Source organism: Hungatella sp. SL.1.14 (assembly GCF_024460495.1).
GTDB lineage: Bacteria > Bacillota > Clostridia > Lachnospirales > Lachnospiraceae > Hungatella > Hungatella hathewayi.
In genome coordinates, this window is sequence record NZ_JANFYJ010000033.1 from 1 (window position 1) to 57205 (window position 57205).

General features: G+C 50.3%; 56 protein-coding genes. 12 read left to right on the forward strand and 44 right to left on the reverse strand.

Annotated elements, in window-relative coordinates; genetic code table 11:
* Positions 1-175 precede the first annotated feature (175 nt).
* From NE473_RS26155 to NE473_RS26175, 5 genes are all read right to left on the reverse strand, one after another.
* Entirely contained in the window at positions 176-1552 is a 1377-nt protein-coding gene (locus tag NE473_RS26155; RefSeq protein ID WP_022031154.1) for a serine hydrolase, read from the reverse strand.
* A gap of 163 nt (positions 1553-1715) precedes the next feature.
* The gene (locus NE473_RS26160; RefSeq protein WP_022031153.1) at positions 1716-3899 is read right to left on the reverse strand and encodes a protein translocase subunit SecDF; all 2184 of its coding nucleotides are present in this window, start codon (positions 3897-3899) and stop codon (positions 1716-1718) included.
* An 84-nt stretch (positions 3900-3983) separates the two neighbouring features.
* On the reverse strand, positions 3984-4109 hold the full coding sequence (locus tag NE473_RS26165; protein WP_256154526.1) for a hypothetical protein: 126 nt from the start codon (positions 4107-4109) through the stop codon (positions 3984-3986).
* Position 4110: 1 nt separating this feature from the next.
* On the reverse strand, positions 4111-6093 hold the full coding sequence (locus NE473_RS26170) for an FtsX-like permease family protein (protein ID WP_256265434.1): 1983 nt from the start codon (positions 6091-6093) through the stop codon (positions 4111-4113).
* Complete coding sequence (locus tag NE473_RS26175; RefSeq protein ID WP_055651001.1) at positions 6086-6853, reverse strand: ABC transporter ATP-binding protein; 768 nt, start codon at positions 6851-6853, stop codon at positions 6086-6088. The genes NE473_RS26170 and NE473_RS26175 overlap by 8 nt, the downstream gene beginning before the upstream one ends.
* A 188-nt stretch (positions 6854-7041) precedes the next feature.
* Here NE473_RS26175 and NE473_RS26180 point away from each other — a divergent pair, with 188 nt between their 5' ends.
* Entirely contained in the window at positions 7042-7257 is a 216-nt protein-coding gene (locus NE473_RS26180; RefSeq protein WP_022031150.1) for a hypothetical protein, read from the forward strand.
* A 135-nt stretch (positions 7258-7392) separates the two neighbouring features.
* Here NE473_RS26180 and NE473_RS26185 read toward each other — a convergent pair whose 3' ends face one another.
* On the reverse strand, positions 7393-8427 hold the full coding sequence (locus NE473_RS26185; RefSeq protein ID WP_055651002.1) for a sensor histidine kinase: 1035 nt from the start codon (positions 8425-8427) through the stop codon (positions 7393-7395).
* Positions 8424-9095: a response regulator transcription factor gene (locus tag NE473_RS26190; protein ID WP_055651003.1), complete on the reverse strand. Its 672-nt coding sequence runs from the start codon at positions 9093-9095 to the stop codon at positions 8424-8426. Before NE473_RS26190 ends, NE473_RS26185 begins: the two co-directional genes overlap by 4 nt.
* 185 nt (positions 9096-9280) lie before the next feature.
* Here NE473_RS26190 and NE473_RS26195 point away from each other — a divergent pair, with 185 nt between their 5' ends.
* Positions 9281-9541 (forward strand): putative signal transducing protein, encoded by a 261-nt coding sequence (locus NE473_RS26195; RefSeq protein ID WP_055651004.1) that lies wholly within the window; start codon positions 9281-9283, stop codon positions 9539-9541.
* A gap of 66 nt (positions 9542-9607) precedes the next feature.
* Here NE473_RS26195 and NE473_RS26200 read toward each other — a convergent pair whose 3' ends face one another.
* The 4 genes from NE473_RS26200 to NE473_RS26215 all read right to left on the reverse strand — a co-directional run bounded on the left by NE473_RS26200 (position 9608) and on the right by NE473_RS26215 (position 12118).
* The gene (locus tag NE473_RS26200; protein ID WP_022031145.1) at positions 9608-10300 is read right to left on the reverse strand and encodes an NUDIX domain-containing protein; all 693 of its coding nucleotides are present in this window, start codon (positions 10298-10300) and stop codon (positions 9608-9610) included.
* Between the two features lie 35 nt (positions 10301-10335).
* A complete protein-coding gene (locus NE473_RS26205; RefSeq protein ID WP_022031144.1) occupies positions 10336-10815 on the reverse strand; it encodes a COG2426 family protein in 480 nt (159 codons plus the stop codon).
* 143 nt (positions 10816-10958) lie between these two features.
* Positions 10959-11690, reverse strand: coding sequence for an SIR2 family NAD-dependent protein deacylase (locus tag NE473_RS26210; protein WP_006776667.1), 732 nt, complete (start codon positions 11688-11690; stop codon positions 10959-10961).
* Between the two features lie 275 nt (positions 11691-11965).
* Positions 11966-12118: a hypothetical protein gene (locus tag NE473_RS26215; protein WP_172682278.1), complete on the reverse strand. Its 153-nt coding sequence runs from the start codon at positions 12116-12118 to the stop codon at positions 11966-11968.
* Between the two features lie 216 nt (positions 12119-12334).
* Between NE473_RS26215 and NE473_RS26220 the strand changes: the two genes are divergently transcribed.
* Positions 12335-12991: a phosphatase PAP2 family protein gene (locus tag NE473_RS26220; protein ID WP_006776670.1), complete on the forward strand. Its 657-nt coding sequence runs from the start codon at positions 12335-12337 to the stop codon at positions 12989-12991.
* Between the two features lie 141 nt (positions 12992-13132).
* Here the strand turns inward: NE473_RS26220 and NE473_RS26225 are convergent, their stop codons facing one another.
* Positions 13133-14152, reverse strand: a complete 1020-nt coding sequence (locus tag NE473_RS26225; RefSeq protein WP_055651005.1) for a glycosyltransferase family 2 protein — start codon at positions 14150-14152, stop codon at positions 13133-13135.
* Positions 14149-14895 (reverse strand): CPBP family intramembrane glutamic endopeptidase, encoded by a 747-nt coding sequence (locus tag NE473_RS26230; protein WP_055651006.1) that lies wholly within the window; start codon positions 14893-14895, stop codon positions 14149-14151. Before NE473_RS26230 ends, NE473_RS26225 begins: the two co-directional genes overlap by 4 nt.
* 655 nt (positions 14896-15550) lie before the next feature.
* Here NE473_RS26230 and arcC point away from each other — a divergent pair.
* On the forward strand, positions 15551-16483 hold the full coding sequence (gene arcC, locus NE473_RS26235) for a carbamate kinase (protein ID WP_006776674.1): 933 nt from the start codon (positions 15551-15553) through the stop codon (positions 16481-16483).
* A 129-nt stretch (positions 16484-16612) separates the two neighbouring features.
* The gene (locus NE473_RS26240) at positions 16613-17443 is read left to right on the forward strand and encodes a PHP domain-containing protein (RefSeq protein ID WP_006776676.1); all 831 of its coding nucleotides are present in this window, start codon (positions 16613-16615) and stop codon (positions 17441-17443) included.
* On the opposite strand, the gene NE473_RS26245 is transcribed toward NE473_RS26240, so the two are convergent.
* Genes NE473_RS26245 through NE473_RS26255 form a run of 3 tightly spaced genes read right to left on the reverse strand, consistent with a single transcriptional unit; the run spans position 17422 to position 19308 of the window.
* Positions 17422-18066 carry an ABC-2 transporter permease gene (locus tag NE473_RS26245; protein WP_006776677.1) on the reverse strand — a complete coding sequence of 215 codons (645 nt, stop codon included), beginning with the start codon at positions 18064-18066 and terminating at the stop codon, positions 17422-17424. The two genes, NE473_RS26240 and NE473_RS26245, sit on opposite strands and share 22 nt — an antisense overlap.
* The gene (locus NE473_RS26250) at positions 18063-18947 is read right to left on the reverse strand and encodes an ABC transporter ATP-binding protein (RefSeq protein ID WP_432762481.1); all 885 of its coding nucleotides are present in this window, start codon (positions 18945-18947) and stop codon (positions 18063-18065) included. The genes NE473_RS26245 and NE473_RS26250 overlap by 4 nt, the downstream gene beginning before the upstream one ends.
* Complete coding sequence (locus NE473_RS26255; RefSeq protein WP_022031325.1) at positions 18934-19308, reverse strand: GntR family transcriptional regulator; 375 nt, start codon at positions 19306-19308, stop codon at positions 18934-18936. The genes NE473_RS26250 and NE473_RS26255 overlap by 14 nt, the downstream gene beginning before the upstream one ends.
* A 214-nt stretch (positions 19309-19522) precedes the next feature.
* On the opposite strand from NE473_RS26255, the gene pdaA reads away from it, so the two are divergent.
* Positions 19523-20332: a delta-lactam-biosynthetic de-N-acetylase gene (gene pdaA, locus NE473_RS26260; RefSeq protein ID WP_055651034.1), complete on the forward strand. Its 810-nt coding sequence runs from the start codon at positions 19523-19525 to the stop codon at positions 20330-20332.
* Between the two features lie 743 nt (positions 20333-21075).
* Here the strand turns inward: pdaA and NE473_RS26265 are convergent.
* Both NE473_RS26265 and NE473_RS26270 read right to left on the reverse strand, forming a co-directional pair.
* Positions 21076-22413: a GH1 family beta-glucosidase gene (locus NE473_RS26265; RefSeq protein ID WP_055651035.1), complete on the reverse strand. Its 1338-nt coding sequence runs from the start codon at positions 22411-22413 to the stop codon at positions 21076-21078.
* A 16-nt stretch (positions 22414-22429) separates the two neighbouring features.
* On the reverse strand, positions 22430-24520 hold the full coding sequence (locus tag NE473_RS26270; RefSeq protein WP_055651007.1) for a glycoside hydrolase family 3 C-terminal domain-containing protein: 2091 nt from the start codon (positions 24518-24520) through the stop codon (positions 22430-22432).
* A gap of 133 nt (positions 24521-24653) precedes the next feature.
* Between NE473_RS26270 and NE473_RS26275 the strand changes: the two genes are divergently transcribed.
* Complete coding sequence (locus NE473_RS26275) at positions 24654-25577, forward strand: AraC family transcriptional regulator (RefSeq protein WP_055651008.1); 924 nt, start codon at positions 24654-24656, stop codon at positions 25575-25577.
* A gap of 8 nt (positions 25578-25585) precedes the next feature.
* On the opposite strand, the gene NE473_RS26280 is transcribed toward NE473_RS26275, so the two are convergent.
* The 10 genes from NE473_RS26280 to NE473_RS26325 all read right to left on the reverse strand — a co-directional run bounded on the left by NE473_RS26280 (position 25586) and on the right by NE473_RS26325 (position 34888).
* The gene (locus NE473_RS26280) at positions 25586-26431 is read right to left on the reverse strand and encodes a carbohydrate ABC transporter permease (protein ID WP_006774793.1); all 846 of its coding nucleotides are present in this window, start codon (positions 26429-26431) and stop codon (positions 25586-25588) included.
* The gene (locus NE473_RS26285; protein WP_006774794.1) at positions 26431-27405 is read right to left on the reverse strand and encodes a carbohydrate ABC transporter permease; all 975 of its coding nucleotides are present in this window, start codon (positions 27403-27405) and stop codon (positions 26431-26433) included. Before NE473_RS26285 ends, NE473_RS26280 begins: the two co-directional genes overlap by 1 nt.
* A gap of 102 nt (positions 27406-27507) precedes the next feature.
* Complete coding sequence (locus tag NE473_RS26290; protein WP_055651009.1) at positions 27508-28920, reverse strand: ABC transporter substrate-binding protein; 1413 nt, start codon at positions 28918-28920, stop codon at positions 27508-27510.
* 411 nt (positions 28921-29331) lie between these two features.
* Positions 29332-29688, reverse strand: coding sequence for an MGMT family protein (locus NE473_RS26295; protein ID WP_055651010.1), 357 nt, complete (start codon positions 29686-29688; stop codon positions 29332-29334).
* A gap of 24 nt (positions 29689-29712) precedes the next feature.
* Positions 29713-30024, reverse strand: a complete 312-nt coding sequence (trxA, locus tag NE473_RS26300) for a thioredoxin (protein WP_006774809.1) — start codon at positions 30022-30024, stop codon at positions 29713-29715.
* 128 nt (positions 30025-30152) lie between these two features.
* Positions 30153-30821, reverse strand: coding sequence for a Crp/Fnr family transcriptional regulator (locus NE473_RS26305; RefSeq protein ID WP_039892080.1), 669 nt, complete (start codon positions 30819-30821; stop codon positions 30153-30155).
* A gap of 31 nt (positions 30822-30852) precedes the next feature.
* Positions 30853-32589: a restriction endonuclease FokI C-terminal domain-containing protein gene (locus tag NE473_RS32905; protein ID WP_055651036.1), complete on the reverse strand. Its 1737-nt coding sequence runs from the start codon at positions 32587-32589 to the stop codon at positions 30853-30855.
* A gap of 30 nt (positions 32590-32619) precedes the next feature.
* Complete coding sequence (locus NE473_RS26315) at positions 32620-33327, reverse strand: aspartate/glutamate racemase family protein (protein ID WP_006774812.1); 708 nt, start codon at positions 33325-33327, stop codon at positions 32620-32622.
* On the reverse strand, positions 33324-34163 hold the full coding sequence (locus tag NE473_RS26320; RefSeq protein ID WP_055651011.1) for a formamidopyrimidine-DNA glycosylase: 840 nt from the start codon (positions 34161-34163) through the stop codon (positions 33324-33326). The genes NE473_RS26315 and NE473_RS26320 overlap by 4 nt, the downstream gene beginning before the upstream one ends.
* Positions 34160-34888 (reverse strand): hypothetical protein, encoded by a 729-nt coding sequence (locus NE473_RS26325; RefSeq protein WP_055651012.1) that lies wholly within the window; start codon positions 34886-34888, stop codon positions 34160-34162. Before NE473_RS26325 ends, NE473_RS26320 begins: the two co-directional genes overlap by 4 nt.
* 292 nt (positions 34889-35180) lie before the next feature.
* On the opposite strand from NE473_RS26325, the gene NE473_RS26330 reads away from it, so the two are divergent.
* Positions 35181-35369 (forward strand): hypothetical protein, encoded by a 189-nt coding sequence (locus NE473_RS26330; protein ID WP_055651037.1) that lies wholly within the window; start codon positions 35181-35183, stop codon positions 35367-35369.
* A gap of 341 nt (positions 35370-35710) precedes the next feature.
* On the opposite strand, the gene NE473_RS26340 is transcribed toward NE473_RS26330, so the two are convergent.
* The 11 genes from NE473_RS26340 to NE473_RS26390 form a co-directional block, all read right to left on the reverse strand.
* On the reverse strand, positions 35711-36583 hold the full coding sequence (locus NE473_RS26340) for an SPL family radical SAM protein (RefSeq protein WP_055651014.1): 873 nt from the start codon (positions 36581-36583) through the stop codon (positions 35711-35713).
* Positions 36584-36947: 364 nt separating this feature from the next.
* On the reverse strand, positions 36948-38942 hold the full coding sequence (locus NE473_RS26345; protein ID WP_055651015.1) for an oxidoreductase: 1995 nt from the start codon (positions 38940-38942) through the stop codon (positions 36948-36950).
* 168 nt (positions 38943-39110) lie between these two features.
* Positions 39111-39980, reverse strand: a complete 870-nt coding sequence (locus tag NE473_RS26350) for a LysR family transcriptional regulator (protein WP_055651016.1) — start codon at positions 39978-39980, stop codon at positions 39111-39113.
* 25 nt (positions 39981-40005) lie between these two features.
* Positions 40006-40641, reverse strand: coding sequence for an endonuclease III domain-containing protein (locus NE473_RS26355; protein WP_022030306.1), 636 nt, complete (start codon positions 40639-40641; stop codon positions 40006-40008).
* Between the two features lie 69 nt (positions 40642-40710).
* Entirely contained in the window at positions 40711-41100 is a 390-nt protein-coding gene (locus NE473_RS26360) for a VOC family protein (protein ID WP_055651018.1), read from the reverse strand.
* A 53-nt stretch (positions 41101-41153) separates the two neighbouring features.
* Positions 41154-42182: a zinc-dependent alcohol dehydrogenase gene (locus NE473_RS26365; protein WP_055651038.1), complete on the reverse strand. Its 1029-nt coding sequence runs from the start codon at positions 42180-42182 to the stop codon at positions 41154-41156.
* 464 nt (positions 42183-42646) lie between these two features.
* Positions 42647-43306: a YczE/YyaS/YitT family protein gene (locus NE473_RS26370; RefSeq protein ID WP_055651019.1), complete on the reverse strand. Its 660-nt coding sequence runs from the start codon at positions 43304-43306 to the stop codon at positions 42647-42649.
* A gap of 175 nt (positions 43307-43481) precedes the next feature.
* Positions 43482-43772, reverse strand: coding sequence for a DUF2325 domain-containing protein (locus NE473_RS26375; RefSeq protein ID WP_006775334.1), 291 nt, complete (start codon positions 43770-43772; stop codon positions 43482-43484).
* Between the two features lie 235 nt (positions 43773-44007).
* A complete protein-coding gene (locus NE473_RS26380) occupies positions 44008-46095 on the reverse strand; it encodes a heavy metal translocating P-type ATPase (protein WP_055651020.1) in 2088 nt (695 codons plus the stop codon).
* 110 nt (positions 46096-46205) lie between these two features.
* On the reverse strand, positions 46206-46496 hold the full coding sequence (locus NE473_RS26385) for a DUF6110 family protein (RefSeq protein WP_055651021.1): 291 nt from the start codon (positions 46494-46496) through the stop codon (positions 46206-46208).
* Between the two features lie 167 nt (positions 46497-46663).
* Entirely contained in the window at positions 46664-47050 is a 387-nt protein-coding gene (locus tag NE473_RS26390) for a heavy-metal-associated domain-containing protein (RefSeq protein WP_055651022.1), read from the reverse strand.
* A 180-nt stretch (positions 47051-47230) separates the two neighbouring features.
* Here NE473_RS26390 and NE473_RS26395 point away from each other — a divergent pair, with 180 nt between their 5' ends.
* Positions 47231-47614, forward strand: coding sequence for a metal-dependent transcriptional regulator (locus NE473_RS26395; protein WP_025529833.1), 384 nt, complete (start codon positions 47231-47233; stop codon positions 47612-47614).
* 117 nt (positions 47615-47731) lie between these two features.
* On the opposite strand, the gene NE473_RS26400 is transcribed toward NE473_RS26395, so the two are convergent.
* The 5 genes from NE473_RS26400 to NE473_RS26420 form a co-directional block, all read right to left on the reverse strand.
* Entirely contained in the window at positions 47732-47944 is a 213-nt protein-coding gene (locus NE473_RS26400) for a FeoA family protein (RefSeq protein ID WP_055651023.1), read from the reverse strand.
* A gap of 132 nt (positions 47945-48076) precedes the next feature.
* Complete coding sequence (locus NE473_RS26405) at positions 48077-49846, reverse strand: ABC transporter ATP-binding protein (protein ID WP_055651024.1); 1770 nt, start codon at positions 49844-49846, stop codon at positions 48077-48079.
* Positions 49846-51591, reverse strand: coding sequence for an ABC transporter ATP-binding protein (locus NE473_RS26410; RefSeq protein WP_055651025.1), 1746 nt, complete (start codon positions 51589-51591; stop codon positions 49846-49848). Before NE473_RS26410 ends, NE473_RS26405 begins: the two co-directional genes overlap by 1 nt.
* A 156-nt stretch (positions 51592-51747) precedes the next feature.
* Entirely contained in the window at positions 51748-52707 is a 960-nt protein-coding gene (locus NE473_RS26415; protein WP_006775342.1) for a helix-turn-helix transcriptional regulator, read from the reverse strand.
* 50 nt (positions 52708-52757) lie between these two features.
* The gene (locus NE473_RS26420; protein ID WP_006775343.1) at positions 52758-53180 is read right to left on the reverse strand and encodes a flavodoxin; all 423 of its coding nucleotides are present in this window, start codon (positions 53178-53180) and stop codon (positions 52758-52760) included.
* A 394-nt stretch (positions 53181-53574) separates the two neighbouring features.
* Between NE473_RS26420 and NE473_RS26425 the strand changes: the two genes are divergently transcribed.
* The 3 genes from NE473_RS26425 (at position 53575) to NE473_RS26435 (ending at position 56967) form a co-directional block, all read left to right on the forward strand.
* Entirely contained in the window at positions 53575-54969 is a 1395-nt protein-coding gene (locus tag NE473_RS26425; protein WP_055651026.1) for an alanine/glycine:cation symporter family protein, read from the forward strand.
* A 155-nt stretch (positions 54970-55124) separates the two neighbouring features.
* Positions 55125-55457: a PadR family transcriptional regulator gene (locus NE473_RS26430; protein ID WP_006776772.1), complete on the forward strand. Its 333-nt coding sequence runs from the start codon at positions 55125-55127 to the stop codon at positions 55455-55457.
* A complete protein-coding gene (locus tag NE473_RS26435) occupies positions 55441-56967 on the forward strand; it encodes a permease prefix domain 1-containing protein (RefSeq protein WP_242866188.1) in 1527 nt (508 codons plus the stop codon). Before NE473_RS26430 ends, NE473_RS26435 begins: the two co-directional genes overlap by 17 nt.
* Positions 56968-57205 lie beyond the last annotated feature (238 nt).

The following is a 57205-nucleotide window of genomic DNA, read 5'->3' on the forward strand; positions in this document are numbered from 1 at the left end:
GCGTCAAGGTAAAGCATGCGTAAGCTTACACGTTTTATGAGATGGGAATTTCCGTGAAACGAAAGGTCCTTTTCTCATGTCATGCGCTTCCTCATCAATATTCATAAAGAAGGCATGCCGTGAACTCACCACGCATGCCTTCTTCTCTATTCCCGCATATCTCACCCTGCAACTCCTACTGCACCCATACGCCGGACGCATCCAGCGTGTATCCATCCGGAGTCACCGTATTCTTCATCATCACACCATCGGCCCCTAAGTAAAACCACTGGCCGTCGGTTTCCACCCAGCAGCTGGAAGCCATCGCCCCGCTGGACTTGAAATAATACCATGCATCGTTGGAGTAATGGCGCCAGCCTGTAGCCATGACACCGTCGGAGTCGAACCAGTAATCCGCGCCGTCTATGGTCATCCATTCGTTGGCGGCCCGGTTTCCATCACTCTTTACAAAGTACCACTTTTCTCCCTCCTGCTGCCATTTTGCAGTCTGTGATCCCCCGCTTTTCAGCGCAAACCCGTAGTCCAGCAGAGCCGACGTATCTGTATACTGTGTTGACTTGCTCTTCATAATCACAGCGATCAGCCTTACGCCATCCCGTTCTGCACATGTCACTAGGGTATTCCCAGCCAGGGAGGTATATCCGGTCTTTCCGCCGATGACGCCCTGATAGTACCTGGAATCATTGGGATAAAGCATCTTGTGCCCCAGGGATATCGTGCGGGCCGCCGCCTTCTGTGTCGCCGGAATCTGGTAGCTTAAGGTCGAAGCGACCTTGCATACCGTGGCATTCTGAAATGCCGCCCGCGCGATCAGTGCCATATCATGAGGCGTCGTATAGTGGTTGGAATCATTAAGCCCGTTTGGATTAACGAAATTTGTGTTCGTACAGCCCAGTTCTTTTGCTCTGGCATTCATCATATCTGCAAACGCGCTGATACTGCCCGCCGTATGTTCCGCCAGACCATTGGCCACCTCGTTTGCAGACTTTAGCAGGAGACCGTAAAGGCACTGGCGTACCGTCAGCTTGTCCCCTTCCACCAGTCCCAGTGTCACAGCACCGGATTCCAGGTTCGTGACCGCCGTTTTGGAAAATGTGACCGTGTCGTCAAGGCTGCACTTCTCTGCTACCAGAAGAGCCGTCATCAGCTTTGTGATGCTGGCCGGATAATACTTCGTCTCCGCATTCTTTGAGTAGAGCAGATTCCCCGTGGCTGCATCCATGAGCACTGCTCCCTGAGCCTGTATCTCTGGCTGCTTTACCGTATTCACCACACTGCCGCCGGTTCCGCTTCCCTGGGAAGCCCCTGGCCCAGCGGAAGTTCCAGGCCCTGCCGAAGTTCCCGAACCTGCCGCAGCTCCCGGTCCCGCAGAGGTTCCCTGACTGTTCTGGCTGTTACCGCCGCCCGGCCCTGCTGTCTCCGGTCCCGAAGTCTGAGTATTCGCTCCCTCTCCTATAGGCGGAACGATGGGTATATCTCCAAAAGCCGGAACTGAAGCCAGAAGGCTTAAGCTGATTGCAATGCTCCATATTCTGTTAAAGCGTTTTATCATGTCTGTTTCTCCCCGTGTCATCCTGTAATCTGTCGTATTTCCATAAACAGTATAGCACAGAATTGCCTGGACACGGCTTAAAATTTTCTTACAATGAGAGCGTAAGAGGTTCTTTCTCGGCCCCGCTCCCAAAGCCGAGAAAGAACCTCTTATGCCCGGCCTGTCATTTTTTGCTTTCCGCCCTGCGGGAATTTTTCCACATGGCCCACAGAACGCTTGCCACACAAATAGAGGAGAAACAGCCGCTTACAAGCCCAAACAGCAGCGGCAGGGAGAATTCAAAAATGGACTGAATTCCGAAATGCCACGATGCAATCACCAGAATCAGCACGCTGATACACGTCGTAAGCGATGTGTGCAGCGACCGTCCAAGGCTCTGGGATACGCTGGTATCCACCAGTTCATCGATACTGCTGCACTTGTGAAGATTCATATTCTCTCTGATGCGGTCATAGATTACGATCGTATCGTTGATGGAATAGCCGATGATGGTCAGCACCACGGCCACAAATGCATCGTTCAGCGGAATTGCGAAGACTAAAAACGCGCACAGCACGATCAGCACATCGTGAATTAGCGCAATTACCGCAGATACTCCCGCAGAAAGGCCCGAAAGGATGGAAAACCGGATCCAGACATACACCGTTATCAGCACTGCGGCCAGAACCATGGCAATCACAGCGTTATGGAGTGTTTTCTGTCCCATATACGGCTGAACCGCATACGTCTCCGACAGGGCAGCCGTAAAGCCATCCTGATAGCTGTTTAAGATCTGTGTCACATATTCCTGGCTCTCCGGGCTGATTCCCTCCTGCCCTGCAAAAGTCAGGACCATAAACTGCTTTCCAAGGCCGTCCTCTTTTGTCAGACGGACATTTACATTTCTTCCGGTCTCACCGGATATCTTAGCTGCAACGGCGTCAGAATTTACGTCAGCCGCTCCCTCGATTTCGTATTTTAAGGTCGTTCCGCCTGTAAACTGGGTATCCAGGCTCACGCCGTTCTTCACAAATCCCACTGCACCTGCCAGGAGCATGCAGATGGAGATGGCGAACCATATGTATTTCCGTTTCATAATCGGATAAATCTTCTGATTCTTCTTCACCTTATACCACTTTAAATCGCGGAACTTTCCTTCCCGGATTATGGAAAGAAGCACCGTTCTGGAGAACCAGACGCCTACAACCAGATTGATGATCAGCCCCACCAGAAGCGTGTATCCGAAGCTCAGCATCGTGCCGGAACCGAAGAACATCAGAATCACCGCTACAATGGCACTCGTTAAGTTTCCATCCAGTACGGAGGAAAATGCCCTCTTGTATCCCCGTTTGACCGCTTCGGTCAGTGAAGCACCGCTGCCCAGTTCCTCGCCAATCCGTTCGCTGATGATAATGTTGGCATCCACCGCCATTCCTATGGTCAGTATGATGCCGGCAATACCGGGCAGCGTCAGCGTATACTGCGGAATCGAGATCGCCAGCAGCTGTATGGAGGTTTGAAGAACCAGACCGAAGCAGGCCACCAGTCCAGGCAGACGATACATGGCAATCATGAAAATGCAGATGCAAATGAACGCCAGCACACCGGAAAATATCATAATGTTCAACGCATTGGAGCCCAGACTGGGGCTGATGGTGCTGAAGTTTTTCGTCTCCATGGCATACGGCAGGGCTCCCGCGTTGATCTTGTCCGATAAATTCTTTGCGGCTGCATACGTCTCCATGCCGTTAATCACGGCATTTCCTCCCGTAATCTTATCCTGTACCACCGGATTGGAGATCAGCTCCTCATCCATGTAGATTCCCATACGGCGGCCCACCAGTTTACCGGTGGCGTCAGCGAATTTATCCGCGCCTTCTTTCGTAAACTGCAGTTCCACCTCGTATTTTTTCATTCCTGTCTGGTCCGAATACTCGACAGGCCGGCTTGTGGAAACGTCTCTTCCCTCCAGCATGACAGTGCCGTTCTCATCCCGGAAGGTTAAATTGGCCATGTCTCCCAGCTCTGCGATGGCAGCCTCAGGTTTAAAATCCTTTTCATCAGATTTCCACGGAAAACGGACGATCACATACCCCTTTTCATTATCCGTTGTGACCTCGCGGTCCGTGATATTCTTATCATCCAGTCTCGTCTCGATGATGTTCCTGGCCGCTTCAATCTCATTGGGCGCAGGGTTCCGGTCTAAGCCTACAGGCTCAAATACGGCCTCGACTCCGCCCCGGATATCGATACCAAATCTCATGTCCCCCGCGCCCTTAATGTCTTTTCCAAGGCCGAAGCATGCGGTATAAACCGCAAGGATGACGATTACCGTCAGGATTCCAAGTGTTTTCTTTCCCGGTTTCATAGTGCTCTCCTTTTCGTCTCATCGTAGTCTTCTTATCGTCATTCATTATAGACTGTTATGAGAGAAAATGGTGCTAAGAAACCATTAAGATTTTCCCCGGTTCCTCCACCACCGCTCTTCCTCCAGTTCATTCCGGATCTCCTGGATAAACAGAATCAGAATAATAACGGATATGGAACCCATAATTCCCATCAGAATTTTCACTGACACATCACCTCTTTACAATTTCATAATATTTTTTAGAAGTAACCCCGTAGATCACCCCGTAAAAGACAGCAAACACCAGTACCGCAGCAGCCGTAGATGCGGCAAACAGGCCGACATTGCGAAGATTCAGCAGGGCCAGAAGCCTTGCAATCATCGGAAATGCGAAGCAGATATGGACGGCGGCCGTAACCAGCGGCAGAAAGAACATGGTGAGCACCTGGGAACGGACAGCCGCCTTGATCTCACGGGCAGAAAGGCCCACATTCTGCATGATTTCATACCGTTTCCTGTCCTCGTATCCCTCAGAAATCTGTTTGTAATAGATGATAAGAACGGTCGCCATGATAAACAGCGTCCCCAGAAACAGTCCGACGAAAAACAGTCCCCCGTACAATGAGAAAAAGGAGCCCCGTTCCATCGCCGCAGATTCCAGGCGGTATGCCGCACCCAGCCCGCTTAACTGCTCCTCCAGAATCTGGTACAGCCGTTCGGACCCTTCCCTGCCATCCCCGGCGTCAAAAGCCACATAGTAAATTGGGCTGGATTTCGCATCGCCGTACGCCTCGGCCTGCTGTTTCTCGATCGCCTTCAGCTGGGAAAAATCAGGAAGGACAATATGAAGACTTCCAACAGAACCCATGGCATCCATTCCGTCCTCCACCGCCTGCCCTTTCTTTCCAACGACTTCATACTGTTTCCCAAAAATGGAAAATGTCTCCCGATCATAGCGCATTCCATCCGAAAGCACCATCACCTGATTCTCATCCAGCCCCACATTCTGTCCTGTGATCCGGTTATAGTCATCCAGAGTCATAAAAAAGAGGTAGTCCAGACTGCTGTAGTCCGCCAGGTTTTCCTCTCTCACCTCATAGCCGTCCCCCGTCTCCACTGCAGCAAAGCTGACGTATCGGTAGCTGATCAGCTCTTTTGCGGTCTCTCCTGCCTCCTTTAAGGCGTTCTCCACAATCCGGTCGGTCTTCGCAGCCGTTTCATCCGAATAATCGCGTACCGTCACCACAAAATCCCGTTTAAACCGGTTCCTCATCACGTCATCCAGGCCTGCATAAAGGGAAATTGTGGACGAGATCATGACTAAAACCGCGGTGGACAGAAGGCAGATTACTGACAGGCCTGCCGCATTCTGCTTCATCCGGTATATCATTCCTGAAACAGAAATAAAATGGCGAGTCTGATAATAGTATCCCTTATTCTTTTTCAGCAGTTTTAAAAGTGTAATGCTGCCTGCCATAAATAAGAGGCAGGTACCGGCAATGACGAACATCACTGCGATGAAAAAAGCGATAATCAGCATTGCTGACCGTTCCGTCGAAATGGCGATCCAGTAGCCCGCCGCCAGTGAAACCATGCCGCAAACCGCAAACAGCCACGGCGCCTTCGGTTCCCTCTCTCCGGTCTGCTTTCCTGCAAGCATCTCCACCGGCCTCGCCTTTGCAACCTGCCATATATTATAGAAGAGAATGAACAGAAATATGACGCCAAAGAGCTTTGCGCACGAGAACGCCGCGCCTGGTACAAAGCTGAAGTCCCAGCTGATATCCAGCTTCATCAGACGGTACAACAGCAGCGCAAAGACCCGGTACAGCAAAAAGCCGAGTGCAACACCGGCAACCAGGCTGACGGCCGCTGTAATCAGCGTCTCAAGAGCCATAATCCGCGCCAGATGTTTCTTTCCCATCCCCAGAACCTGAAACAGCCCGAATTCCTGCTTTCTCCGTTTCACCAGAAAGCTGTTGGTATAGATCAGAAACAGGAATGAAAACACAGCCATGACCACGCAGCCCAGCAGCAGAATAAAGACCATGGATCCGCCGCCCTGCATATGGGCAAAGCCGGGATTCACCGTCAGGGATGAGATGATATAGTACATCATCACGGAGCCGATGCAGGTCAGGAGCCAAGGAATCGTGACAGCCGAATTCTTCTTTAAATTCTGAACGGCCAGCCTCGTATAAAACAGCTTACTCATCACGGCCACCTCCCGCCTCTAATACGGCAAGAGTATCTGATATGCGCTGGTACATCTTCTCTTCTGTCATTTCCCCGCGGTAAAGCTGATGGAACACCTCTCCATCCTTAATGAACAGCACCCGTTTTGCATGGCTGGCCGCCTTGACACTGTGGGTTACCATGAGGATAGTCTGTCCCTCCCGGTTGATCCCCTCGAACAGATCCAGAAGCTGGTCGGATGACCGTGAATCCAGCGCGCCGGTAGGCTCATCCGCCAGAATGATTGCCGGGTCCATCACCAGAGCCCTGGCCACCGCCGCTCTCTGCTTCTGGCCTCCCGAGACCTCGTACGGATACTTCTTCATGAGTTCCCGAATTCCCAGCTTACCCACGACAGCATCCGCTTTCTTTTTCATTTCCCCGTAGCTCTTCTTTGCCAGAACCATGGGCAGATAGATGTTATCTTCCAGGGAAAATGTATCCAGCAGATTAAAATCCTGAAATACGAACCCCAGATGATCCCGGCGAAACGCAGCCAGTTCTCCTTCCGGAATCGTTTTCATATCCCTTCCGTTTAAAAGGACAGTGCCTCCGGAGGGCCTGTCGAGAGCGGCTAAAATATTTAAGAGGGTGGTTTTTCCCGATCCTGACTCTCCCATGATCGCAACGTATTCCTCCGGTTCCACCGTAAAGCTGACCCCATTTAATGCGTTTATCTGATTTCCTCCGAACCGGGTGGTATAAACCTTTTTTAATTGATTTACTTCAAGCAATGGCATAATGCTGCCTCCTTTCCTTCTGTATGTTTCAGTATAACAGACGGGAAAGACCGGCTGCCATCGAAGAGCCTTACATTTTTTCACAGTATCCTTACAAAAATGTAAGGGAAGCTTAAAGACTCCGGCCACATTCCGGTGGTATACTGAAATCAGATACAGATGGTTCTCTACTGAAAGGAGGTCTTGCCATGTACAGCAGTTTTGAACAGCGCGCACGCCAGCGGGGCATCGATACCATTCACGAATTTGAAACCACGCATGGGCGCCCCGGCAAGTCCCGCACGCCCATCTCCGGATATAACCCGAAAAAAGCTATGAAACAGGCGGAAAAAGCGTATTTAGAATCCATGGGAATTCCTAAAAAATCCCTGTTTCAGCGGCTGAAAGAGTATTTTCACGCGTAGGCTTTACCACGTTATACAGGATCCGTTCTTTCACATGCCAGTTTCCCGCGGTCCGGCCACACCAGATGCATTCCTCCATGCCGGACCGCATCTCTTATTTTCCTGACTCATTTCTGAGACATGCTTCATCGTTCTTTATTCCGGCGTAAATTTCGTCATATCCAGCCGCAGCTTCACCTTCGTTCCCACTCCGGGCTGCGATTCGATCACCATCTCATGGGCCAGACGCGTCATTACCTTTTTACACAGATAGAGCCCGATTCCCGATGATCCCTGATTCACGCGGCCATTACAGCCCGTATAGCCTTTCTCAAACACCCTTGGGATATCCTCGGGCGCAATTCCCCTGCCTGTATCTTCCACGATCAGCGTCCGCAGCTCTCCTCCATTCTCAGTCTCACGTTCCTCTTCCAGACGGATGGTGATTCTGCCGCGCTCCGTATACTTTAACGCATTGGAGAGAAGCTGTTCTATGACAAATAACAGCCATTTTTCGTCGGTTCGCACCAAGCAGACAGCGGGTCTGTAATCTAGCGCGGTCTTTTTCCTGATAAACACAGGGGCGTACTTATGAATCGCCTTTTTTACAATGGAGTCCAGCTGATATTCCCGGATAACCAGATCGGCGGAAGGGCTGTCCGCCCGCAAATACTGGAGAACCATTTCGACATACTGTTCAATCTTAAAAAGTTCTGTGGAAAGCCGGCCATGATCCGGCCCCTCCCCGGTCTGAAGGATGAGATTCATGGCCGCAATCGGTGTCTTGACCTGATGGACCCACATGGTGTAATAGTCCTTCATCTCCGTCCGTTTCTCCTCTTCCTCCTGAAGCAGCCGTTCTCTCTCCTCATAAGAGGAGACGAGAAGCTTCCGGTACAGAAGCTCCGCCTGGTCCGAGGCGGGTGCAGCAAACTCCGAGGATCCCGTCTTCCAGGCCAGCATCCGCTCTAAGTCCCGGCATTTCCTGCAGTAACTGTAAAAACTCCGGACAGCCAGCCCCAGCCCCGGCACGGCACTCAATATGCAGGCGTAAAGCACCGCCTCCACAGGAAGACGATACAGCCAGAATACTGACGCGCACAGAATTCCGCCGCAGACGCATGCTGCGATTACCACCCTGCATCGTTTTAAATAGGTGCGTACCAGAGGCAGTTTTTCTCTTCCGTTCATTTGACCATATACCCTGTGCCTTTCTTCGTGACGATGAAATCCGTAAGGCCCGCTCCATCCAGCTTTCTCCGAAGCCGGTTCACATTGACGGTCAGCGTATTGTCATCCACATAGCTGTCCGTCTCCCACAGCCGCGTCATCACCTCTTCCCTGGTGACGGTCCGCCCGGCCTGCTCCATGAGGAGTTTAAGAATCCTGAATTCGTTCCTGGTCAGTTCCACCTTCTCCTCCTGATAGGTCAGAGTGGCGTCGTTAACGTTTAAGACCGCTCCTCCGTGACTGATTAAATGGTGATTCCCCGCAAAATCATACGTTCGCCGGAGCATGGCCTGGACCTTGGCCGTCATCACATTCAAATCAAACGGCTTCGCAATAAAATCATCGCCGCCCATGGAAACCGCCATAATGATATTCATGTTGTCGGACGCCGAGGACAGGAATATTACCGGCACATTGGAAAGCTTCCGGATCTCCCCGCACCAGTAACAGCCGTTATAGTAAGGCAGCAGGATATCCATCAGAACCAGGTGCGGCTCAAAGGCTGCAAATTCTTCCAGCACATGTTTCAAATCGTTTACACAGACCGCCTCATATCCCCATTCCTGCAGATGCCTCTGTACGGTTCTGCCAATCACCTCATCATCCTCTACAATCAGTATCTTATACATTGGCTTCCCCCTTTTCTCTTTCGCCACCTATTCTACCAGTCATTTCTTAATTTTTTCTTTAAATATTTCAAAAGCTTTGCTAAGGAACTCCTCTGTCTGAAAGCGTATGGATTTTTAATGGAAATGTAAAGAAGTCTGAATCCGGAGGTGATATACTGAATATAAGAAGAAAGGGGGATTTAACCATGATTACCATATTTAACCGCAAAGAACTGTACTCCGGTTTTTCCATGGTGGAATGTTCCCGCATTGGACGGATTCTGAAATCGAACAACATCCCTTATACCATAAAGGATTGCGATTTGAATCCGATCAGGCCGGGGTTCTGCCGTCTGACCGCCCCTATGCTGCAGACGAAGCCCATAATAGAATATTCATTATATGTGAATAAACAGGATTATGAAGAAGCCCAGTTTCTGCTTATGTGTGAAGAAAGCAGCGTCTGACACTTTACATATAAAAGCCGGGAAACCAAAGTATGATCCTTTGATTTCCCGGCTTTCTCTGCATCCTTATTCCAGCTGCTCGCGGTACTCCTTCTGCATCTCTTCCAGCCGGTCCAGCGCCGCGTTTAAAATATAGGCGTGGTCAAAAGCCAGCGCCTCCGTATCGGTTACATCGATTGCAGGCAGCAGTTCTGCATGGGTATCCTTCTTCCACATAAGTCCCATGTGGGTATAACCTTCCGTAATCCGGTATCCGATGAAAATATGGCGTTCTTCATTCTCCACAGTCAGGGCGTATGTCGCGCCGTCTGCCAGATCGGACAGTTTCTTTTTCTTTACCTGAAACCATACGGCTTCCTTTGCATCGTCTCCTGCGACCGGATTCAATTCGTCCTTCGGCACCACCGCCATATAGGATACGGAAATAATCCGTGTCCGGGGATCACGTTTTACATTCCCCCACGTATAGAGCTGTTCCAGGCAGATCCCGGTGATCCCGGTCTCTTCCTCCAGTTCCCTGGCCGCAGCTTCCTCCAGCGATTCATCCATATTCACGAATCCGCCGGGAATGGCCCACTGGCCGATGCATGGATGGTTCCGCCTGCGGATCAGCAGAAGTTCCGGCTCCTCTTCCTCCGCCTCCGGATCGACTGCAAAAATCAGCATATCCACAGTCACCGATGGACGCTCATAATTTCCGGGCCTGTACTGTGCTAAAAACTCTTTCTCGGTCAGCCCATCTTCATTCTTCAGTTCCATAGGAATTCCTCCTCCCCGGTCCCTGCGGCCCGGCTTTAAAAAATAACAGAATTAAGCGCTCCCAAAACGCCCACACTGGCCAGTCCCATAATGACTCCGGCAAGCAGTACACCTCCCATTACCGCGAGGATACTGGATTTGAAGTCGATATCGAGAAGACTTGCCGCCAGCGTACCGGTCCATGCGCCTGTACCCGGAAGCGGGATTCCCACGAACAGTAACAGCGCGACAAACAGGCCTCTGCCCGCCTTCGCCTGCAGCTTCTCGCCGCCATGTTTCCCTTTTTCCAGACACCACGTAAAAAATCCGCCGATCACGGGCTTGTCCGCTCCCCATTCCAATACCTTTCTGGCAAATAAATAGATGATCGGAACCGGGAGCATGTTTCCGATGATGGCGATGATATACGACTCTAAAAGAGGCAGGCCCATCACCTGGGAATAAGGAATGGCGCCGCGAAGCTCAATGAGCGGTACCATGGAGATTAAAAAAACCAATATATAACTTTGTAACATCCTGATATTCCTTTCCTATAAAAAGTCTGCCATTATACTATACACAAAGTTCGGGATCGTTACAACCTTTTTAGAAAAAGATAATAAATTTATGCAGAAAATTAATACGGGAAACTGCTGTTTCTGCAGTTTCCCGTGTCTGATCAGTACCCCAGTTTCGGCAGAATATTTTTCGGATAATCCAAAAACAGCATATCCGCCTTGTCATCCAGATAGTTGCGGTTCGGATGGATAATCACCAGCCACCGCCCGGTAAAATACTTTACATAGTTTCCAAAGACCTCGGAATCCAGCGTTGTCCCCAGGAGAAGAAGGACTTCCGCCTTCGAGATCTCGTTGGAGGTCTTCGTCATCCGGCGGCTGTCCACCATCTCCCCAAACAGGGACACCTGGGGGCGGACAGGAATACCGCATTTGTCACAGAGAAGAATCTTTTTTGCATCCCGCACCTGCTCCATGGTATAGTCCTTTCCACAGTGCGGACATTTATTCTCATAGATCGTCCCGTGAAGATTTATCACATTTTTACAGCCGGCTCTCTGGGCCTTTGCATAGATATTACTGGTAATGAGACACTGCAGCTTCCCCGCCCGTTCCATTGCAGCCAGTGCCGGACCGGATGCCGTGTCCTCCGGCGGATTATCCAGCATCTCTTTCTTATAAAACTCAAAGAAAAACTCGGGACGCGTATTATAGAAGGCGCTGGAAAAGATCTCTTCCGCAGAATATCCATACTTCGTCTCGATATCATAGGCTTTATCCGGATTCTTTACACCTATAAAACCGCCTTCCTCCATCATACCAGAGCCGCAGATGGCCACCGTGTATCTGCTCTCATCAAGAATTTCCCTCAGTTTTGAAATCTTTCCTTCCATAATAAAACCTCCCTTCAAAGCTTTTGATTCCGCTTTATTTTATGGTACTATTATACTATGAAATAACAGTATTTTCCATGATATATTCCATTTATTTACTCTTTTTTCTGTTTGATCTTTATTCGTATATTAAATTCTTCTTTTTATTTATAATTGCACAGCGCATTCTGCAGAAAAGCAAAAATACCGGTCTCCAAAGGGGGATTCGCCCTTATATCAGGAAATCGGTATTTTCATATTGATGCTTCCATATCCTGCACCGGCTGCCCGGCGCTTTACATTGGTTTTCTCTTCGTATTCGGGCCCATGCCCTCCCGGCGGGAATTATGGGTCTGATTCTGGTTTTCCGGCTTTACCTTCTCGGTAATACTGTTGAATAGTTCGTTTGATTTCTTCTGTGCCAGTTTTTCCTGCTTGTCTTTGTCCATATTGATCACCTCACGGATAGTATGGTCCGGACTTGAGTTTTGTACTCATGGATCAGGCAATGGGAGCTTAATCTTTCATAATAAAAATCTTAACATTTCGTGAATCCCCTTGTACTCTCCAAACGGGTGTGATATAATCCACGGAAGTTGGTAATATATATCAGTAATATCAGAATCTGACAACTCACACCTAACAACAGAAGGGGTTAATCTTTTATGAAAAATCTGCTTCATAAGTACAGGCACGCATGGATTTTATGCTATGCTTTCATCTATATTCCATGGTTCGTATATTTGGAGAAGACGGTGACAAGCAACTATCACATCATGCACGTCAGGCTCGATGATTTTATTCCGTTTAATGAATACTTCATTATTCCTTACATGCTCTGGTTCGCCTATGTGGCGGGCGCAGTCCTTTATCTTTTTTTTACAGACGTGAAAGGCTACTACAGGCTTTGCACCATGCTGTTCACCGGAATGACCATCAGCCTGCTGGTATGCACCATCTTCCCGAACGGAACGGATTTCCGTCCGGTGGTGAACCCGGATAAGAATATCTGCTCCGCCATCGTTGCGTGGCTCTATTCCACCGACACGTGCACGAATGTCTTTCCAAGCATTCATGTATACAACTCTGTCTGCGTTCATATCGCAGTCAGCCACAGTGAAGTTCTTAAGAAGTTTAAGTCCGTTCAGATCGGTTCCTTTATTTTAATGGTTTCCATCTGTCTGGCTACAGTCTTCTTAAAGCAGCATTCTGCTTTCGACGGACTGGGAGCCGTGGTGATGGCATACGTCATGTTCCAGTTTATCTACACAGACGGTTACGTCACCAGCCGAAAGAAAGTCACACAGAAAGCAATCAGCTGACACCAGACAAACCGGCACTCAGGCGTCAGCCGCACGGGTACCTGAACTGCAGAAGATGAAAAAGAGCCTCCAGTCGATTGAATCGGCTGGAGGCTCTTTTTCAGTTTCCTCTTCCTGCTGCGTCGTACATCATTTCGCATATCAGTTAAATCCGAAGAATTTCTGTGTAATCTTGTATCCTGCAATGGAAAACTTTCGGCCGCTCTTTCCCGGAAGGTTCGTTCCCTGTCCCAGAAATCCCCATCTCAGCCGGAGATACAGAGCCAGATTCAGTTTGCGCAGATACTGCCACAATTCCTTTTTCTTCTCCATATTTTCCTCTGTCCCGGACTTGATGGCCAGTATGGAAGAAACCGTCATCATAATCTCGAGATAACGCACCATATAATGGCGGAGCTTACGCTTCTTTAATTTTGTGACATCGCAGTAGCCAAGCATCAGCTTCGTCACGCGTATCTGCTGGTCGATTCGTCCGATCATAACCTCCTCGTTTACGGACTGGTCTTCTCTTCCGATGAAATAGCGGTAGAAATTGACATTTAAGTAATACATGGTCTTTACGTGAGGAAGCGGCTGGTATACGAAAATATTATCCACATAGAACGTGTGCTTGGGAAGCTCTAAACCGCATTCCCGCAGAAGCTCGGTACGGTAAATGACGGAATGCATCAGAATATACTGGCCCAGCATGAAGACCTTTACATCATCCCAGGTAAACAGTTCGTTCTGCGGAAGCGCCGTCCGGTAATTCATGACCTTTTTCCGCTTTGCTCCCTGTTTCTCATAGACAAAGTTGCTGATCAGCATGTCCAGCGTCTCCTCGCCGCATACGAACCGGCGAAGTGTGGAGAGAATCTCCTGATAGGCCGCCTCATCCACCCAGTCGTCACTGTCCACTACTTTATAATAAATACCGGCGGCATTGCGAAGCCCTGCATTTACTGCCTCGCCGTGTCCGCCGTTTTCCTGGTGGATGGCCCGGCAGATGCCCGGATACTTTCTTTCATATTCATCTGCGATCTCTGCCGTACGGTCCTTTGTGGAGCCGTCGTCAACAATCAGTATCTCCACCTCGTCGCCTCCCGGCAGAAGCGATTCGATACAGTGCCTCATATAGGCCTCTGAATTATAGCACGGAATTGCAATGGATAATAACTTCACACTTCTTCCTCCTTTATATTCGTCTTACGTTCTATTCTGATCAAACAAAAAACCGAGAGAACTGCTGCCAGAACCAGGGCGGTGCCAAACACAAAACGGTCCGTCTTCTCTGTCAGAATCTCCAGACCTGTATTTACAGCAATGATGGATGTCATATTCGCCGCCGCATGAAAGAGCCATGGAGCGGCCAGCGTCTGGAAGCGCTCGTAAAGCCATGCCAGTACCAGTCCAAGGAGAAACGCGTAGACTCCCTGAAGCAGATTGCCATGGTAAAGTCCAAACAGTACGGCCGATATCAGAGCGGCCGGCCAGAATGGCATCCGGTCTCTCAGGGGAGCAAACATCAGCCCCCGGAATATCATCTCCTCTGCCGCAGGGATCAAGACCCCAGGACCGAGAATCTGAATCAGTAACGGAGGTGAGTAAAAGGTATCCCTGACCGCTTCAAAACCGGACGACAGCTCCGGCAGCGGAGTTAAACTAATGATATTATTGACAGATATGCATGTTCCAATTCCCAAAAGAATTATGACGGGAAGGCAGCCCCGAAATCGAAACGGCATGGGCGGAATCACTCCCCGCCTGGCCTGATCGGACCGGTATGGCCAGTAACAGAGTACCGGAAACGTAACCACAGCCCCCAGCAGAGTGCACGTCACTGCCTGTAACGGCAGGATCAGTGCGATAACTCCTGTTACCAGACTGTAAAACACAAGCGGAAGAATCAGGTACAGAATCACCATGAACTTCGAACCTCTCTTTACCTATATTAATATGAACATTATATCATCTCTTTGCAATATATCCAGCCCCCAATTTCTAAATTATTCCTTAGTATTTCCTGATTTTTCTCGTGCAAAGGCGTGGAAACCAGGATAAACTTATAAACTTACAAAATTATAAAAAGTAGTTTTCGTCAATAACTTCAGCCGGGATTTCGGTGTTTTCGTTCCGCCAGGGAGCCGGGGCCGGAGCGCTTCCCCCAGTTTCGGCGATTTTTGCAGGACGTCGGCAGCGCTTAGGTAGGAAGGGTGCAAAAACAAGGGGAAAAATCTGACCTCAAAGGCAGATTTTTAGAGGACCTGAATCGAGAAGTCCTTCAGGAGTTCTCGATGAATGTCATCGGTACCCTTGTTTTTGTATCCTTCCGGCCTTAGAGATGCCCCGGCCGAAACCATGAGCCGAAACTGGGGGAAGCGCTCCGGCCCCGGCTCCCTGGCGGAACGAAAACGCCGAAATCTCTCTCAGTCTCATGAGGAACCACAATTCTTAATAATTTTGTAAGTTTACAAGTTTATTCTGCGTGGAAATAAGAACTGATTGCTTTTTCTCTTTCCAGATAATATAATATCCTTATACTTTTTTGATTAAATTACATCGAACTGAGAGGTAACTGATATGGCAAAGAAACGTATTGTTATGGCATTGGGTCACAATGCCCTGGGAACAAATCTTCCGGAACAGAAAAAAGCGGTGACCGAAACAGCGAAAGTAATCGCAGATTTTATCCAGGCCGGATGGCAGGTTGCTTTAACCCACAGCAACGCCCCGCAGGTCGGCATGATTCACACGGCTATGAACGAATTCGGAAAACAGCATGACGGTTACACCTCTGCTCCCATGTCCGTCTGCTCAGCCATGAGCCAGGGCTATATCGGATATGATTTACAGAATGGAATCCGCGCCGAACTGGTAAAACGCGGTATCTATAAACCGGTAGCCACAATCCTAACCCAGATGATGGTAGATCCCTACGATGACTCCTTCTACACTCCCATGAAGCCGGTTGGCCGTTTTATGACAGCCGGGGAGGCAAAGGAAGAGGAAGAAAAAGGAAATTACGTGGAAGAAATCCCGGGAAAGGGCTTCCGCAGAGTCATCGCCTCCCCGAAGCCTGTCTCAATCGTGGAGATTGACGTTATTAAGGCAGTCATGGATGCGGATCAGATCGTCATCGCCTGCGGCGGCGGCGGAATTCCGGTTATGGAACAGGGCTATAATTTAAAGGGCGCCAGTGCAGTCATTGAAAAAGACAGGGCGGCCGGACTTCTGGCCAAGGAGATCGACGCCGATGTCCTCATGATCTTAACCAGTGTGGACAACGTCACCATTGATTACGGCACACCACAGGAGAGGCCGATTTCCCATATGAGCATCGAAGAGGCGGAGAGCTATATCAACGAAGGTCAGTTTGAATTTGCCTCCATGCTTCCGAAGATCGAAGCTTCCGTAGACTTTGTCACACACGGCAAAGGCCGCTGCGCTATCATTACTTCTCTTTCCAAAGCGAAAGCGAGTCTGGCAGGCAAAGCCGGCACGACAATCGAATAACCGCAGACCCGCTGCATGAAGAATCTTCTTCACGCAGCGGGTTTTCTGTCCGAACCACAGGAAAAAGGCAGCAAAGCTGCCGTGTCACTCTCTATGTGATATACAGGTTTAGAATGGGGATTAAAAACTATGAAGGTTGATTATCATATGCATACGCTGTGTTCCGACGGAATCTACGAAGTGGAAACCGTCGTTGACATGGCGGTAAACAACGGAATTCTTGCCATGGCGGTCACAGACCATGATACGCTGGCGGGTATAGGACGGGCCAGGCAGCGCTGCCAGGGCCGTGTCCGTTACATGACAGGAACGGAGCTTACATGTGCGGAGCGGCCCTGGGGTTCTCTACCCGTGCCGCAGTCCATTCATCTGCTCGGATACGGGTTTGATGAAAATGACGAGACTCTGTGTGCACTGCTCTCCAGCCGGAAGGAACGGACTGAAACCGTCTACCGGGATCTGGCAGAGGCGGTAACCGCTTCAGGCTGCCCGCTCCGTATCCCCGACGTCCCCAAAAGCTGCGGAAACGTACTTCAGCTTCGTGATGTCATGGCTCACGTCAGGAAAACATTTCCCTCGGTAAGCGAGGAGACCATACGGCTGATTGATTCCTTCTCAAAAAACCTGACGGAGGCCAACATCACCGTGGAGGACGGCATTGCCGCCATCCACCACGCTGGCGGAAAGGCAGTTTGGGCTCACCCCTATCACAGCTACCACCTTTTTCAGAAGCAAACGCTTCAGGCAGATGAGGTATCTGTCATGCTGAACGAACTGGTACGCATGGGGCTTGACGGTCTGGAGACCGAGTATCCCGCGTTCTCCCTCCCGGAGAAAAGTTTTCTAAACGGACTCGCGGCTGACTATCAATTATTTACCACGGCTGGCAGCGATTTTCACGGTTCCGCAAGCAGAAACCGGATGGGGATGGAGACAGCTCAAAACTCCTTTTTCTTATAGATCCGAACGCTGATAAAGTACGAGAGGACCATCATGATCACGGTTCCCAGAGCACCAGCAGCGATGGCGATGGCCGCTGTCCCCTCACTCACCGTGAAGCCGCTGCCATACGCTGACGCAAAAGCCACGAACAGGAAGACTGCCGCTGCGATTAATACGCTGGGAATCAGCCTGGCCTTCTCTACTCCCAGCCAGTATGTGAGCGGGATTGAGAACGAATTATAAAAAAACGAGATTACAATACCGGTCAGCCAGTTCATCAGCAGCTCTAAGAGAAATTCCGGTCCCATTGCCATCCCCTTGACGGCGGCTGCGGCAGCCACCACGGCCACTGCGATCAGTCCGAAAAAGGTGGAAATGCAGACTGCGTAAAAATACTTTTCCAACACCATTTTCCAGCGCGGAACCGGTAAGGTCAGCACATACGTCTCCCACTTTGTCTGCCTGTCATAAGAAAACAGATTCAGCACATTGATGCCTGCTACCATGATAAACATGGGAATCAGGAACATTCCCGTCTTCCTGCCGCCCAGAAAGACGAGGGACCATACTACCAGAATAAACAGCATGGATTTTATACTCTGCCGCAAAATATAGTAATCCTTGATCAGCAGTCCTTTCATTTTCTATCCCTCCTCACAGAATACAGCATGATTTCCTCGATGTTCGTCCGGTCTGTCACAATCTCCGGATATCTTCTCTTCACATATTCTCTCCCCCTGATCAGCGCTTCCACCCCATAGGGATTCTTCCTGACTCCCACGACATGGACATCGGTCAGGCCGGCCAGTTCCTCTTCCCCGCATCGGAGAATTCCCATATCCTCCAGAAGCTGATCCTTTTCCTCCGAAAACAGAATGCTTCCGTTATGAATCATGGTAACGTAATCCGCCACCTTGTCAAGGTCGCTCGTAATGTGGGAAGCGATCAGCACGGAATGTTCCCCGTCTTCGATAAACTCAAAGAAGAGATCGAGAATCTCATCCCGTGCAACCGGATCTAAGCCGCTGGTCGCTTCATCCAGAATCAAAAGCTTCGGATGATGGCTCAGAGCCGCCGCAATCGCCAGCTTCATGGCCATTCCTCTTGAATATTCCTTCACCTTTTTCTTCTCTGGAAGAGCAAATCTGGACAGATACGAGGAGAACAGCTCCTCATCCCAGTTTTTATAAACTCTTTTCATAATTCCGGAGATCTGAACGGCACTTAGGAAATCGTGAAACTGGCTCTCGCCGAAGACCACGCCGATCTCCTCTTTGACCTCCTGTTCCCGTTCCCTGATATCCATTCCCAGAATCTCCACGTCGCCTGCGTCACGCTTAACAATATCCAGCATGGCCTTAATCGTCGTCGTTTTTCCAGATCCGTTCTCCCCGATCAGTCCCATGATGCTTCCCATGGGAATATCCAGGCTGATGTTATTCAAAGAAAAATCCGGATACTGCTTGCTTAAATTCTTTATTCTGACTGCATATTCCATCATGATTCCCTCACTCTCCGTCATAAAGCATCTTTAAAACCTCACACAGCTCCTCATAGGAAATGCCGCTTCTCCTGGCGATCTCCGCGGCTTTCGTCAAATGCTCTTCCGCCATCCTTAAATTCCCCTCCCGGATTACCTCCGTATTTCTTGCCGCCACGAAGCTGCCTTTTCCGGTTATCGTCTCGATAAACCCTTCCTGCTCCAGATCGTTATACGCCCTTTTTGTCGTAATGACACTGATTCGCAAATCCTTTGCCAGGGTTCTCATACTCGGCAGGGCATCCCCCGCCATCAGCTGCCCGCTGATAATCATATTCTGTATCTGTGATGTAATCTGTTCATATATCGGTTTCCCGCTGGAATTGCTGATGATGATATTCACTGCACCGCCTCCATAATTTGCGTCTGTAACTGTATCTACCGTAATTAATGTATATACTTTATATATACACTATACCATCTTTTCTCATATCTGTCAACATCCATTTCCCACAGTACAAGTCCAAAGCCCTGCAGAAATAAAACTGCAAAAAACGAATAGAGACAGACCGTCCTTCAATATATTAAACCAAACGGACTCAGGTGATGCTATGGATATGAATAAGAAAAAACAACTCTTCCGTCTTGTAAAGGTGCTGCTTTTATTTGCCCTGGCCTTTATGGCCGGTCGTTTCGGCGCCATGATGACGGATGGAAAGCAGGCGGTTGAAACTGCGGCTGACGGGAACTGGGGATTAAGCTTCCAGCAGGAAGGGCAGCCCCCCGTGGCCAATGCCACCGCCGATTACCTAAAGAAATTCAACGCATATTATGCGGAAAACACACCGGAAAAAGTGCTCTATTTGACATTTGACGCAGGCTATGAAAACGGCAACACCGCGGCAATTCTGGACGCGTTAAAAAAGCACAATGCCCCGGCCACCTTCTTTGTGGTTGGAAACTACATAGAAACCGCACCGGATCTTGTAAAACGCATGGTAGCGGAGGGCCATATCGTAGGCAATCACACGTACCACCACCCCGATATGTCAAAAATCTCGTCAAAAGAGGCATTTGAGAAAGAACTGGGAGATTTGGAGAAATTATTTACTGAGACGACAGGGCAGACCATGAAAAAATACTACCGGCCGCCTCAGGGAAAATATAGCGAGACGAATCTGCAGATGGCAAAAGACATGGGATACAGCACATTTTTCTGGAGCCTGGCCTATGTAGACTGGTACCAGGATAAACAGCCCTCCAAGGAGGAGGCTTTTAAAAAGCTTCTGGGACGTATCCACCCCGGCGCCGTCGTACTCCTGCACAGCACCTCCAGCACCAATGCCCAGATCCTTGATGAGCTTCTGACGAAATGGGAGGAGATGGGATACACATTTAAGTCCCTGGATCAGCTGGTAACAAAGTAGGAGGGGGGATTTGTGGAGGGGGGTACGCGGACGTTAAGTGAGGCAGTTGAGGAAAAGGGAGCGCGGGCGGCAGGGAGGGCAGGACTCAGGGATCTGGCGGGGGTGGGACTAAGGGCGGACAGCTGTCTCCGCAGGGGTCCCGGACTATTCGACCGAACTCTTGATGAGTTCGCTCTCAGAGTCCGCAAAACCGCGTCCTGTAAACGCGGTTTTGCCCCTGCTCCGACAACTGTCCGCCCTAAGTCCCACCGACCACCATATCATTCGCCCTGCCCTCCCTGCCGCCCGCACTCCCTTTTCCGGCCAGGTTACGAAACGTCCGCTGCTTAACGGCTCCACAAAGAGTGGCAGAAAAAAGTAGTGACAGTCCGGTGTATCGTAAAGATTAAAGATTAAAAATTAAAAAGGGGTTGCTTTTCCTCAGCTCGGCCAGCCCCAGCCTCATAGCCTGTAAAGAGGAGACGGGAGTCCGGGGAGGCGGAGGCTGGGGCGGTTTCGTTTTCTGAGGTTCGCAGGAAGTTAAGTGGAAAGGCGGGAAAAAGGGGTGGTGAAATCAGGCCTCAAAGCCTGATTTCAAGTGGACACGGAGGCGAAGTCCTTCAGGAGTTCGGCGGAGTTTGCGCGGTCCGCCCCTTTTTTCCGTCTTTCCGCTTTACTTCCTGCCACCGAAGAAACGGGAAACCGGCTCAGCCTCCGCCGCCCCGGACTCCCGTCTCCTCTTTACAGGCTATGAGGCGTACCCCTCACCCATTTTCCCCCGCAATCCACTTCTGATACCACTCAGCCGAATCCTTCAGCACGCGCCTCTGTGTAGCATAATCCACATAAACCAGCCCAAACCGGTCCTTATACCCTTCCGCCCATTCGAAATTATCCAGTAAAGACCAGTAAAAATAACCGCGGATATCTGTGCCGTCTTCTCTGGCTTTCAGAAGGCTTTCTATATATCTGTCCATAAAATCAATTCTTGACGCATCGTGCACCCTCCCGTCACGGCTGACCATATCGTGACAGGCCATCCCATTTTCGGTGATATAAATCGGCTTTCCATAACGTTCATACAGGAACTTTGGCCCCCAGTATAAGCTCTCCGGCGTCACCGGCCATCCCATGGCGGTAGTCTCATATCCCGCGGGCCGTTCCAGGACCATCGGCCTTCCGTCTGCTCCGGCTTTGACCCGGTAGCCATTATAGATATTCTGACCGTAGAAGTCGAGAGGCTGATGCATCAGTTCCAGATCACCAGGACGGATATCCGGCAGATATTCCTCATACCGTTTCACCCCGTCTTCCGGATACCTGCCCAGCATGACCGGATCGCTCCACCAGCTGACGTTCCAGCTCCAGCCGCCGGCATCCTCCGGGCAGGCAAAGTAACGCGCTCTCGCCGCTTCGATGTCCTCCTGACTCCGACTGGCAGGAGCGCTTACGGTTGAGGTTGGCGCATAACCGATCATGATCGGTCTCTTTGCGGCCGCGCGCATGGCCTGTACCGCTTTGCCGTGGGCCATCATTACATGGTGCGCCATGAGAAAACCATCATGCAGCGGATTCTTCAGCCCCGGAGCGTGCTCACCGGTGACGTGACCCATCCCGATAAAACACTGCGGCTCATTAAACGTAATAAAGTATCTTACCCGGTCCGAAAAGCGCTCCGTCACAAGGCGCGCATACTCCGCAAACCAGTTCACGGAGTCCGGATTCATCCAGCCGCCCCTCTGATACAGCGCATAGGGATAATCCCAGTGGAACAGCGTAATGTAAGGCTCAATGCCATTCATTATCAGTTCGTCGATCAGACGATTGTAAAATGCAATCCCTTCCTCATTGACGGTTCCCTGGCCCTGCGGCAGAATTCTGGCCCAGCTGATGGAGAACCGATACGCCGAAATACCGATCTGTTTCATAATACTGATATCTTCCCGGTAGCGATGGTAGTGATCACAGGCCACATCTCCGGTATGGCCTCCGAATATCTTTCCGGGCTGTCGGCAATAGATATCCCAGATATTCAGGCCCTTTCCGTCTTCCTCCGCAGCGCCTTCAATCTGATACGCAGATGTAGCCGCTCCCCATATCATCTTTTCCTCCACAGACTCACACTCCTCTCCGGCATACCACGGCAACCGGCTCCGGTGCTCCCAGCTGCCTGCTCCGCTTATCCGGCTGGCTCGTTCCAATGCTGAACTCATAGACCGTAGCATTTTCCACGTACTGGCCTTCGGAATTAACACACTCATACGTATGGCTTCCCAATTCCAGCTCAACCCGTTTTACTTCCCCCGGCTCCAGCTCGATGCGCTTAAAACCACACAGGCTCCAGTGATCCACACGATCGGGCGAATCCGCCGGATTCACATAGACTTCAATCACTTCCCGTGCACAGTAGTCTCCCGTATTCCGAACGGTTACAGATGCTTTTTTCCCTTCTACTGCTCCGTCAGACAATTCCACCCTTCCATAGGTTAATCCAAAACCAAACGGATAAAGGGGCTCTTCTTTGATGTACCGGTACGTTCTGCCTGCCATGGAATAGTCCTCAAACTCCGGGAGCGCAGACAGGTCCTTATAAAATGTCACCGGCAGCTTTCCACCGGGAGTGCTCCTGCCAAAGATCAGCCGCGCAAATGCCGTGCCGCCTTCCGCTCCCGGGTACCATGCCTGAATCACCGCTCCTGCTTTTTCCTGTGCCAGTGATAAATCTACGGCACTTCCCGTCATATTGCATACAATCACCGGTTTGTCCAGAGCCAGTATTTCTTCCATCAGCCTGCGCTGGGAAGCCGGAAGTTCAAGTCCTTCTTTATCTCCGGAGGAATAGCTGTTTCCGGTATCGCCCTCCTCTCCCTCCAGTGTTTCATCCAGTCCCACGCAGAGTATGACCACATCGCTGTGTCTTGCTGCGATTCTCGCCTCTGACAGCCGGTCTCCGGGAAGTCCCAGATGCTCCACCCGGTCTTTGTAGAGATGGCAGCCCTGGGCATACAGCACAGTGGTTCCTTCCCCTGCCTCATGCTGAATTCCTTCCAGAATCGTCGTATAGTGGGATGAGGTGCCATGATAATTACCAATGAGAGCGATCCGGCTGTTCGCATTAGGGCCAATCACCGCGATCTTTTTGACAGAGTCCGGGTTGATAGGCAGAATCCCGTCGTTTTTCAATAATACCATGCTCTTCTCCGCCGCTTCCACGGCCAGCCTGCGGTGTTCTTCACATTCCACCGCCTCGTACGGGATCGCATCATACTCCGTTGTCTCCCCCAGTCCGAGTAAATAACGGGTTGTAAACAGCCTAACAACGGCTTGTTTTATCTCTTCCTCCGAAATCATCCCTTTTTCATACGCCTTCAGCACGTATAAATAGGTATTTCCACAATTTAAATCACAGCCCTTAGAGACAGCCAGCGCCGCCGACTCCTCCGCATTATCGGTCACCATATGGCTCTGGTGAAAATCACGGATTGCCCAGCAGTCCGATACAAAATGGCCCTCAAAGCCCCATTTTCCGCGAAGAATCTCTTCCATCAGCAGTGTGCTGGCACAGCATGGCTCTCCCTCGTAGCAGTTGTAAGCACCCATGACGGACTCTACTCCGCCTTCCTTCACGCAGGCCTCAAAGGCCGGCAGATACGTTTCCCACAAATCGCGTTTCGTTGAGGTGGCATTAAACTCATGGCGCACTGCCTCCGGTCCGGAATGCACGGCAAAATGTTTGGCGCAGGCGGCTATTTTCAAATGCTCTCCCTCTCCCTGAAGGCCCTTTACAAAGGCAACTCCCAGGCGGGAAGTCAGATACGGGTCCTCCCCGTAGGTCTCATGGCCCCTGCCCCATCTCGGATCCCGGAAGATGTTCACATTCGGCGTCCAGTAGGTCAGCCCTTTGTAGATATCCCCGTCGCCTTCCTTCTGAAATTCGTTGTATTTCGCCCTGCCTTCGGTTGACACGGTATCTGCCACACTTCCAATCAACGCCTCGTCAAACATGGCGGCAAGCCCGATGGCCTGCGGAAACACGGTGGCGGTACCGCCTCTGGCTACGCCGTGCAGCCCTTCATTCCACCAGTTGTAAGCCGGTATCTGCAGCCTCGGTATCGCCGGCGCATCGTAACGCATCTGGGAGGCCATTTCCTCCACAGTCATCTGCTCCACCAGTTCCATTGCTTTCTGCCTTGCTGTTTGTCTGTCCATAAGTTCCTCCAAATAATCTTTATTTCATGTCTTTATCTGTAATTTTTCTTTTCAAGCTTCCGAACCTGCGGTATAATTGCATCATAATTTCAACGTTAGAATCCCACTTGCCATGTCGAAAGGAGGACGCAGTATGAGCCGCTTAAACTATACGCTGCCGGATGAGTACCACGGGAGAGAGATGGAAGGATGCGTGGAAAAAGTAGATTACTACTTAAATTCCAATATCCGTATCTGGCATAATATCCAGAACGAAGGCTATGCCCTGCACCAGCACAACGCCATAGAGATCCTCGTTCCGATCGAGAACAGCTACACCGTTCTCGCCAACAACCATACCTATCAGCTGGAGCCGGGCAACATCCTCTTTATCCCCGGGCTCACCCTTCACGAGATTATGAAGCCGGACTGGGGCGAGCGTTTCATCTTTATGTTTAATATGGATCCTCTGACCAGCTTCCACGATTACAGTTCCTTGGAGCCCGTGCTGCTCGATCCCTGTTTTCTGACGAAACGGACGACTCCCGGCATCTATGAGCATATTTACTCCCGGCTTATGGAGATCAGCACGCTCTATTTTTCCTCCAGCATCACCTTCCGGGAATACTCCATATACGCTAATTTGATTGATATCCTGACCACCATCGGCCGGGAACACTACGACGCCCTTTTTGCAGGAACGGAAAATACTGCGGAAAAGAGCTACGATTACTATCAGAAGTTCAACAGTCTGCTGTCCTACATCAACGATCACTTCGCAGAGCCGCTGACTCTGGAGAAAATGGCTGATTACACGGGATTTTCCAAATACCATTTTACCAGACTGTTTAAGCAGCATACCAATTCAACCTTTTATGATTATCTGAGCCGCAAGCGGATCCAGGCGGCCCAGACGCTCTTAACAACCGATGCCTCGATCACGTCCATCGCATTCCAGACGGGATTCAACAACTCGACCTCATTTACGCGGTGTTTTAAAAAGTACACCAATTACAGTCCCAGTGAATACCGCACCAAATTCATCGAAGATGTGCCGGGGAATGTCACGGTTTTTTAATGCCGGTACTATCCCTTTACACCGCCCAGTGCCACACCTGCAATGATATACTTTGACAGCAGCAGATACACGATGATAAGCGGAAGCACAGTGAGTGCCAGGCCTAAATAGACTGAGCCGTATTCCGTCTTGTAGATATCGCCCCGCAGAAGACTTACCATAATGGGCATCGTATATTTCTCCTTGTTGGTGAGAAGAACCAGCGGTGTGAATAAGTTGTTCCAGCTGGATACAAAGCTGAATATGGCCTGCGTGGCAATCGCCGGTTTCATGATCGGCAGAGCGATCTTATTGAAAATAAAGAACTCTCCTGCTCCATCGATACGGGCCGCCTGTACGATCTCCAGGGACAGCGCCGGCATCATGTACTGTCTCATAAAGAATACCATGGCCGGTGAGGCGAGCGCTGGCAGGATCAGCATCGACAGCTGATTCGTCATATGGATCCGGTACACCATCTGGTAAAAACCGATCATCGTCACCTGGGCCGGAATCATCATGACTGCCATGATAAAACTGAAAAACGGTCTGCGCAGACGCCAGTCATATACCACCAGCCCGTAGGCCGTCATTGTGGAAAAGTACACCGCGATGCCTGTAGAACATGCCGAGATAATCAGCGAGTTCATAAAGCCCACCATCGGATTAAAGCTTTTGCCTAACAGGATGGATAAGTTGCGCATCATATAGCCGGAGGGAATCATGGAGATGGCATGCTGCTGAATCTGTGTCGTCGAACGCGTGGCATTGACGATCATGATCCAGAAAGGAAGGATACTCAGTATGGCGAGGCAGATGCAGACAACGTAAATGACAATTTTTAACGCGGTCGACGTACGTTTCTTATATTTCATCAGCTTTTCCTCCCTTCTTTTAACGCTTTTCTGTATTCCTTCTCCTGTCTGCGCTTCTGCTTATTCAGAAGCGCTTCATCCTTATCCCGCATCAGGAAAAACAGGACGGCTGAAGCCGCGCAGATGATGATAAACATTATCATACTGGCTGCTGCGGCGCGGTTATACATATAACTGCCGCTGAATGCCTGATTATAGATAAAGACGCTGGTGGTAAGCGTGGCATTGTCCGGTCCGCCCATCAGAAACAGCTTCGGGATATCGAACATCTGCAGGCCGCCAATTAAACTGGTAACCAGTGTAAACAGCAGAATCGTCTTTAAATTCGGAATGGTGATATAGAAAAATGTCTGGATCCGGTTTGCTCCATCCACCTCTGCGGATTCAAACAGCTCCGGATTGATCCCCATGACGCCGGAGACCAGAATTATCATGGTGTATCCGTACCACATCCAGAACTGGATAAATTCCACCGTCCCGCGGGCCACCGATTTATCAACCAGAAAGTTAATGGGCTCCTTCGATATTCCCAGACGCATAAAGATATCATTGACCGGTCCCATCGGGTAGCCTAAGAGAGCGTTAAACAGGATTGCAATGGTTGCCGCCGTGATAATATTCGGCATATAAAACAGAACTTTAAACAGTCCTTCCCCCTTTATATGGTACCGCTTATCCGTAAACCACGCAGTCAGCAGAAGGGCCAGGCCAATCTGGGGAACAAAATTAAACAGCCATATGTGAATGGTGTTGCCGAACGCTTTTTTAAATGAAGGATTGGTAAGCACCGTTTTAAAGTTCTGAAACGGATCTTCCAGAAAGTTAAAATCCACGGCTCCCATTCCCTTAAAATCCGTAAATCCGATCACCCCGGTAAAGATAATGGGATACAGGGAAAAGATCAGAAATCCCAGTACAAACGGAGCACAGAATATGTAGCCCCATTTCGCATATCTCAATCGTTTGCGTTTCATCGTTATTACCTCCCTGTAAAATCAGGGAGGACAGAAACTGCCGTCCTCCCCATGATGGTGTTCGATATCGGGTGCTGTATTTCTGATACAACGCCCCGCCGCTTACTCCACAATAATATCCAGATTATCGGCCACCTGCTGTTTAAAGTCTGTGATTGCCTGTTCTCTGCTCTTATTGCCGGCAGTATATTCACGTACCTGGCCGCGCCAGTAATTGTTAATGGTCTCATCGTACTGGGTTAAGTTTGTACCGTTGGCAAACTTGTTGGCCGGAACGAAGACGTCAAACATGTTCTGACCGCCCAGGAAATCTACGGAACCGTCAGATTTGCTCATAACCGTACCGGAAGCCACCGCATCTTTTGTTCCGGCGTCGTTCATTGTTCCATTTGCCCACATGTACTGAAGGCTGTCTTCTGAGTCATCCAGAGTGATCCAGTCAATAATATCTGCAACCGCATCTTTTACCTTCGTGTCCTTGTTCGCCAGTACCCAGGTGCCGCCCCAGAAGAAACCGATTGGGGAATCACAGACAGCCCAGTCACCAAAGGTGCCTTCGCCGACTGCTGTACCGCCGCAGTTGGGCGCCATGGTATAGTTGATCAGCCAGGCCGGTCCGAAGAAGCCGAGAATCGGCTTTGCACCTTCTCCCTTCATATCGGCAAACCAGGCATCCTGCCAGTCCTGCGTGTCATTGTGATAGCCGTTATCTTTTAATTTCTTGGATAAATCAAGGAATGCTTCTCTCTTTGGATCGATGTTTAATTTCCCATCTACAATCCAGCCTTTATCTGAGCTGTTTTCCACTGCATGCCAGATATCTCCGTCACCGGATACGATACCGTAGCCTTTGCCCTTCAAATCCTCTGCCGCGTTAAAGAACTGTGTCCAGTCGTTGGTTCCTGCGCCAAGCTTTGCTCCGACTTCCTTCGGATCATCGGTTCCCCAGGTGTCCATGGCGATGGAGCGGCGATAGATAAACGCTCCGCCGGTTGCCTGGTAGCCTAATGCAACTACCTTACCGTCGGTATTCGTTCCGATATCGACTGCATACTGTGCAATCTCAGAGGATTTGATCTTTCCGTCGGCGTCAAGTCCCAGATCTTCATACGGTGCTGCATAACGGCTGGCATCACCCTGCGTATATTTCAGCACGAATGCGGCTTCCGCACAGTAGATATCCGGCGCATCGCTGCCTCCGGCTGCCAGCGCCTGATCCAGTGCCGGCTGATACGCACCATCGGTAGTTGCGATAATTGTCGTTTTAATCTCATAATCAAAATCAGGATGCAGTTCTTTGTACTTCTCAATCATCTTTGGCACTTCATCGGTAAAGGACCAGACATTGATTACCTTGGAATCGGAGGAAGCTCCGGCTTTATCCGCAGTTTTTTCTGTCTCCGCAGCAGCAGGCTTTTCTGCCGCTCCACCATCGGAAGCAGGTGCTTTCCCGCAGCCCGTAAGGGAAGCCGCGATTATACAGCCACATAACAACCCAGCGATCATTTTTTTCATTGTAAATCCTCCTTTGATCTTGATTCGCAGGCCCATTCGCTCAAGACCTGCAACGTTTTTGGTAGCTTTATTTTACCATATGTAAATGAGGATTTTCTCTACACATCTTGCTTTTCATGCTACATAAATTGCGATGTGTTTTTGTAACTTTCAATAATATTACGTGAGTTATTCTTATTATTTTATGCATTTATACTTTCACCAGAAGATGGATTTGAAATTAATCCGTGATTTTTTTATTTTTCCTGATATTTGTTTATTTTTTGACAGATACGAAACAGCAATAAATGAATGGTTATCAGTGCAAAAATCAGAACACAAAAAGGACTCAAAAAACAAAAAATGCTTTTTGAGTCCTTTTCAAATACCTTGCTGTAACCATGTATCAATCATCGCTTCTATTGCGCACCGTCAAATCCCGTTCTTCTCAAACCACTCCCTGAATTCCAGTGCGTCCTCCAGCGTATGATGCCACCCAAACCGCTTTAAATCCACCCGGTTTTCGTCATTTACGGCCACTCCCTCTGCCTCCATCAGCTTCTTCTGTGTATCCGGAGTCCGGAAGGAAGCCGCTCCGCTTAGATATCCGGAGGCGTTTACCACACGGTGGGCCGGCAAATCCGCTCCGCCCAGGCGGCGGTTCAGTGCATATCCCACCTGCCTTGAATTCCCGGGTTTTCCGCATAACAGGGCGATCTGGCCATAGGTGGCTGCTTTTCCATATGGAATATGATTCATGACAAATCTGACACGTTCATAAAAGTCCATGGTACCTCTTCCATCATGAGTTTATCATGAGTTCAGCATCTTCTCGATGGCGGCCTGGGGCTTCACACCCACAGAGGATGCAACCGCCTTCCCTTCCTTCATTAAGACCAGCGCCGGTATACTCATAATATGAAACTTCTCAGCCAGCTCCCTCTGCTCTTCCACATTGACCTTTCCCACCTTAATATGGGGATTTTCCTCGGCAATTTTATCCACAACAGGGGAAAGCTTTTTACACGGTCCGCACCAAGGCGCCCAGAAATCGAGAAGCACCGGCTTTCCGGAAGCAACGACTTCCTCATGATAATTATTATTTGTGATTGAAAATACAGACATTTTATTTGTACTCCTTTTTTCATTGATTGATGATATTAGAATACACGAAAATGATCTGCTTTACAGTGACTTTGTTACACACGTAATTCTGTACGGCGGCATACGGAGATTTTTCCGGCTGCCCCCGCCTACCGCAAACTGTCCGCCGCCAGCTCCGTAAGCCTCTTCTCGTTCAGCAGTTCGATTCCTCCCCGATTCAGCTTAACCAGGCCGTCTGCCTGAAATGCCTTCAGCATCCGGGTGATAACCTCCCTGGCCGTCCCCATGTGGCGGGCGATCTGGTCGTGAGTGATGGAAAGCTTCCGGCTATCATCAAGTCCGCTTTCCTCCAGCAGAAACGCAGCAAGGCGGCTGTCGATCTTTTTGTTCAATACCTGATCCATCAGCCACATTACATCGGAAAAGCGCTCCGCCATCAGCTCATTGGTATAATTAGCCACTGCCGCGCTGTTATCCATCAGATCCCTGTAGACATCGACCGGGATATGAAGAATCTCCGTGTCCTGCTCTGCTTCCACGATTACATCGAACAGGATGCTCTTTACCATGCAGGGCGCTGAAAATATACATAAATCCCGTTCCAGCAGCCGGTACAGTGTCAACTCCTTGCCCTCATCCGATATGGTATAGACCCGCAGCTGTCCATTCAGCGTCAGAATCAGCCCGGTGCATTCATCCGATCCGTGGTGAAGCACCTGCCCTTTCTCAAACCGGCGCCTCTGCACGCTTCCTGCCAGTGTCCTCTGCTCCGCTTCCGTCAGTTTTTTCCAAAATGGAAGGTATTCTCCCAACTCCATGAACATTCCCTCCTTCTACTTCCACTAACCATTATATCACAATTGATTGAAAAGTGACCTCGTCGTTACAGTCGAACAGGCGGAAAAATTCGGAATACTCCATACGGCCCGCCTTTAATTCTTCTGCCAGCAGCAGAAGTGTCACGGAGTCTATCGCGCCGCCGCAGAGTCCGGAGCGCATGTGGATATTTTCCAGACGATCCTTAAAGCCCCCGGTAAAGGACCCTGACACAAAAGCAAACCGGTAATCGGTCACGCCTTCATCAAATACCTTCCACCAGCGGTTCGGATTGATCTTCTCGTTCCGCTCCTTATTTTCCTCCAAATAGCGGTACATCTCGTCCGCCTGCTTGATCGGAAGGGAATATCCTTTTCCATACGCCTTATTGTCGATAATCATGCCGTCTTTTCCATAATAAATACAGACATCCGGCTTCCTGGTATCTCCCAGTCTGCCTCCCAGAAAATCCAGTTCCCTGGTGAGAAGCTCCGCCGTCTGAATCTCATAGTCGCGGTCTGATGTGCCATCGAAGCCCAGATCAATCAAAAGCAGATACTCGTGACTTACATGGGCCAGCCGCTCTCTGACGCTGTCTTTTACGACAGCCATATCGGATTTTACGGAAATCCGCCCCGCGTCATCTGCCGGAATCTCCAGGCCTACGATATCGTCCATGATCTTATACGTCTTTCCGGTACGCTTCACATTTAAGCCGATATTCTCAAAACCACAGATATCATCTTTAATAGTCTCCACCGTCTCTTCCAGTCCCACCATCTCCAGATAGGCTTTCACCTGCTCCGGCGAACGATAATCCTTCAGCAGATACTGGATAATATGGGTCCTCCGGTTCCTTAAGTAATCCCGGTCCGCCGCCTTCGTTGCCAGCATATCCCACATCACCCGCTTCGGTATCCGGGCAAATTTCGAGACGCCGGTGGTATGCTTAAATACGGTTCTCCCCTTTAACGTAAGCCGGTAGGACTGGGGAATGGTTCCCTCATACCGCCTGGTTCCGGCATCCTCTGCCGCCGTCTTCGCCGCCTGTTCCACCCAGCCCATCTGTTTCAGCCAGCTGCAGATGGTTCGGACGTATTTATCACTGGTTCCCTCTGTATCCTGAAGAAGCTTTGCCCGGTTCTCCTCCGCCGTTTCGGAAAGCCCCTGCAGGATCATATGCTGCGGAATCGAGGTAAAACCGGCCTCACCGATAAAGCCCAGTTTGGCTCCTATTTCAAATTTTGTCAGATGGGCGCCCGATGCCAGCAGCGAAAGCACCCGGCAGACCGGCGGATACGACAGAAATGCCGTTGTGAGCGCATCCTCCTCTTCTTTGCTCCCAGCTTCCGCCTCCGCATAGGAACGCCCCAGACCGGACAGCGAACAGGTATCGGTATTTCTGTCATAGTTCAAAAATCCGATGCTGACCGCCCAGCGCAGAAATGAATCCGCCGGCCAGTCGCTCTGGTACTCTTTTCTCTGCCCGGGCAGTACCGCCTGTATGATCCCCGAACACGGTGCATTACTTCTCGTGTATCCCTTCGGTGTCCCTTTTCCTTTCAGATGGGCGTACGGCACGATGACCGGATCCGCCTCCAGTTCCTCTATAAACTCCGCTTTGCCATCTTCATCTGAAATAAGCCGGACCAGTTTGTCCTCTATTAACCGTCTGTTAACGGGAGACCCCGGCACAAAGACCGATACCACATTTTTTAGATTGTCCAGCTTATAGGCCTCCTGTACCCAGCCAAATGTTCTGACAGCCACCCGGAACACCTCCCTTTCCTCTTATGTCTCTCATCTTTCGTCTGTATCACCCACAACCGAGAGTTCCGCCGCCTTCTCCGCATGGATCAGGGCCGTATCAAACAGCGGCACATCCGTGTCCCCGCTCTTTACCAGAAGACCGATCTCTGTACAGCCAAGGATCACCCCCTGGGCGCCTCTCTCTTTTAAATGGGCGATGATTGTTAAATATGCCTCTTTTGATGTCTCTGACAGGATCCCCCTGCACAGTTCCCCGTAGATCACCCGGTTCACGGTTTCGATCTCCGACGCCTCCGGAATGAGCACCTCCACGCCGTACTCTGCCAGTTTTCCCTTGTAGAAATCCTGAGTCATGGTATATTTCGTTCCCAAAAGTCCCACACGGTCCATTCTCTCTGCCTTCAGCCGCAGAGCAGCCGCCTCCGCAATATGCAGGATAGGAATATGGATCTTACTCTGAATCTGAGGTACAACCTTGTGCATGGTATTCGTGCAGATTACAATAAAATCAGCCCCCGCCTTCTGCAGGCTTTCGGCCGCCTCTCCCAGTATTTTTCCGCTTTTCTCCCATTCTCCCGCGGCCTGGCACTCTTCGATCTCCTGAAAATCCACGCTGTAAAGAATGCATCTGGCGGAGTGGAGACCTCCCAGCCTTTCTTTCACCGCCTCATTGATAACCTGATAATAAGTAACCGTGCTTTCCCAACTCATACCGCCGATCAGGCCGATTGTCTTCATCTCTTCTCTTCCTCCATTTTCTGGCACGACGGACAGTAATAGACCGCCCCGCCCAGATAAGTTTCCTTTATAATCCCTCCGCCGCATGCAGGACAGCCGGAAGCCACTGTATTCTTTGACATCAGCGTCTGGTAGCCCCCTGGATTTCCAAAGAGATCTTTTTCGGTGTCGCGCCCGCCCTGTTCCGTCATGGCTTGAAGTACCATCCTTACCTGTTTCCACAGAACATTTTGTTCACAGTCTGAAAGGGTTAAAACCTTGCGTTTCGGATGGATTCCCGCCTGAAACAGAATATCCTGAAGGCAGCCGTTGCCAAGCCCCGGTATCCGCTGCTCCGCAGCCAGAAACGCCTTGGCGCTCATCGCCGGTTTCACAGAAGCAAGCAGCTCTTTAAAGTACTTTTCATCAAATTCCTCTGTCAGAGGAGAAATACTCTCGATACTCTTTCTGTAATACTCGTTATCATAATCGCCCGAATGGCAGGAAATACTGCCATACATGGCCACTGTAAATCCAATCGCGGACCCATCCGTAAATTCCAGGAGAAGCTGGTATTTCTTCGGCCGGACCTCTTCCTTCCGGATAAAACGGGGATTTACTCCGTCATTAAACCCCAGCCTGACGCCGCCGTCGAATTCCAGTTCCGAAAAGATACCAAAACCGGCCGCGCCCGTCACCGTATGACCGGCCAGAAGCGACTGATACTCCTCCGGTTCATGGTTAAACCAGCAGAATTTGTGGGGTGAGGAAGGGGGATATACCGCTGATACCGTCTTTCCTCTCACTGTCTCTCTCATCTGTTTTGCCAGATTTATGGCCTCCGGCAGTTCAATCATCGCGCATCCTCCATTCTGACAGCCTTAAGCCGTTCCTTCAGCAGTCGCTTTAAATATTTAATATCGTAAGCCAGAATCTCCTGTTTCTCATCTCTGGTGTTATATGCTTTTAAAAGTATTTCCCCATTTTGAAAATCGGAAAACTCGATATCGTCGTAAAGATCATACTCCCGATCCATTAGCTCGTGGCCATTGATTCCCTCCGGCTCTGTAAAAGGATCCTCAAAGTCGAGAATCATGACATCATTTGGGCAGGCCCAGAAACAGCCTGTCACCGCCAGAAGGCCGGATTCTCTGTCATACACTGCATCTGTCCAGATAAAACTCTCCTGAAACCCTTCCTGTTTATCCGGCCAGACGCATGCCGGCAGATAGCGGAACACCGCTCCCGTCTCCACACAGAAAATACTGCATCCGTATAAATCCTCCCGGAATACCAGATACCTCTTCCCATTCCGGTGGTGAATCAGCCGGCAGAAATCTCCGTCATCATCCAGATTCGTCCAGCTTAACAGAACGGTTCCGTCCTCTCCCACAAGATCATGGATCACCGCGTGGATATTCCCCTTTAACGTTCCTGTATAATATCGGGAGCGCAAAGAGAAACCATCGTCTAAAGCCGCTGTTTCCGGTGTCCCCTTCTGCTCTTCTCTGTGTTCTTCATTGAATATGGATGAGAAGGATTCCCGATAGTGAAGGTAGGCTTCCTTGTAAGCCGCGTTCATCTGCCTCACCTCCTTTTCTTATTGGCTGCCTTGTTGTTTAACTCTATGTATTTTTATATTCTATCATAAACACGAAATTCGCGAAAGTCCTCATGAAAGGTTTCGATCCGTATCTGTAACGGTTCCGGCATGCATGTCCGCCAAACCTGAAATGCATGTTGGATTATGGCCGCTCCGGATTGACAGGCTTCGTGTAATATTATACACTGTCCATAACATCATTCTTTCATATCAGGCAAATAAAACCTTAGCAAAAAAGGGCTTAGCAAAACGGATTCGGAAGGGAAGGACAATGGACAAAAACAATCTCGCAGTTATTACATGTATGTGTTCCGGTATGACAATCGGCCTTACCATCGGCGGTGCGGCTGGCCTGTCACACGGAAGAGCAGGCATAACTATGTGTTATGGCTTATTATTTGGAACGATTATTGGAGTGATCACAGGAACTGTCATTAAGAAATTCAAAGAAAAAGAATAACATAACCAGAAAATCATTTGCATTATATTAAGAGGAGATTTTTGTGAAACAATACGTACTGCCTGCATTATTAAAAGCACTTGTAATGTCGGTTTGCTTCACTCTGCTTTGTGTCATTTATGGATTCATATCCAACAATCCTTATGAGATAACCTTCATACCTGAAGTAATCTTTTTCTTACTGTTCTTCTTTGTCAATTTTATCGAATACTTATGGAGAAACCGGAAAAAGTAGCGGCTTATAAATGGATCATTATGTTTTGATGTACACTATGAAATCGTACCTCCTTATCCTTATAAACAAGCAGCCCGCTAAAGCCCCAGGCTCTCGCCCTCTTTCCTCACTCAAACAACGACATCTGAACTCCCGCCTGTTTATCCTCAAAGGTATGCATATACTCAAACAGCCGATTGCTGCTGCAGACCATTCCCATTTTCCGGCATTCTTCTTTCACCAGGGAGAGCAGATGTCTGGTATCCGGCGACGGGATCTCGTAACTGTTTCCATAGGTACGGATATAGCGCTCCTTCATCGCCGGAAAATGCTTATCCAGCTGCGCATAGAAATACTGCCTGTCCCCATCCCGCAGCGTCACGCCGATGCCAAAGAGCATCACCCCGTACACCGACGCGTCACGGCAGTATGACAGAATGCCGCGTATGTTCTCCTCTGTATCGTTTATAAATGGAAGAATCGGAGACAGCCAGACAATGGTTGGAATTCCCTCCTCCTTAAGAATCCGCAGTACCTCCGCTCTGCGTCCGGTTGTGCAGACATTCGGCTCGATGATCCGGCAAAGCTCTTCATCATACGTCGTAAGCGTCATGGATACCACACACTTCGTCTTCCGGTTGATACTTTTTAATAAATCCAGGTCGCGCAGGATTAAATCCGATTTCGTCTGGATGGACAGGCCAAATCCATAGTAGTCAATCAGTTCCAGGCTCCGCCTCGTAAGACAGAGCCGCTTTTCCAGATGTAAATAGGGGTCGCTCATGGCGCCTGTTCCAATCATACACTTCTTTCGTTTGCTCTTAAGCGCCTTCTCCAACAGTTCTGCAGCGTTGGTCTTTACTTCAATATCCTCAAACGCATGATCCATCTGATAACAGGTGCTTCTGGCATCGCAGTAAATGCATCCGTGCGTGCAGCCTCTGTAAAGATTCATGCCGTTCTGTGCAGAGAGAATCAACTTTACCTGTTTTTCATGCATATAGTTTCCTCCCGGGATCCGCTTACATTTCAAGTCATATCACATCATTGCAATACAAATCCGACTCCGATTCCTTTTTCATTTCCATTTCGAATATAATCGAACTGTAACTACAATACCACACTAATCACGTCATCTGTATGTCATGTTTATTCATTTCCCCGCTGTTCGCCGACTAATTATTTTTGCACAGAAAAACGGCATCGGAACAGGACGCAGCAGAGGATATCGTATCGTTCTGCTGTATGTCCTGCTCCGATGCCATAAGGGTGAAACGCCCCGCAGGCAGAGCCTGCCCCACTTGATCGGGTATCATACCTGATCCGCCGCTCGCCGGAATAAACGGTCGTTATTCATCCACTCCTCAGCCAATATGGTTTGCCACCTCAAACGCATCCCATATCGCATACATAATATTGGAAACCTTCCTTGCATCTCCCAGCAGATACAGTTCCGGCACGTCAAACTCCAGCTGGCGGTACAGAGAGTCCTCCTCCTGATACCCCACTGCAAGAATCACGCTGTCGCAGGCAATCTCCCTCTCTTCATCGCCGCAGACAAGACTCAGAATTCCGTTACGGTATCCGGTAACACTGGCGGAAGTAACAGTTTTCACTCCACGGTAAGGAATCAGGCGCTCCAGCATGTCTTTATTGGCATGACACAAGGGACCATTGACCGCCATCAGCCGGTCCAGCGCCTCCACGATCGTTACGCGCTTCCCCTGTTCTGCCAGCCAGAGCGCAGTTTCACAGCCGACCAGACCGCCGCCTATCACCACGGTGGTATCCCCGCAGTCTTTTTCCCCTGTCAGAACCTCTGCTGCCGGAAATACCCGCTCGTCGTCTCCCAGAGAAAACACCTTCGGTCTGGAACCGGTGGCGAGGATCACAGCGTCGTAATTTCCCGCCAGGACCATCTCCCGGTCCACACACGTATTGAAATGAACCGGAACCTTCAGAGTCTGAAGCTGGACCTCATACCAGTGAGCCAGCGCAAGATCGTCTTCCTTAAAGTCAGGAACTCCGCCGGGAATTAAGTTGCCTCCCAGCCTGCCGCCTTTTTCGAACAGCTCCGGCTTATGGCCTCTCACCGCCAGCACTCTTGCGGCCTCACAGCCTGCCGCACCGCCGCCCACGACCATCACCCGCCTGCTCTTTAAGACAGGTTCATAGGCGGTCACACGCTCCCTGGCCGCCTGTGGGTTCACCGCACAGTTAATCATGGAATACTCCTGGACACGGCCCATACAGCCTTCCTGACAGGAGATGCACGGGCGGATCTGTTCACAGGTTCCGGCCCTCAGCTTATTTACATAGTCGGGATCAGCCAGAAGCGGGCGGCCAAGGCTTACAATATCGCACTCGCCGGCCTCCACGGCCTCGGAAGCCATCTCCGGATTGTCCATACGGCCTGCACACAGCACCGGGACATCCACGGCCTCTTTCACCAGCCTGCAGTACGGACGGTAAAGCCCCTTTTTCTGATACATCGGCGGATGGTTCCACCACCATGCATCATACGTTCCCACGTCGGTATCCAGCGCGTCATAACCATACTGCACCAGCAGCTTCGCAGTCTCCAGACCTTCCTCGATATCGCGGCCCTTCTCCTCAAACGTTTCTCCCGGCAAAGCGCCTTCCCGCCAGTCCTTTATCATGCTCTTTAAGCTGAAACGCAGCACCACAGGAAAATCCTGTCCGCACCTGGACTTGATCTCTTCTACCACTTCACGCGCGAACCGCAGCCTGTTTTCCAGTGTACCTCCATACTCGTCAGTCCGTTGATTGAACATGGAAATGGCAAACTGATCCAGCAGATAACCCTCGTGAACCGCGTGAATTTCCACACCGTCAAAACCGCCCCGTTTTGCATGGTACGCTCCGTCTCCAAAGGATTTTACAATGCTGTGGATCTCCTCCTTCGTAAGCGGCCGGCAGATCTTATCCAGCCACCGGTGTGGAATCGCAGATGGTGCAACCGGAGGAAACTCTCCCAGATTGGTAGGGATCGTCACTCTTCCAAAGCCGGCCGACATCATAAGAAATATCTTGCTCCCATAGGCGTGAACCCGCTCTGTCATCTCCTTCGACGTCCGGATAAAATGAACGGGATTGTACGTGGAATTGGGGCAGTTTGGCATACTCTGGGTCTCAACCTCACAGTCTGAAAAGGTTACTCCCGTAATGATCAGGCCTGTTCCGCCCTTCGCACGTTCCGTATAATAATCGATTCCCCTCTGATTAAATCCGCCCTCGGCATCAGCCAGTCCCAATGGCCCCATGGGAGCCAGGGCAAAACGGTTTTTCAATGTGACCGATCCTATTTTGACCGGTGTAAACAGATTCTTGTACTTCATGGCACCCTCCTGTTATTTTTATAACAATATGATACCATTCCGTACAGGACAGGCGCTATCAACAATCGCTTGACGGCTGTCAATACTTTTTTTATTCTTCCGGCAAATCCGCAGACCAGTACAGCATTGCGTAAATTTCGGTGAATTGTGTGCTTGATATGCAACGCTCTACTGGCTCTGCAGAAAATCCTCCAGCGCCCGAATCACCGAATAGCAGCCGTTACTCTCCTTATAAACGCCGTACACTTCCCATTTCAGCCGCTCCCGAAAAGGAATGGCCCTCATGTGGTCCATGCGGAAATGCTCTGCAGCAAAATCAGGCACCACAGCAAGCCCTGTCATCTGCCTGCACAGCTGGTACTGAAAGTTTGCATCTGCGGTTTTGGCAGCAATCAGCGGCTTAAAGCCCCTGACCTCGCAGGCCTCCAGAAAATCGTGGTACATATGAAAGTACTCGTTCATCAGGATCAGCTTTTCGCCGCGGACCATATCAATGGTGACCTCTTCCAGATCATAGAAGGGGTGGCCCTCGTAAACCAGAAGGCAGACTCTGCAGCCGGCCAGGCGCCTGTTTTTTACGCCGTCTTCCTTCCACGCTCCAACGACGAAACCGTATTCGATGGTGGAATCCTTCAGCCTCTCCTTCACCTCCTGATTCGAGTACTCACACCATTCCACGGAAATCTCAGGATTCTCATCGATAAATCTCTGAATCACCGGAAAAGAAAGTACATTAAATACTCCGCAGGCACAGCCAATGCGGAGCAGTCGTTTTTCATTTTTCAGCTGCTGGATACCGTTGCGGATTTCCTCAAATTCCCGAATCAGGATACCCGCCCTCTCATGGAGCAGTTCTGCGCTCTCCGTCGGTCTCACACCCTGTTTCGTCCGCTCAAAGAGAACCGTATCCAGCTCGCTCTCCAGCATTTTAATATTACGGCTCAGGCCCTGAGGCGTGATAAACAGCTTCTGTGCCGCCTGGTTGATGCCGCGTTCCTCATAGACCGCCTCAAAGCTTTTTAAATCCTTGACATTCATACCATTCTCCCGGAAGCCGCCTTCCCTATACCCCGTTACGGGCGCAGATATCCTTCAGGCAGCATTTTTCACAGAATGGCTTCGTTCTGGCTGTACAGACATCTCTGCCGTGGAATACGAGCCGGTGACAGAAATCACTGCCCTCCTCCGGCGGAATCAGCTTCCACAAAGCCATCTCCACCTTTTTCGGGTCCTTTAAATCCTCCACCAGCCCCATACGGTTTACCAGGCGGATACAGTGGGTATCTGTGACGATGGCCGGTTTGCCGAACACATCGCCCATAATCAGGTTCGCACTCTTTCTCCCCACTCCGGGAAGCTTTAAGAGTGCGTCGAAATCGTCGGGAACTCTGCCGTCATACTGTTCCTTTAAGATTTTCATGCATGCACTGATATCCCTTGCCTTGCTGTGCCCCAGGCCGCAGGGCTTCACGATCTTTTCGATGTCTTCCACTTCGGCCCCTGCCAGCGCCTCCACGTCCGGATACTCTGCATATAAATCCTGTACAACCACATTTACCCTGGCATCGGTACACTGGGCCGCCAGGCGCACGCTCACAAGGAGCTTCCAGGCCTCATCGTAATCCAGTGTACAACCAACGTCAGGGTATTCTTCTTTTAGGCGCCTGATGATTTCAAGCGCAAGCTTTTCTTTTGTCATAGCCGTCTCCTCCAGTTCTGTAATCATATTATCACTGATTGGGGAAGACGGCAAGTGGCAGTGCGGCGTTTACAGCATCTGGCTGAACTCCACCTTTTCCCGGTTCGGTCCCAGAATGGTGAAAAAGCGGACGCCATTGGCCCAGAAGGGCAGAAACTGAATCTCCTCGTCAAGCATGGGGTATCCCGCTTCTTTGATCTCAGCAAATACCGCTTCAATATCCGTCACATCGAGAGCCACGTGATCCACCGCTCCGTTCCTCTCCGCCGCCTGATGGTTCTCGTACGTCTCAATCACAAGACTTCCGCATTTCAAAAAAGCAACTCTCTCCCCAGCCGCTTCATTTACCGTCTCAAATGCCGTCTCAAACCCCAGTTCATGGTAAAATGCCGTCGTCTTCTCTATATCATTCGTCGGGATGCCAATATGCTGGAGTCCCGTTATGTACTGTGCTGCCATTTTATTTTCCTCTCCCCTGTATCATGATTCACAGCTCCAATTATTCTTCCACGTTACGATTCCGCCACATTGATAATCACCTTCATGGTGCTCTCCCGGTTCTCATCGATATACCGGTATGCCTCCAGATAGTCCCTGAATGCGAAATGTTTGGAGATCAGCGGCGCCAGCACCACTTTTTTCTCCTTTACCAGACGGATCGCATCGAGATAATCTTCATTGCGGTACATCATACTGGTATTCAAGTCCAGCTCATGGTCATTTAAGACAGCCAGATCAATCTGAGCGGTTCCCGCAAATACAGCCACCAGAATGATGGTGCTTCCCTTGCGCGCATATTGAATGGCCTGTCCCATCGTAATATTATTGCCTGCACAGTCGTAGATGACGTCAGCCTTATCCGGCCCGAAATTTTCCACCATGGCCTCGCCGAAATTTTTTGTCTTCGTATTGATGCAGAAATCCGCGCCGCATTCCTTCGCCTTTTCCAGCCTCAAATCACTGACATCCGTAATCATGACGCTCTCCGCACCCAGGCCCTTCGCCGTCTGGGCTACCAGGATTCCGATCGGTCCGGCTCCCAGGACCGCAATCTTCGCACCTTCCACATTTCCGGCACGCTTCACCGCGTGAACTGCCACCGCCAGAGGCTCAATCATGGCGCCCTCATCAAAGCTCATCTCCTCCGGAAGCGGCGTCACCTTGGCCGCGTCGACAGCGAAGTAATCGGACGCCACACCGGTTGTCTGAAATCCCATTACCTTCAGTTTTTCGCAGAGATTGTATTTGCCATGACGGCACGGATAACATGTTCCGCAGACCACCTGCGGCTGGATCGTCACCTTCTGTCCCACCTTCCATCCTTTTACGCCGCTCCCGAGCTTCTCGATCTCCCCCGATACTTCGTGTCCCTGGGTGACCGGATAGCTGGTAAACGGATGCTCGCCATGGTAGACATGGATGTCCGATCCGCATACGCCGATCTTTCTGATCTTAACCAGTACCTGATTCTCTTCCGGCTCCGGAACCGGCACCTCCCGAAACTCAATTTCCCCCGGAGCGGTCATTACCTGCTGCAGCATCATACATGTTCCCTCTTTCTACATTTTGATTTGTGGAATAGTTTTAAATACTTTTATATATCTTTTTATTAAAGTATCTATATTATTGCATAAACCGGGGAAATTGTCAATCCTGTAAGTCACCTTAACTCTGCTATTTGTTTATAAACATAATCCGGCTCGCGGGACAGAAAGCAGTCCAGACCCACTTCTTCTTTTGCGAGGATGCGGATATTCATAGTCTAAACGATTACTTACAGACGCATAAATCCCCTGTGCCATTACCATTTAGTAAAGTCACAGGGGATTTGATTTTCACTTATACAGGATTCGATACTCCGTCCTTTTTCAACAGCCTGTCCGTAAAATGAACATTGTTTCAATCAACGCTCGATAATTTCACAGAGTGCGACTACATCTTATAGATGCGCGGCCTGACTTCATGTCAGCGGGGGATACCGATTTCTCTCCGCCCACCACTGACATTAAGCTTGTTTTTGACGTTTCATCCCTCCACCTGTAGAGGTGAGGAAATTCTTGCTTGTTTTATTAAAGAACTGCACAAACGGCCCCAGTCCCAAAGCGGATACCAGCGTTCCCAGGCCGACAATTCCTCCTGCCGCGAAGCATACCACCGCACAGAACACGTCACAGGCCATACGGCACCAGAAGTAGGAGATCTTTTTCTGCTTTTTGCACATGATCAGCGCAAGACTGTCATACGGCGCCACGCCTACATCGGAGGTCTGGTATAAGGAGAGTCCGAAGCTGCAGACCACCACACCGACGAATACAGTCAATAACTTCTGCCACAGCACGGAAGGCATTCCCAGCGTCACCTCCCATATTCCAAAAAAGAAGGTAACGATGTATCCCAGAAGCAGCGCGTTCACTGCAGTGCCCAGGCCGATCAGTTCCCGGCCCATGGTGATCTCAGCAATAAAGATCACGAGATTCACCAGAATAAGGAAAAACGCATACTGAATGCCGGTGCAGTCCGACAGGGCCATTACCATGCCGCTGAAGGGATCGTTGCCCAGTCCTGAAAGTTTGAAAATGCTGATTCCCATTCCTGTAAAAACATTACCGATGATCATGATGACGGCCCGCCTGCGGTCCAGTTTCCTAAAATAATCTCTTATCATTTTATGAAGGGGTCCTTTCTCCTCAGTTTGCGCGTTTCGTGGCCGGCTGTTTATTCCTTCACCGCCAAAAACTGCGCTCCTGCCCCATCATACCATCCTTTTCCAGAACATGCCATAACAACCTTAAAAATTTATAGCGTTCTCATTCAACTTTTCTTCCAGCTGCAACTGTCATTTACACCATCTGCGGAGTCTCATCCTCCAGAATCTTAGAAAGCGCCGTCCCGCTGCTGGTATGGCAGCGGACCACGCGGGTGGCGCCGTCATCGATTCCGTCGAGGGCACACTTTACCATCTTATGGGAAACCGTATTGGTAAACAGAACCAGAAGGTCCGGACATCCAATCTTCTTATCCATGTTGGTGCTCATCTGGGTAAAGACCTTTGCCTTGCATTTGAATTCCCTGCATATCTTCTTGTACTGGCTCACCATTCGGTCGTGGCCGCCGATAATTACTACGCTCATTTATAATACCTCCAGATCTCTATCGTGCTGTCTGCAATTCACAGCCTGCCGGGTTTTACACCAATACTGTTTCCTCCGGCTCCTTGGTTTATATAGTTAGTTATAACTAACTATATTTTACCAGCTACTACAACATTTGTCCATAGCCGTTCTTGAGAACATTTATTAATAGATGGGAAATGGATGAAAAAAGAGCCACACCGTTTTTCGTGGTATGACTCTTTAAAACCGCTCCCTATTGTTTCTGTTCCAGTAAATTAGTCATGCTCTTCAGACTGACCATGAGCGTCGATGTATTATGAAGCAGCGCAGAGGTGGCCGGCGCCAGGATTCCGTTGACGCCCAGCAGGATCAGGCCCAAATTAAATCCGATCACAAACCGATAATTTCTGTTTACACGGACCATCAGCGCGTTGCTGATTCTCTTCAGCGTCACAAGCTGGTCCAGTGCATCCTCCGATATGGTAATATCCGCGATTTCCCTGGCGATCTCCGCCCCCTCGCTGATGGCGATTCCCACGTCGGCAGCGGATAAAGCGGGAGAATCGTTGATTCCGTCACCGACCATGATAACTTTTCTGCCCGCGGCTCTCTCTGCCTCCACGAAACTGGCCTTATCCTCCGGAAGTACTTCGGAGTAATACTCATCCACACCCACCTTCTGCGCGATGGACCTTGCAGTCCGGTCGCTGTCTCCCGTCATCATAACAATCTTGGAAAGTCCCAGCGCTCTCAACTGACTGACCACTGAGGCAGCCTCCTCCCGCAGGGGATCGATAATGCAGATCACCGCGGCCAGACGGCCTCCAATCGCCATATAGAGATGAGAATACTCCGGCGGAAGGCTCTCGTACTGCTCTCTTCCGTCTTCTGGAATGATGCTGCCCTCGTCCTCGAAGACAAAATGATGACTTCCAATAATAATCCGCTCTCCTCCGATATAAGAGGCTATTCCATGAGCTACAATATAGTCCACCTTCGAGTGCATTTCCTCATGAACCAATCCTCTCCGGACGGACTCCTGAATAACTGCGTTCGCCATGGAATGGGGAAAATGTTCCTCTAAACAGGCTGCAATCCGCAGCATCTCATCCTTGTCCCGCCCCTCAAAGGTCACAACGCCGGCCACCACCGGCCTGGCCTTCGTGAGAGTGCCGGTCTTATCGAATACGATGGTATCCGCCTCCGCCACAGACTCCAGATAGACGCCGCCCTTGACTGTAACCCGATAGCTTCCTGCCTCCCTCATGGCGGAAAGTACGGACAGCGGCATGGCCAGCTTCAGAGCACAGGAGAAGTCTACCATCAGGATCGAAATCGCCTTCGTCACATTCCGTGTGAGCAGCCAGGTAAGCACCGTGCCGCCCAGGCTCCAGGGAACCAGTGCGTCAGCCATGGCTGCCGCTTTTCCTTCCACATTAGATTTCAGCTTCTCGGAGTCCTCAATCATTTTGACGATCCGCTCGAATCTGGTGGATCCGGCCGCCTTCTTCACGCAGATGGTGATGCTTCCTTCCTCCACCGCGGTTCCCGCGTATACGTATGTATCCGGTTCCTTCTTCACCGGTATGGACTCGCCGGTCATGGAGGCCTGATTTACCATGGCTTCCCCGGTCACAACAACTCCGTCCAGCGGAATCACGCTGCCCACATGTACTGTCACGAGGTCGCCCTCGCGGATTCTGGAGACCGGAACCAGAACCTCTGTGCCGTCCACATTCTGCCATACCTTCTCAATGTTCAGGGACATGCTTCTCGCCAGATCTCCCACCGATTTCTTATGGGTCCATTCCTCCAAAAGCTCCCCGATCCCCAGCAGGAACATCACAGAACCAGCCGTATTGAAATCCAGTCTTGCGATCGACACCGTGATTGCGGTGGCATCCAGAACCTCAACCGTCAGCTTTCCCTTCAGAAGATACCGGAGGCCCTTAATGATATAGCCAGCAGACTTCACCGCTGTATACACAGCCCGAAACGGCACAGGCAGAAATACCTTTGTAAACGCCCTCACAACAACCCGCTGAATCAGTTTTTCCTTGTATTCCCGGTTCAGCGCCCGGCCGCTGTCCTTCGGGACCAGCTCACAGAGTGACTCGTCCTGAAAGGAAAAGCGCCTGATTTCCTCGATGATAACTGGCCGAAGGCCGCCTTCATACAGGATAGCTGCATCCGCGGTCCTCTCATAGACCTTCACCTCCTTCACTCCCGGAATCAGGCTCATGGCACAGCAAAACATATCTGCCTCTCTCAGTGTCAGCTCACGCCGGTCGAGATGGATCCGAAGCCGTCCTTTTATCTCGTGTTTCACTATAAATCTCATGTCTTTGTCTCCTGTCCTATGTTTCTCCAGCTCTTCAAAAAGGAACGCCTGAGGAAAATTCCATCAGGCGGTGTCTTCTTTTACTCTGCTGCTGTCTATTCTGCTGCTGTCTATTCCACTTCTTCCGCGGTCTCTGAAACCATCTCTTCGCTCTCGTCTTCAAAGGCTTCATCCGCTCTCTGGCGGTTGATCTCCTTCGCCTCAGCCAGAATATCGTCTGCGTTCTCCTGGATCGAAGTGGCAGTTGTCATCACGCAGTCCTTCGCGCGCAGTCCGGCGGCCAGACAGTTGACGTAAAACTTCTTCGCATCTTTACTTGCCAGAATTTTAACACCCGCTGTACCGAATAAAACACCTCCTGCAAAGATTCCTATCTTTTTCATTTTGAAGCAGTCCAACATTTCTTTATCCTCCTGTTTTTCTTATCTATGCTTGTAACCCGTGTAAAAAACCATCGCCAGGCAGAAAAGCATTGCCCAGGCCCAAAACCTGTGTTTTTTCATCTTCAGTCACTCCTTTTATAAACGTTTTACTAGAAATTTACCCGGTTAGTCAACGCCAACAGGCCTTATTGAGAAATCGAGTCATTTACCGTCGTAATCCGATAAACAGTGTATCCTGCGTCCTTGACAGTATCCTTTAACACGGTGTCGCTGAACTCCTGTTTCATGCGGACATCCGCCTCCGCCTCCATTAAGTTCACGCGGGCATAGACGCCCTCCAGAGAATTTAATGCATTCTCCACCCGGATGGCGCAGTTGCCGCAGGACATCCCGTCCACCTTTAAAACCCGGCGGTGCGGATAGTGGGTAAGGTCCTTATCACTTACCTTTATTTTCTTCACCGCAGCCTCGCCCGAACCTCCGCAGCAGCCGGTGGTCAGCCTCTTTCTGTAGCTTCTTATCGCCAGAACCCCTGCCATAATAAGGGCCAGGCATATAATCGCTGTTGCCATATGTGCTCCTTCCTTTCTTCCAATTTCTTCTATTAGTTGTAACTAACTATAGATTAGTACCTGCTAACTGAATTGTCAATAATTTTTTTTTATATTCTTATTTTGACCTTTTTCCCCGGCTATGATAAACTATTTGTATCACGCATTCTGATACTTTAACCGCAGGGAGGTAAACGAACATTGAAGATGAACGAATCATCCGAAAACTATCTTGAAACCATACTGATTCTTAGCAATAGAAAGCCGCACGTCCGTTCCATCGATATCGCCAATGAACTGGATTTCTCCAAGCCGAGTGTCAGCGTCGCCATGCGCAACCTCCGCGAAAATGGTTATATTCTGGTGGATCAGGATGGCTATATCACCCTGACAGATTCCGGGAAACAGGTTGCTGAGACCATGTATGAGCGCCATACGATGCTTTCCAACTGGCTGATGTATTTAGGAGTCGATGAAAAAACCGCGGCGGAAGACGCCTGCCGGATCGAGCATGTGGTGAGCGCAAAAAGCTTTCAGGCTATCAAGGATCACGTGACAAAAGGAAATGAATTGTTGGAAAAATAGGAAAACAGGCGGTCCGGGGAGAAACCTTTTCTCTGCAGACCGCCTGTTTTTCTGTTTTTGTTTTGCTTTTGCTTTTTACATAGTTTGTATTCTGTTCCGTTTCCTGTTAAAGCCGGCTCACACCTGAATCCGCCTTGCCACATCCTCACCAATCGCAAGGCGTACGTTATCCCGTCCGATGATGATTCCGTCTTTTCCCTGCTGGAAAACACGGATATCGCTTCCCTCTCTGATCCCGTATTCATTTAAAAAATCCAGAATCCGGGGAGCGCCGAACATCCATTTGATCGTATAGTCGTCTCCCGCCTTTGCCTGTGCCAGTGACTGCATAGCTGCACCCCCATTTCCACATCACGCGCTGCGTGTTTTCGTTCTATGCGCTTTGAAACTATCCGCCTCTTCTTACTCCCAGTGTAACCATTTTTGCGCCGGTTAGTCAATGGCAATGAGGGTTAGGTACTTTTAATCTTTTTGTATTTGACGGGAAAGTCCGTCGATGCTCCAGCCAGCCGCTTTTTCGCGTATATTTACGTAATCTCTGTAGATTCCCTTCTCCTTCATCAGTGCTTCGTGATTTCCTCTCTGTACCACACGGCCATCGTCGATCACCAGAATCTGACCGGCAGCTCTGATGGTATTTAACCGGTGGGCGATCACCAGCAGCGTCTTCCCTTTTACCAGCTCTGAAATCGCCTCCTGGATGAATCGTTCATTATCGGCATCCACGCTTGCGGTCGCCTCATCGAGAATCACCACAGGAGCGTCCTTTAAGATACAGCGCGCAATGGAAATCCGCTGTTTTTCTCCTCCGGAAAGGCTTGCGCCGCCCTCGCCGATCACGGTGTCAAAGCCCTCCGGAAGCGCCGTGATAAAATCATAGCATCTGGCCTTCCTCGCCGCCTCATACACTTCTTCTTTCAACGCCTCCGTCTTTCCCATGCTGATATTCTGGTAAATTGTATCCTGAAAGAGATATACCCTCTGGAATACCATGCTGATATGATCCATCAACTCCGCCAGCGGCACGTCACGGATATCTTCTCCTCTCATCCGGACGCATCCGGATTTCACATCCCAAAAACGGGCCAGAAGGTTGGCTGCCGTCGATTTTCCACCGCCGCTGGGTCCAACCAGGGCCGTCATTGTATTTGGCTGTATTTTAAAAGTGACGTCCTTTAATACCTCCTTCTCGTGATAGGCAAAGGTAACGTGATCGAACTCTATCTCCGCCTTGTGATTCCGCTCCGGAATGTGCTTTTTTCCCTGATCCGGCAGTTCTTTCTCCGCGCAGACATCCTCAATCCGGTCGAGACAGCTGTTCATGACCGTGAGCCGCGTCGCCTCGCCGTACAGCGCCTTCAGCGGGCCAAATAAATCAAACACAAACAGGAGCAGCCCCATAAGATACGGAATGGTCAGGGAACCGGTCTGCTGCAGGTAGACGGAAACGCCGAACAACAGCGCCATACCGCAGGCATAAATCAGGTTTAATCCCCTCTGCCACGGCGTCATTGCTTCCTCAAAGCCCAGCGATTTGTCTCTCGACAACTTAAAATTGTTGGAAAGCTCTGCGGATTTCTCTCCCAACAAATTATAGCTTTTGATGATGGCTATCCCCTCCGTAAAGGAAAGTACGGCATCCGTAAGCTTCTCGCTCTGTTCCTGTCTGCCGACGGCCTCCTTCATGGAGATCCGGTTCATTTTCCCGGCTGTAATCATCGCGGTTACGGTAACGAGCAGGCCGATGATCCCCAGCCGCACATCGAGGAAGAAAAGAACTACTGCCATAAGAGCTGCAGAAAAGGCGTAGCTCATCATATTAGCAATAGAGCTCATGGCGATCTCTTCCACAAAGATCATGTCCGTGGTCAAAACCGAGCTGATCTTTCCGATATTTCCCGCCGTAAAGTACCCCATAGGCAGCTTTCGCAAATGAGCGCCCAAATCCCTCCGCTGCTCCGCGAACATCATATACCCGGCGCCGCTTTGCAGCCGGTCGCTCATCAGCTGAAAAAACGCTTCCAGAAGCACGGACACACAGAGCACGACAGCGGCGGTCACACAGTCTTCGGCCGTAATGGCACCGGTATAAAACCGGGACAGCATGAAAAAGGCCACGCATAGAGGCATTTTCGACAGAATTGCCTTTAGAACGGAAAACAGAAAGGCAGTCTCAATTCTGCCCCTGTATTTTCCCGACAGATTTAAAATTCTCTGAAATAATTGAACCATTACCGTTCCTCCTTTCCGCCCGATACACGCCACTCTGCGCTCTCCATGGAAGCATTCCAGAGTTTCCGGTACTCTTCACTGTTTTTTAAAAGCTCGTCATGGGTTCCCCTGGCTGCAATTCTGCCTTCCGCCATCACGCAGATCTGGTCGGCATTTTTCACAGAGGATAAACGGTGGGCGATGACCAGAAGTGTCTTTCCCTTTACCACCTCGGAGATGGCGGCTTCCATCTTCTCCTCATTTTCCGGATCCGTAAATGCAGTCGCCTCATCGAGAACTACTACGGGAGCGTTCTTTAAAATAGCTCTGGCCAGCGCAATTCTCTGCCTCTGGCCTCCCGACAGCTGTTTTCCTCCGTCTCCGGCCATCGTGCGGATTCCATCGGGAAGTTTTTCGATAAATTCCATGCACTGGGCTTTCGCCGCAGCTTCGAGCACCTCTTCGTCGGTGGCAGTAAGGCGGCCGATCCTGATATTTTCAAGCAGAGAGGTATTGAATAAATACTGTTCCTGGGCCACGTAAGAGATTCTGGCGTTCAAGGCTTCCAGGCTCATCCCACAGATATCCTGGCCGCCAATGGTGATGTTTCCTTCCTCAACATCGTAATAGTGAACCAGCAGCTTTGCCAGTGTGCTCTTACCCGAACCGGATTCCCCCACAAGGGCCGTCTTCTGGCCTTCCCTCACCATCAGGCTGACGCCGCTGACCACGGATTTCTCCTCGTAACCGAAGGTTACGCGGTCGAACACCACGGTATTGTCCTTGCCGTGCCAGCCATCGGCGGTCTGTTTCAGAGGCTCTGCACCCAGCATCTGCTCCAGTGCATTCAGCTTATAATTGATCTGCGGCAGCGAGGGCAGGAAGCTCAGGGCCCTGAGGAGTGGAATTCCCAGGCTTAGGGACAGGCACATCACCAAAATGAAATCCGGCAGGGAGGAATATCCTTTCAGCACAAACCAGGAACCCAGAGGCAGCGTCACAATCAGCGTGCACGGCAGAATACTGTTATAGGCCGCCATCCACGGCCAGCAGGCCTTATACCAGTCGAGCGTCAGATCCCGGTAGGCCAGCACATCTCTCTGGAACCGTTCATAGGATTCGCCATCCCTGTTGAACACCTTCACCACCTCCATGCCGTTTATGTACTCGATAATGGTGTTGTTCATGACCTTGCCGGCCTCATAGTAACTCACCATCCCGTTCTGGCCGATACGGTACATGACCATCATGGCCAGGAGGCCTGCTGGCAGAGAGGCGAGAGACATAAGCGCCAGCTTCCAGTCCACAAAGAACAGAGCTGTGTAAACCACGACCGGAATCACCGTGTTGGCAAAGCCCTCTGGCAGCGCGTGGGCCAGAAGCAGCTCCATGCTCTCTACATCATCTACAAACAGACGTTTGATACTCCCCGTCCCTTTCTCCTGAATCACCCCCAGCGGCAGCTTCTCCATCCGGTTCTGAAGAGAAATACGGATTCTCATGAGGATGTTGTAGGCGGCTTCATGGGACAGGGAGAGCCCCTTCACATACAGGCAGGCGTGCAGCACCAGACACACCAGCACACCGGCTATCCGGACCGCCGCATACGACAAGTCCATGGGTTCTCCCTCAATCAGCGGCGCGATGATCTGGCAGGCAAAGATAAACGGGAGGACACTCATGAACACTCCCAGCAGGATGACCGCAGAAGCCAAAAAGGTCGTCTTTTTGTAGGGTCCTGCGTACTCTAAAATCTTTTGAAACATATCCGATACCACTCCTTTCAACAGTAACTCCTGTCATGCCGGACTCTCCGGTATGAAAAAAGCACGTCAAGTTAGTTTTGTCTAACTTGACGTGTTATATTTTACGGCGATAACCGAAGCATTTCTACCAAAAAACGGTATATTTCTAACAGTTTTTCATTTTCCGGCATACTCCTTGGGGAGCACGCCGTATTTCTTTTTAAAGGAGGCGGAAAAATGGCTCATGTTGGAGTATCCGGACAGCGCGGCCGCCTGGCTTACATTCTTCTGTTCGGTCAGCAGAAGCGCCGCGTGTTCCAGTCTCCGCTCGATCAGATAGGAGTGTATGGTGTTTCCGGTTACTTCCGAAAACAACCGGGCCAGCCTGGAGACACTTACCCCTACCGCCCTTGCCAGCTGTTCGCAGTCCGGTGCATCGGTAAGGTGCCGGTCCAGAATCCGCTTTGCCTCCCTCACTGCTTCCTGATCGGTTCGGGTAATCCCACACAGTCTCTTTTGGGCCTTTCGGCATGTGAGAAGTTCCTTAAAGGAGGCGGCGAGCAGTTCCAGAAGCTTTCCTTCCAGATAGAGGCAGCCAATCCCGTCCTCATACCGCCCGGACTGTTCCAGTTCAGCCAGTATCCGGCAGATTCCGGGCGTGATCTCAATGCTCTCCACCGCAGAGCTGAACCGCTCCGCCGATATCTCTTCCCTGCCTTCAAAATACGCGTTCTGAAGCCTGCGGTAAACCTGTACCGGAATCTGCACGCTTTTAAACACGAAATCGCATTTTCCCGGATAGTATCCCCATGTGGTCCTGTCTCCGTTCCGATAGATATAGGCATTTCCTTTTTCCATGGAAACAGGTCTGGGGATCCCCTCGATCTCCCAGACCATACCCTGATTCATGCAGAATACAAACTGCACCTCATCTCTGTTGTTCTCTCCCCGCCTGTATACATGGACATCCCTCTGGTAATTCATGCGCCAGTCCAGAAGGTCGATTCCCTGTCTCGTATTTTTCCGGCAAATGGAAAACCGTCCGATTTCCTCCGGCGCATTTCTCAAAACCTCGTAGACCTGCTCCGATGGCATCTGTTCAAAAAGATCGTTAAAATATCGGCTTGCATCCTGCACCTTGTATTCCTCCTTTTAGCGGGCCTTCCTTTGCCGGCTTTTCTTCTCTCCTATGCCAGCGCCTTTCCCATCTCCTCGCAGGCGCTTTCCGCCTCCGCGTCCGGAGCGTCATTGCAGATCACGCAGTCGCAGGCCAGTACAGCGCCATCCTCCCGGCAGGTCTCCTCCCAGGTTCTCATCCACTCGCCGTCTCCCCATCCGCAGGAGCCGAAGAGCGCAATCTTCTTCCCTCTCAGCTTCGCCTTGCAGCTCAGGAACATCGGCTCAAATTCGTCCTCCTCCAGCTGCTCACTTCCCATGGACGGGCAGCCGAATGCAACCGAATCAAATTCATCCATTTTGTCCGCCCCGAATTCCGCAGCCGTAAACAGCGAGACCTCCGCTCCTGCCGCCTGCGCGCCTTCCACCACTTTTGCCGCCATAGCCTCCGTATTGCCTGTTCCGCTCCAATACACTACTGCTGTTTTGCTCATGTTTTAATCCTCTCTTCCTTTCTTTTTTTACCAACCACAGTATTTTTGCTCCAGGGCCGGACCGAACACCGGCACAAGGGCAGAAACGCCTTTATCTCGTATGAATTTTGCAGGTTAGTTTCAGCTAACTCAGAATAGTATAGCATTGGGATTCCGTAAATACAAGTACCGCTATTTAACAATGTTTCTCACTATCTGAAGGAAAAGACCGGGAGGCAAGGGCAGGCAGGGGGCATGAACAGTTCCCCCCTGCGACGGCAGACAGCCTTAAGAATATCAATTGTCATGTACTTTTCTGTAATATTATGGTATTATTTTCTATATTTTCACTGTTTTTTCTCTTACCAAAACAAGGTAATAAAAAGCAAAAATACACTCAGGAAGGTTTTATCACATGTTAAATACAATTGAATCCATCAACAATGCCGTAAACAATTTTATCTGGGGAGTCCCCGCCATGATCTGCATCATCGGAGTGGGGCTCTATCTGAGTATCCGCACCAATTTTCTGCAGATCCGCAAATTCTCCTATGCGATCCGGGTTACCCTTGGCCGGATGTTCCGTAAACGGGACGCATCCGACGGTACCATGACGCCGTTTCAGGCGGTCTGTACCGCTCTGGCTGCCACGGTAGGCACCGGCAACATCGCCGGAGTAGCCGGTGCCATCGCCATCGGAGGGCCCGGTTCCGTCTTCTGGATGTGGATCTCCGCAATTCTGGGGATGTGTACAAAATTCTCTGAGGTAACTCTGGCCGTGCACTTCCGCGAAGTAAATGAGAAAGGCGACCTGGTTGGCGGCCCCATGTACTACATAAAGAACGGTCTTGGGAAAAACTGGCGCTGGCTGGCCACTCTGTTTTCGGTCTTCGGAGTTCTCACCGTATTCGGAACCGGTAATGCCACTCAGGTAAATACCATCACAGCCGCCATCAATTCCGCACTGATGAATTATCATTTGATCAATGCACGCTCTGCCCGCACCACCAGCCTTATCATCGGAATCATTCTAGCGGCTTTGGTAGCCCTGGTTCTTCTCGGAGGCATCAAACGAATCGGAAGCGTGACGGAGAAGCTGGTTCCCTTTATGGCGCTGTTTTATATCGTGCTCGCTGCCGGAGTAGTTCTGCTTAACATTAACCGGGTTCCCGCTGTATTCTCCTCTATCGTATACGGCGCCTTTAATCCGGCGGCTGTCACCGGCGGAGTGGTCGGAACCTTCTTTATGAGTATGAAAAAAGGCGTCTCCCGGGGCATCTTCTCCAACGAGGCCGGCCTTGGTACAGGTTCCATCGCCCATGCATGCGCAGACACGAAAAAGCCGGTCAAACAGGGCTTTTTCGGTATTTTTGAAGTATTCGCCGACACCATCGTCATCTGCACGCTGACCGCATTTGTCATCCTGTGCAGCGGCGTTCCGGTTCCTTACGGGGAAGCGGCTGGCGCAGAACTGACCATTCTCGGATTCACCTCCACCTACGGCAGCTGGGTTTCCATTTTTACAGCCGCTGCCATGTGCTGTTTCGCATTTTCTACCATCATCGGCTGGGGATTATACGGTGCACGGTGCATCGAGTTTCTGTTTTCCTCACGCATTATCAAAGCCTTCATGATCGTCTACTCTCTGGTCGCAGTCCTGGGCGCCACCATGGATTTAGGGATGCTCTGGAGCATCGCCGAAACTTTTAACGGCCTGATGGCAATTCCAAACTTAATTGCGGTTTTCCTGCTGTCAGGTACTGTGGTAAAACTGGTCAGGGAATATTTTGACGGGGAAGGGAAAGGATAAACAGAGATTTAAAAGAATATTGAATTGATTCTTGACATACCTCGATTTTCTATGTATCATAATATTATTATGTATACATAGGAACTCGAGGTATTTATTTTAACTGATGTCTTCTGCAGAACATCTTTTAGAAAACAGTTTAAAACGGAGGCGCTATGGACAAAAACTATATGGCAGTAGGCTCTTCCATGCTGATATTAAAGCTTTTGGAACAGCAGGACATGTATGGCTATCAGATTATTAAGGAACTGGAAAAAAGAAGTGAACGTGTTTTTACTTTGAAGGAAGGAACGCTTTACCCTCTGCTGCACGCGCTTGAGCAGGAGGGCGCGGTCATCTGCGAACAGAGAACTGCGGAAAATGGCCGCGGCCGGAAATATTACATCATAACCGACAATGGCCGCAGGCTTTTAAACGAGAAACTGAAAGAATGGGATTCCTTTCAGACAGCAGTAAATCAGGTGATCGGAGGTGTTCTGTTTGGATAAACCCTCCCATAAGAATTTCGATCAGCAAAGGAATTATGAGGAAGCCTTCTTAGACGATGTAGCGGAACAGATTGCCTATAAACCGCTGAGACCGGCAGTGGTAAGGGAATTGAAAGACCATATCGAAGACAGAACGGAAGAATATCTGTCAGAGGGAATGACCGTAGAAGACGCGGTCAAAAAGGCAGTGGACGCCATGGGCGACGGCGTTGCCATCGGCACCGGGATCAATGCGGTCCGCCGCGTCCAGTCAAACCGTCTTCTGATCCTTCTGACCGCACTGCTCCTCTTCACCGGACTCGCCGCAGAAAGCTGGACGGCCATGATACCGGAACTGTCCCTTCGGGGGATTCGTTTCTATCTGACGGGCACAATCCTCCTGGTATTCGCAGTGTTGAAAGGATATCCGCTCCTTATCCGTTACCAGAAACGACTGCTTATTCTGGCCGCAGCTGTATTTTCTGTGGAAGCCGTACTTCTGCAGATGATACACTTTGATCTGATACCTGATATCGTCTGGAACACGGCATACATCATACCTTGGCATATGATTGATTACTATACGCTCCTGCTGTCCGGCCCCGTTTTCGTCATTTTTCTCTACCGGATACGAAAGCAGGAAAATCAAGCCATGACTGCCGCTTTTCTTCTCACTGCGGGGGCAGTCCTTATCCATTACTTTACATACAAAAGCTTTACTCTGGCTGAGATAGTCATCTTTCTGTTTTCCATGATCGGGAGTATAACATACATGGTCTGCCGGGGGATTTTCGCCGGAAATAAAAGAAAACTTCTGCTTCGCACAGCCGTCGGGAGCGTGGTTCTCCTTCTGGTTTATGGAATGCTTCCCGGCCAGTCCCGGTATTTTCAGGCATTTGTAAACCCGGAGGCAAATGCCCGCGATACTTCAGACGATTCCTATAACGGTGTTCTGATTCGGAATCTTCTGTCCAAATCACCGGCTGCCGGCAGTCTCTCACTCACTCCGGAGGAACTGATGGAATACGGAACCGGCGAGTGGTATTTCACCTATGGAGATGCCAAAGAAGCAGCGGCAGAAGGAAAAAAGCCGTTTTCCGAACATCACTGGATCACCTTTCCCTACGATAAGTCCGAAGTCACTTTATGGAATATACTGCCTCAGCATTACGCCAATAACTATCTTCTGGCCGTATCCATCCTGCAGTTCGGCTGGCTTGCCGGCATGCTGCTGCTTGCAGTCATAGCCGTCTTTTATGTGATCCTCTTCTCCTGCATCCTGCGGATACGCGGGGCGCTCGCCGGGGCGGTGTCCTTTCACTGCGGGCTTTGCCTGCTGTTTCAGAGCGTACTCTATATTCTGGGAAACTTCGGTTTCCAATACGGAAGCTTTCCCAATCTTCCAATGGTTTCGGAGGGCCGGTTCAGCATCCTTGTCAATATGCTTCTGCTCGGATTTATCCTTTCAGCCTGCCGATATGACCGGGTCATCGATGCACCTGCTGCAGACAGAAAAACAGCCTTCTTTTAAAGGCTTCCCACACGGAAGCCGGATATGGTTTAGCAGCGGGTAATCGAGTAGGAGGGAGTGATTAACTCCCGTCCTCTCACACCACCGTGCATACCGTTCGGTACACGGCGTTTTCAACGGTTGACGTGCACGGACTGATAGGCTGTGGCTAAATCATAATAGCCTCTGTTTATCAGTCTTTCTTTTGTCATTGCCATATTTACCGCTACCGTTTGTGTGGTAAACCAATAGCCTCTTC

What these genes read in the sequence shown, in the direction of transcription:
- NE473_RS26195 (WP_055651004.1), top strand. Translation starts at nt 9,281, where the DNA reads ATGATTACCATATTTAACCGCAAAGAACTGTACTCCGGTTTTTCCATG.
- NE473_RS26405 (WP_055651024.1), bottom strand. Translation starts at nt 49,846, where the DNA reads ATGGTTCAATTATTTCAGAGAATTTTAAATCTGTCGGGAAAATACAGG.
- NE473_RS26355 (WP_022030306.1), bottom strand. Translation starts at nt 40,641, where the DNA reads ATGACAAAAGAAAAGCTTGCGCTTGAAATCATCAGGCGCCTAAAAGAA.
- NE473_RS26160 (WP_022031153.1), bottom strand. Translation starts at nt 3,899, where the DNA reads ATGAAACCGGGAAAGAAAACACTTGGAATCCTGACGGTAATCGTCATC.
- NE473_RS26380 (WP_055651020.1), bottom strand. Translation starts at nt 46,095, where the DNA reads ATGAGATTTATAGTGAAACACGAGATAAAAGGACGGCTTCGGATCCAT.
- NE473_RS26360 (WP_055651018.1), bottom strand. Translation starts at nt 41,100, where the DNA reads ATGGCAGCACAGTACATAACGGGACTCCAGCATATTGGCATCCCGACG.
- NE473_RS26430 (WP_006776772.1), top strand. Translation starts at nt 55,125, where the DNA reads ATGGACAAAAACTATATGGCAGTAGGCTCTTCCATGCTGATATTAAAG.
- NE473_RS26265 (WP_055651035.1), bottom strand. Translation starts at nt 22,413, where the DNA reads ATGATATGGGGAGCGGCTACATCTGCGTATCAGATTGAAGGCGCTGCG.
- NE473_RS26245 (WP_006776677.1), bottom strand. Translation starts at nt 18,066, where the DNA reads ATGAAAGGACTGCTGATCAAGGATTACTATATTTTGCGGCAGAGTATA.
- NE473_RS26275 (WP_055651008.1), top strand. Translation starts at nt 24,654, where the DNA reads ATGAGCCGCTTAAACTATACGCTGCCGGATGAGTACCACGGGAGAGAG.
- NE473_RS26210 (WP_006776667.1), bottom strand. Translation starts at nt 11,690, where the DNA reads ATGGAAGGAAAGATTTCAAAACTGAGGGAAATTCTTGATGAGAGCAGA.
- NE473_RS26400 (WP_055651023.1), bottom strand. Translation starts at nt 47,944, where the DNA reads ATGCAGTCACTGGCACAGGCAAAGGCGGGAGACGACTATACGATCAAA.
- NE473_RS26425 (WP_055651026.1), top strand. Translation starts at nt 53,575, where the DNA reads ATGTTAAATACAATTGAATCCATCAACAATGCCGTAAACAATTTTATC.
- NE473_RS26290 (WP_055651009.1), bottom strand. Translation starts at nt 28,920, where the DNA reads ATGAAAAAAATGATCGCTGGGTTGTTATGTGGCTGTATAATCGCGGCT.
- NE473_RS26230 (WP_055651006.1), bottom strand. Translation starts at nt 14,895, where the DNA reads ATGGTGATTCTGTACCTGATTCTTCCGCTTGTGTTTTACAGTCTGGTA.
- NE473_RS26240 (WP_006776676.1), top strand. Translation starts at nt 16,613, where the DNA reads ATGAAGGTTGATTATCATATGCATACGCTGTGTTCCGACGGAATCTAC.
- arcC (WP_006776674.1), top strand. Translation starts at nt 15,551, where the DNA reads ATGGCAAAGAAACGTATTGTTATGGCATTGGGTCACAATGCCCTGGGA.
- NE473_RS26375 (WP_006775334.1), bottom strand. Translation starts at nt 43,772, where the DNA reads ATGAGCGTAGTAATTATCGGCGGCCACGACCGAATGGTGAGCCAGTAC.
- NE473_RS26365 (WP_055651038.1), bottom strand. Translation starts at nt 42,182, where the DNA reads ATGCTGCAGCAGGTAATGACCGCTCCGGGGGAAATTGAGTTTCGGGAG.
- NE473_RS26340 (WP_055651014.1), bottom strand. Translation starts at nt 36,583, where the DNA reads ATGCATGAAAAACAGGTAAAGTTGATTCTCTCTGCACAGAACGGCATG.
- NE473_RS26370 (WP_055651019.1), bottom strand. Translation starts at nt 43,306, where the DNA reads ATGATAAGAGATTATTTTAGGAAACTGGACCGCAGGCGGGCCGTCATC.
- NE473_RS26325 (WP_055651012.1), bottom strand. Translation starts at nt 34,888, where the DNA reads ATGAACGCGGCTTACAAGGAAGCCTACCTTCACTATCGGGAATCCTTC.
- NE473_RS26330 (WP_055651037.1), top strand. Translation starts at nt 35,181, where the DNA reads ATGGACAAAAACAATCTCGCAGTTATTACATGTATGTGTTCCGGTATG.
- trxA (WP_006774809.1), bottom strand. Translation starts at nt 30,024, where the DNA reads ATGTCTGTATTTTCAATCACAAATAATAATTATCATGAGGAAGTCGTT.
- NE473_RS26350 (WP_055651016.1), bottom strand. Translation starts at nt 39,980, where the DNA reads ATGAATGTCAAGGATTTAAAAAGCTTTGAGGCGGTCTATGAGGAACGC.
- NE473_RS26205 (WP_022031144.1), bottom strand. Translation starts at nt 10,815, where the DNA reads ATGTTACAAAGTTATATATTGGTTTTTTTAATCTCCATGGTACCGCTC.
- NE473_RS26250 (WP_432762481.1), bottom strand. Translation starts at nt 18,947, where the DNA reads ATGACGGAGAGTGAGGGAATCATGATGGAATATGCAGTCAGAATAAAG.
- pdaA (WP_055651034.1), top strand. Translation starts at nt 19,523, where the DNA reads ATGAATAAGAAAAAACAACTCTTCCGTCTTGTAAAGGTGCTGCTTTTA.
- NE473_RS26215 (WP_172682278.1), bottom strand. Translation starts at nt 12,118, where the DNA reads ATGGACAAAGACAAGCAGGAAAAACTGGCACAGAAGAAATCAAACGAA.
- NE473_RS26185 (WP_055651002.1), bottom strand. Translation starts at nt 8,427, where the DNA reads ATGAACGGAAGAGAAAAACTGCCTCTGGTACGCACCTATTTAAAACGA.
- NE473_RS26305 (WP_039892080.1), bottom strand. Translation starts at nt 30,821, where the DNA reads ATGGAGTTGGGAGAATACCTTCCATTTTGGAAAAAACTGACGGAAGCG.
- NE473_RS26175 (WP_055651001.1), bottom strand. Translation starts at nt 6,853, where the DNA reads ATGCCATTGCTTGAAGTAAATCAATTAAAAAAGGTTTATACCACCCGG.
- NE473_RS26170 (WP_256265434.1), bottom strand. Translation starts at nt 6,093, where the DNA reads ATGAGTAAGCTGTTTTATACGAGGCTGGCCGTTCAGAATTTAAAGAAG.
- NE473_RS26345 (WP_055651015.1), bottom strand. Translation starts at nt 38,942, where the DNA reads ATGAAGTACAAGAATCTGTTTACACCGGTCAAAATAGGATCGGTCACA.
- NE473_RS26410 (WP_055651025.1), bottom strand. Translation starts at nt 51,591, where the DNA reads ATGTTTCAAAAGATTTTAGAGTACGCAGGACCCTACAAAAAGACGACC.
- NE473_RS26270 (WP_055651007.1), bottom strand. Translation starts at nt 24,520, where the DNA reads ATGGACAGACAAACAGCAAGGCAGAAAGCAATGGAACTGGTGGAGCAG.
- NE473_RS26390 (WP_055651022.1), bottom strand. Translation starts at nt 47,050, where the DNA reads ATGGCAACAGCGATTATATGCCTGGCCCTTATTATGGCAGGGGTTCTG.
- NE473_RS26220 (WP_006776670.1), top strand. Translation starts at nt 12,335, where the DNA reads ATGAAAAATCTGCTTCATAAGTACAGGCACGCATGGATTTTATGCTAT.
- NE473_RS26285 (WP_006774794.1), bottom strand. Translation starts at nt 27,405, where the DNA reads ATGAAACGCAAACGATTGAGATATGCGAAATGGGGCTACATATTCTGT.
- NE473_RS26190 (WP_055651003.1), bottom strand. Translation starts at nt 9,095, where the DNA reads ATGTATAAGATACTGATTGTAGAGGATGATGAGGTGATTGGCAGAACC.
- NE473_RS26420 (WP_006775343.1), bottom strand. Translation starts at nt 53,180, where the DNA reads ATGAGCAAAACAGCAGTAGTGTATTGGAGCGGAACAGGCAATACGGAG.
- NE473_RS26320 (WP_055651011.1), bottom strand. Translation starts at nt 34,163, where the DNA reads ATGATTGAACTGCCGGAGGCCATAAATCTGGCAAAACAGATGAGAGAG.
- NE473_RS26200 (WP_022031145.1), bottom strand. Translation starts at nt 10,300, where the DNA reads ATGGAACTGAAGAATGAAGATGGGCTGACCGAGAAAGAGTTTTTAGCA.
- NE473_RS26280 (WP_006774793.1), bottom strand. Translation starts at nt 26,431, where the DNA reads ATGAAATATAAGAAACGTACGTCGACCGCGTTAAAAATTGTCATTTAC.
- NE473_RS26180 (WP_022031150.1), top strand. Translation starts at nt 7,042, where the DNA reads ATGTACAGCAGTTTTGAACAGCGCGCACGCCAGCGGGGCATCGATACC.
- NE473_RS26155 (WP_022031154.1), bottom strand. Translation starts at nt 1,552, where the DNA reads ATGATAAAACGCTTTAACAGAATATGGAGCATTGCAATCAGCTTAAGC.
- NE473_RS26295 (WP_055651010.1), bottom strand. Translation starts at nt 29,688, where the DNA reads ATGGACTTTTATGAACGTGTCAGATTTGTCATGAATCATATTCCATAT.
- NE473_RS26385 (WP_055651021.1), bottom strand. Translation starts at nt 46,496, where the DNA reads ATGTTGGACTGCTTCAAAATGAAAAAGATAGGAATCTTTGCAGGAGGT.
- NE473_RS26315 (WP_006774812.1), bottom strand. Translation starts at nt 33,327, where the DNA reads ATGAAGACAATCGGCCTGATCGGCGGTATGAGTTGGGAAAGCACGGTT.